This is a genomic window from Nostoc sp. NMS7, assembly GCF_017115085.1.
In the GTDB taxonomy this organism is placed as follows: Bacteria; Cyanobacteriota; Cyanobacteriia; order Cyanobacteriales; family Nostocaceae; genus Nostoc.
On the sequence record NZ_JABXKJ010000125.1, the window covers coordinates 1 to 46354 of the forward strand.

Here is a 46354-nt window from a genome sequence, read left to right on the forward strand (position 1 = left end):
TTCATTGGTTTGAGGAGATGATGTCATGTTGACTATTTTAGGCTTTTTAGAGTTAGTGTAATTAAATATGTAAAGTTTTGTATTAGGATTCAACATTTCTGCCTTTCAACATAATCATTTTGATTTTGCACAATTTGAACCGGAATAACATACGATAAAGTGTCATAACATTCCTCAAAATCATTCTTTAATTCTGGAATTGACCCTAAAATTTCCAACAATGTCCATTTAGATTTACTTTCATATTGTGAAATGCTGATATCAGGACAAAATGTTTTACAAAATTGAAATAAACCACCCTTAATAGTTGCAAAAAATGGTGTAAACTCAACATCACCAAGTTTTGTTAAAGCATTAGTGCTATTATTGTCAAGTCTCATGCCATGATTTTCAATATCAATTTTTTTACCACTTACAAGCATTGAGGCTGCATACATAAGATTAACAGTTCCATAGTACAAAAGTAATGGGGATGTATTTAGAGAAACCGAATTAGCAGCAGCAAAGTACTCTTGAGATTGCAAAATTGAACCAGAAATCGATTCTAAAAGCTCTTTATCATAATCTTCTATTCCATTTCTATAAAAAAATCTGTTTATATTTGAGGGATATATAAAGTTTGAGAGCATTTGCCACTGCTCATAATCTGGATCTTCTGTAAAGATTTTTTGCATAAAGAGAGAGGCACTTTAAACACTAAAGTTATTATTATAATTTATTTATATCAAATTTTAATAACTAGGATAAGCGATCGCTATTATACTGTGTGAACCATTTACTCCACACTCAAGAAGGTTGATTTAGGTCGTGCGATCACACTGTTCACATTAATTTATCAGCCGCGATCGCGCAATTTTTCTTCTACCAATGGGACGTACTTGTATGCTGTAGAGTGAAATAATTGCCACAGTTTCCCCATCCAATGTGACAAATTCAACCTCATATCCTTTGTCACCCTGATGTACTAAAACAACTGTGCCTATATCACCCTCTTCTAAACTATATTCTGGTATATCACTAGTCATAATAACCCTATCAAGTTCTTAAATCATCTTGTCAATCTTACAGTCTCAGCCACCTATAATGTACTTAAGATATTACACAAAGATAGAACAATGACCAACACTCAAAGGATGGTTCGCTTAAACTTAGATTTGTCACCTGAACTTAATCAGATATTAGACGAACTAGCAAAAAAAATAGGCACAAGTAAAAGTGATGTTCTGTGTCAGGCTATAACCTTGATGCAAATCATGGTTATAGCTAAAGAGGAAACCAAAAAATTAGGAGTTCCAGAAGCAAATCAATTGATAGTGAATGAAATAATTGTCTCATCTGAGCAGCAGCCAAAACCGCATCCACTAGACACATTTATGGAAAGGCTTGGCCCGTGGGAAGATGAACGTACTGCTGAGGAAATAGTCAAAGAGATTTATGATAGCCGTAGGTAGTATTTATAACAATGACATTAGTCTATGACTTATTTACTTGATACCGATACTTGCATTTATTGGATTAAAGATATTAATTCAGTCATAAATAAAGTTAGAGAAATAGGATGGGAGGAAATTTGTATTTGTAGTATCACGGTTGCTGAATTGTACTATGGTGCTTATAAATCTCAACGAGTAGTGGAAAATTTAACTCGTGCAGAAGACTTTATTAAAAACTTACTTGTTTTACCTTTAACTTATCCTGCTCTTAAAAAGTATGGTGAATTAAAGGCAGAACTCCGTAGAATAGGACAAATAATTGCTGAATTTGATTTACTAATTGCTAGTGTTGCAGTTGCAGAAAATTACACTTTAGTCACAAACAATACTCGTCACTACAGCCGCATTTATAATTTACACTTGGAAAACTGGATTTTACCTTAAAAAATATTAGATAAAAGAGAAATGACTACAGAAGTAAATAATCAACGTATTCAAATAAATTTAGATTTATCGCCAGAACTTTATCAGACACTAAATAACCTCACGCAACATCTGAATGGAGATAATGCTGAGGTGCTGATAAAAGCGATTGCACTCTTAGAAGTAGCTGTAAAAGCCAAGCAAAAAGGCAAGCATATCTGGATTGCAGATGATAACCAAAATCTTGAAACTGAAATTGTTGGTATCTAAATAGTATGACAGACATAACAGATTTATCAAAAATAATTGCCAGTAAAGGCGACAATCCACTAATTCTATCAACTGTAAACTTGCAGTCACAAGAAGACGCAGAACTTGAGCGAAAGCTACGAGAACTCAAGTTTAAACAAGAACTAAGAAAAGATTGGATTTTATTTATTGTCAGGGATGTAGTAATTTTTCCTGCTGCCATCCTTTTTATTTTTGCTGTCAGTGGTTATTCCCTATTTACTCAGATTCATAGGTAACTTTCTGGCGACTATTTATAATCAACCGCAGAGGTACAGAGTACACAGAGAAAAGACAGATGATAGAGTTCACATCAAAAACAATTTAGAATTGTGGGAAATTATTTCTCTTCTCTCTGCCTTCTCTATGGTTATTTAAAAAATTTTACAACTGATCTAGCTCAATGTAATCGCGTAGCTAATTTTACAGACAACGAAGCCAACTTGCTGAAAGTAGACATAACTGCCTCGACTTCATAACCCAACCACAGGCTCAAGAAATCTTCAATAAGTATCCTAATGATTAATTTGACTTAGACCGTGATCACGACAGCGTTCTATTATTATTTATAGTGGCTGCAAGCAGCAGGTTATAAAGTATCATATTGTACAAGAAATTCCTTAGTTCCCTAGAAGTAATTAATTTACTTAAAAAAGTTTGGACAAAATGCCAGCATTCCAGAAATTTGATTGCTATATTAGATTAAATAACTATTCTGGCAAGGGTTAAAAAGCTGTGCGGGATGATTTACAGGGTTTGGAAATTAGTCAGGATGAACTGCAAAAGCTGACTAATTTACCTGTCAACGAGAAACTTGTAATCATTACAAATCCTCTGAAAATATTAGCAAAGATATATATCCAAAAACTTAAAAGCTCTGAAGGGGCAACTGTAGTGTTTATTGGATTTTCTACATTTGTTTTTGTCTATATTTTATTTGATATAATTATTAAATTTTTTGTGACGTGGATAACAATTCCATCTTGGATGTTGTTAATTTTCTTAGGTCTTTGGGTCGGTGGGTTAACGCAAACTATTTTATATTTCATCTGGAAAAGTAGAAATAAAATTGTCAAAAGCAATATGACCAAATCTCTGCAAATTCTTTTAAGTGAGGTGAATAAATACAATAGTGTTATTAGAGTAATAGATATAAATGACCAAATAGAAGAAGCTGGTAATCCCGAAGTAGTTATAAAGGAAAGAGAGGGTGTTGTCGAAGCGCTTAAACTCACCAAAGCTGATTTAGTTCGCGCTTTGAAAACAGAAAGGATTTTGAGGGAGCATAAGAACTTTATCCTTAGTAATACAGAACTATTCGTCAACAATTTAGCAACTTTAGCAGCGATGCAAGTAACTGAACAGGCTACTGAGCATGGAAGATTACTCAATGAAGCATTGCAGATTGCATTAGATGTGCAACACGAAATGAAAAGATTACAGACTCAGCGTTAAAATCAATACTCAGGGCGGGCTTTCCTACCCACCCCAGAAGATGGATAATCCCTAAGTTCTAATCCATAGACGCTGCTGGGTGGGTTGGCTTCCAATCTATTTACCAGACATCCTCAATGGCTTTTTCAATAATCCTTCCCACAGCTGCGATCCCCGGTCTAACATAAAGAATATTCGTAAAGCGATCGCTTATCCACATGGACTGGAAAGAAGTCAGAGGCAACTGGGTAATCATTCCCCGAAATCCCATAGGTATCATCCATTTTTTAGGAGGTGCATTTGTCGCCACTGCACCGCACATCACTTATCGCTGGTTACTCGAAGAATTGGCAAGTAAAGGTTATGTTGTAATTGCTACGCCTTTTGTGAATACATTGGATCATACTGCGATCGCAAAATCTGTGCTGCTAAACTTTGACCGCACCCTCGAACGCTTACATGACTCTGGGGCATTACGCAAGCTTTACTTCCCCATCTACGGCGTTGGACACAGCATGGGCTGTAAACTTCACTTGCTCATTGGTAGCCTCTTTAAAGTAGAACGCGCAGGCAATATTTTAATATCCTTCAACAACTACGCCGCTAAAGAAGCTATCCCCCTAGTAGAACAGTTTAATTCTACTTTGAAAATCGAGTTTACCCCCTCGCCGTTGGAAACTAACAAGCTTATCCAAGAGCGTTACAATATCCGGCGCAATTTATTAATAAAATTTAGCAATGACACCATTGATCAATCGGCAGCTTTAACCAAAATCTTACAAGAACGCTTTGATGAGATGGTGACAGCACAAACGTTACCAGGAACTCACACAACACCTCTAGGTCAAGATATTAAATGGCAAACTGGAACATCTTTCAGTCCCTTTGACGCTTTAGGGCAATGGTTCAAGCAAGAAGCATACCGCGATTTGAACCAGCTAAAAAATACCATCCTCTTGTGGGTGAATCCTCTTGCACCACCATAATATTTTCTGACATCAAAAATTCATGAATTCGACAAGAAAATAATTCTTGCAGTCGGGGCATCGGCTGTTGAGCTAGGTAATGTAAGTCGGGCAGTGCCTGCAATTGCTGTTTGACCTCAGAATCCCTCGTTTAGAAAACGGGGGAGTATGTCAAAGCAAGTTATTAATGAGTGCTTCCTACAACTTTATATGTTTCAAATACTAGTAATTGATGACGACTATTCAATAAAAATACTCCTGAAAAGGATGTTGGAAAAACAGGGTTATGAGGTAGTTACTGCCAGTAGCGGCGAGGAAGGAATAGAAAAGGCACTAGCTTATCGTCCAGCACTAATTATTTGTGATTGGATCATGCCGGGGTTGACTGGACTGGAAGTTTGCCACCGCATTAAGAAAGACCCCCAATTTTCTACCACATTTTTTATTTTATTAACATCCTTAGATTCCGTTGCCGATTGTGTTAAAGGTTTAGATGCTGGTGCTGATGATTTTATCTCCAAACCTATCGATCAGAATGAATTACAAGCACGGGTAAGAGCGGGATTACGCCTGCATCAGTTGAGTAGAGATTTGCAGGCTCAAAAGTTGCTTTTAGAATCAGAAATGTCAGAAGCCGCAGAATATGTGCGATCGCTGCTGCCTGTTTCCATGACTGAACCCTTCAATATAAATTTCCGATTCATTCCCTCGCGGCAACTCGGCGGTGATTGTTTCGATTACTACTGGCTTGATCCTGATTATCTGGCAATTTACTTAATGGATACTGCCGGACATGGACTCAAAGCTACTCTTCCCTCTGTTTCAGTGCTGAATCTGCTGCGTTCTCGTGCGCTCAAAAGTCTGGATTACTATCAACCTAGTGATGTATTGAAGGCTTTGAATGATACCTTTCAGATGAATTATCAAAATGACAAATACTTTACGATTTGGTACGGAGTTTACAACCGAATCAACCGTCAGTTAATTTATGCTAGTGCAGGTCATCCTCCAGCAGTTTTAGTAACCGGCACATCTCCAAGGAAGTCTGAAGTTAAACTCTTGAAAACCCCTGGTATGCCAGTTGGGATGTTTCCAGAGGCAAAATATGTTGATGAATTTTGCAATATTGAAAACTTCAGCACCCTTTACATTTTTAGTGACGGCGCTTATGAAATCACTAAATCAGATGGCACACTTTGGAGTTTGGATGCTTTTATTCAGTTACTGGTTAGCTTACAACATCCTGTTGATTGTCAACTTGATCCCGTACTGAGTTATTTAATCGCTCTGAACTCCAAAGATGCTTTTGATGATGATTTATCTATTTTGCAAATTAACTTTGATGAATTAAGTATTTGAGACTAAAACCTGATTAAATGCGTCTTGGCTGGGGAATATTTCAAATACTTTATCCATATTAGTTAGTTCAAATAATATCCTGACTTGCTCATTAATTGAGCAGAGAACAAGCTTAGTATCGGCGGCTCGCAAGGTTTTGAAAGCTAATACTAAAGCTCCCAATCCTGAACTATCCATAAACGTTACATCTTTAAAATCAACTAACACAATTTTTGCACCAATTTGCAAAATATCAGTGATGTTTTGTCGAAATTCTTGTGCACTTGTGGCGTTTAAATTACCACTGAGCTTAATAACTTTTACTTCTTCTTTCATAATTATGTCACGCTGATTTTTGTAAATTACGCTTTGATTTCGCTATTATATACCCATAATAGAATATTTAAAAATACTTGTAAAATAAAAAACTCTAAGATTAATATTGAGTAAACATTGATAATTAATTCGGATAGATAAAGATTAATTATCAATGTTTTTTCGGGTTTTTTAGTGATTAAAAAAAATCATTAGCTTAATTAAATATAATTTTTGTATAGGGGTTAACATCAGAATTATTAGTAGATATAATCATTTGTTGACTATTGAGTACTTATGATAGTAACTAGGATCTACGCTTATTTATGTCCAATTACTTACATAATTGAAAGAATTCACCTCTGGACTAACGCTCTAGAGCCAAAAATTTCGGTTTCAACAGCGCCAAGCAAGCTCGAATCTTCGCCTCTGCTGTCTTAGTATTCCCAATATCGCTGATTTCTGAACAAATAACACAAAAAGTAAAGAGTTATGAATTTATAACTCCTGTGCAGATGCGATTAATCGCGTCTCCCTCAAACAGGACTCACTTTGGCTCTGTGAAGCAGCTTCTCACCTTGAAGGTAGCCAGTATAGCGTACCTTGACTGTTTCTCCAGGTTGTGCAGTCCCCTCCATTAATTGGTGGAGTTGGGGATCATAAGGTAATTCTGCTCCCACGGGTGCGATCGCTTCCACTCCCCACGCCTGTAAAAGTTGTTCTAGGGGTTTCTGCACCAACGGTACTATTTTGAGTGCTGCTAGCTGGGGATTTTCTTGCGCTTTCTGTGCTGCTGTTGGCCATTGCAATAATAAAGACTCCAGCAGTTGCAAACTCGACTGCTGGAATTCTTGTAGTAATATCTCTCGCTGCTGTTCTATTTGTTGCTGCGATCGCTGGTACTCTTTTCTTAAATCTGCAATTTCTTCTAATAAATCCTGAGTAGGCGCTGCTTTCTCTTGTAACAACTCTACTGTTGAAAAAGTTGCGATTAATTCATTCAATGACATCTGTAGCACTGGCGACAACTTCAGCAGCACATCTACGCGCATCTGCTCTAGCTTTCCTTGTCGTAACCGCAAAAGTTGACGCTCTGAGACACCAGCAGCGCGACTCAGCGCTTTAAAACTAGAAATACCCAGCTTTTGCATTAAATCTTGCAAAAGCTGGGTATTGGGCGTTGGGCACTTGTACTGAGTGAAGTCGAAGTATTGGGTATTAGGCATGGGGTATTGGTTATTGGGCATTGGTTATTGGGTATTAGGCATTGGGTATTGGCGATTAAGTTTTTCTCTATCCCCTATGCCCTATGCTCCATTCCTCATTCCCAATTTCTATTCTTCCAGTAAACTTCTCAACATCCAAGCTGTCTTTTCGTGTACTTGCATCCGTTGAGTCAATAAATCGGCGGTTGGTTCATCGTTAACTTCCTCTACCACGGGAAAAATAGACCGTGCAGTTCTGACTACGGCTTCTTGTCCTTCCACAAGTAAGCGGATCATTTCCACAGCTTTAGGAACTCCGGGAGTTTCTGGAATCGAACTCAGTTTGGCATATTCGCTGTAGGTTCCTGGTGCGGGATAGCCAAGCGCTCTAATTCTCTCGGCTATTAAATCAACTGCTAAGGCTAATTCTGTATACTGGGTTTCAAACATCAGATGTAACGTTTGGAACATTGGCCCGGTCACATTCCAATGGAAATTATGAGTTTTCAGATACAGTGTATAAGTGTCAGCCAACAGGCGAGATAAACCCTCGGCAATTTTAGCCCGACTCGCCTCGTCAATGCCGATATTTATATTTTTGACTGTTACTTTCGATGACATAATTTTCTCCTAATTAGGTTATATGTAATTGGGTATTGGGAATTGGGCATTGGGCATTGGGCATTGGGCATTGGGCATTGGGCATAGGTAGGTTATTCTTCCTTGTCCCCCTTGTCCCCCTCATCTCCCCCATCTCCCACATCTCCCCACTCCCATTCTCTATGCCAAGTGCATCTTCAAAACGCTCCGGGGTGCTTTACGGACTCTGGCTAAAACGGTTTCTTTGCCTAAACGCTGGCAAGCTTCATAGCGATGACAACCAGAAAAGCCATAATATTGTCCATCTACTTCTAGGACATCAATAGGTTCTTGCTGCCCAATCTCCGCAATCGATTCCATTAAAGCTTGCACTTTATTTGGATCGTTTACACGGGGCAACGGCCGGTTTATCTGATTTAATGGAATTTCTTGGACTCTAACCATAAGGAGTTTATCCAACTAGTTCTGTTTTGCGTCTCTATATAAATCATAGTCATTATGACTTCGTTTTGCAACTATTTTGGGCAAAACTGTTAATGGTATCATTGGAGCACTCATGCGACAAAAAAACCGCGCTACAAAGCAATTGGAAAATCAGCTCCAACGCCGCATTAACGGGCACAAGACGCTCGATGACTCGCTATCGCTTTTCTACGAAACGCTCCGCGAACGCTATCAGGTAGCCATGAAATTTTCGTTTTGGCGTTTTTCCCATACTGTGCTGACAATATTTTGTCTATTGGGACTAACTGCTGCATCAGGGCCTGAGAGCAACATCCAGGATAGGGAACTGAAAATTGGGATTGTGCAGCGATTTGGCGAGAAACCCACAGCGAAGCTGCAACTGGAACCCACAAAAGGCGATCGCTTAGAGCTAAAATTTAAAGTCGGCAACAAGCAGCAAATCCTGTTTACCAAGAATCCTGTAAAGCTGGAAACAGTTATGCAAGCTTTACCCCAGTCAGCAGTCGAAGAAGTAGTAGTTTTAGGCACATATCGCACCTTTGAAACTGCGGAAGACAGTGCTAATAAATGGCGTTCTCAGGGAATGAAAGTGGAAATAGCCCAGCCAGAACGCTGGCAGGTTTGGGCAAAACGAGATGTTTATAGCACTCCTTTACTGCGACGTTTGCTATTGCACAACATCCAAGCTTCTACCAAAGAAAAAGTATATCTTGATACGAAAATTCGGAAACAAGTGCCGCGAGTAAGTTGGGTGGTGGATGGTAAACGCTACAGCCCGAATGATTTGGAAATTAGCACTGATAAAAACTTGATTCGGGTGAATAAAACCGAAAAACAAGAGTTTGCTCGTCTTTATGCTGGGCGACTGAATTTGCAGCCAAATGCCTATGGCACATACACTCTAGTTAATCAAGTACCTTTAGAAACTTATTTGCGTGGAGTTTTGCCTTACGAAATCGGCACAGATGCACCAACGGCGTCCCTGGAAGCTCAAGCAATTCTCGCCCGGACTTATGCCTTGAGAAATTTACGCAGGTTTGCCGCAGATAACTATCAGTTGTGTGCTGATACTCACTGCCAAGTTTATGATGGCTTGAATGGAGCAGCTGCCAAAACAGACCGAGCGATCGCTTCAACCAGTGGTCAAGTACTAACATATAAAAATGAACTAGTAGATGCCCTATATTCTTCTACCACTGGTGGCGTTACAGCCTTCTTCAGCGATGTTTGGAATGGCGATGATCGTCCCTATCTGCGGCCTGTACTGGATGCTGCGACTAATTTTTGGAACTTGTCTAAGCAGAGTTTAGCAGATGAAAAGAATTTCCAAAAATTTATTAATCGGCAACAAGGATTTAATGAAAGTAAGTGGGATATGTTTCGTTGGCACAAGGAAACCTCTTTAAAGGATATTACCAAGGACTTGCAGAAATTTTTGCAGGTGAAAAACAGTCCTGATGCCAAATTTAAGACAATTCAGGCTATGGCAGTAGTGAAGCGAAGCCAGAGTGGACGCATCCTTGAACTTGCGGTTAAAACTGATCGTAGCACCTTTGTTCTTCACAAAGATGAAGTTCGTAGTGCCTTTGCTGCTCCTAAGAGTACACTATTTTACATAGAACCCCTGAACAAAGGCAAACCCGAACTGTGGGGATACGCTTTTATTGGTGGTGGATTAGGACATGGAGTTGGCTTGAGTCAAACTGGCGCTCAAAATTTAGCTAAATTAGGTTGGTCAAGTCCAAAAATTCTCCAATTTTACTATCCAGGCACTCAGATTCAAATTCTCAGCAAAGAAACTCAACTTTAAGCGGACTTAAAAAATCAAGCAGGAACACAGTAAAATTTGTGTTCCCGCTCAACAGGAAATTAGGCTTTTTGTGAAAGTTGCTTTAAGAGGTACACATGGCATTTAGAGGGTGTTGACCCTAGATGCAGTGCTTCTATTTTTTCAACATGATTAACTCTTGCAAGAGGTTTATTGTTGAGGGGCCTAACTCTTAGTAGAGTTCTTCTTCTTTGTGAGTTTCGATTGTCACGTCAGAGGTTGGGTAAGCGACACAGGTTAGTACATATCCAGCTTCTATTTGATCGTCATCTAAGAATGACTGATCACCCTGATCAACGGTACCCTTTACGAGTTTACCTGCACAAGTCGAGCAAGCACCAGCGCGGCAAGAGTAAGGCAGGTCAAGACCAGCTTCTTCGGCAGCGTCTAGAATATAGGTATCGTCCTGAACGTCAAGTGTTTGGTTCAGCCCTTCGGCCTCGTTGATTAGTGTCACTTTATAAGTTGGCATTGAGTAATCCTCTCTTTTTCAAACGACAGTATAAGTTATCTTCAGGCAAAGGTGACGGCTATTCTGTGGGATTAGCCGTTGGTTAAAATTTGCTTCAATTCTGATACTACGAGAAAAATTAAACGATGTAACTGGAAATTCAACCCGATTAGTAAAGAAATTTAGTTGCTTAAACCTGATAAGTTTTATTTATATTATTTTCTGCCTTAGTCAGACTGTGATTAGAAAAAACTATCTTAGGGATGAAAAAATAGGAATAGGATTATATGAAACCTATATTTTGTACGACTTACGCAGAAGAGATCCCCAACTTCTCTTCAGAAGCAGGGCTGTTTCATTCGATCAGGTAGAGATTTTGTCAATATCATCAGTGAGAAAGAAGGTTTGAGTTGGTAATCTAAAAATTACCGCAATAACTCCGTAAATTTAAGTGCGTTCGGTGCTAGCCTGCGGTAAGACCAAAGGCGATCGCGATGATAATTGTTGAATCAGATTTTTTAATCACCTGATTTTTTAGGGTTAGACGCTTGTAAATTAGCGCCTTTTAGGGAACTGGTAGAATCAAAAACAGAACTAGTGAGGATCATGTATAATCCAGAAGCAGCTTTGGAAAAAGCAAGAGTGGGTGTAGGTTTGGTGGGTACTGGGTATGCGGCAAAGTTTCGGGCTGAGGCATTTCTCCATGATCAGCGAATGCGATCGCATTTAGTCGCAGTTGTTGGTCATACCCCAGAAAAAACAGAAACCTTTGCCAAAGAGTACGAAATTGAAGCGTTGAGTTCTTGGCAAGAGCTAGTAGAGCGTGAAAATATAGACTTGGTGGTGATCTGCACTATTAATCGAGATCATGGTGCGATCGCTCGTGCAGCACTCACCAACGGCAAACACGTAATTGTAGAGTATCCCCTTTCGTTGGATGTAGTCGAAGCTGAGGAACTGATTGCCTTGGCCAAAGCCCAACAAAAACTCCTCCACGTTGAACACCTGGAACTTTTGGGTGGTTTGCATCAAGCCTTAAAGCAAAACTTAGCCAAAATTGGTGAAGTGTTTTATGTTCGCTACAGCACCATCAATGCCCAGAATCCTGCACCCCGCAAATGGACTTATAACCATGAGTTGTTCGGTTTTCCCTTAATTGGTGCCCTGTCTCGCCTACATCGTCTCACCGATTTGTTTGGTAAAGTATTTACAGTTAACTGTCACCAACGATATTGGGAAATAGAACCGGAATATTACCAAAGCTGTTTCTGCACTAGTGACATTTGCTTTAACAGTGGACTTTTAGCCCAAGTAGTTTATGGCAAAGGCGAAAGTCTTTGGCAATCAGAACGCAAGTTTGAAGTTCACGGTGAAAAAGGTGGTTTAATTTTTGATGGCGACACAGGAATTTTCATCCAGCCAGGGGAAACAACACCTATAGAGGTTGGATCTCGCCAGGGTTTGTTCGCCAAAGACACGAGTATGGTGTTAGACCATCTTTTTGATGGCACTCCTTTGTACGTTACCCCAGAGGAGAGCTTGTATAGCCTAAAGGTTGCTGATGCTGCACAAAGAGCTGCACAGACAGGGATAACTATATTTATGAAAGATACTTTAGTTAAAGAAGTCGGAAGTCGGAAGTCGGAAGTCGGAAGTACAGTTTTGTAACGGGAATTTAGCGCAAAGTGCGGTCTTGGGGTCTCCCCAAGAGGAGCAACTTTGCAAGACAGAACAAGACTTACATACTTACGGCTTCTCTTGTAGCCGGGGATTTAAACCAAACCGTTGTTTGTTGACAAAAGGGACTGAGTTTTACCCTTACCGAGTGTTTCTATAAAAGTTGATGAAAAAAGTTGATGAAAACTGAACTAATTGTTATTTTATCCCAACGAGAATTAGACAAAATGCGTCAAGCTGGGCGTTTAGCAGCTAAACTTCTCCAACATCTGGAACCTTTCGTGAAGCCAGGGGTTAGCACTCTCGAACTCAATGATGAAGCCGAACGTTGGACGCAAGCGCATGGAGCAAAAAGCGCACCCCTTGGCTATAAGGGCTATCCTAAGTCGATTTGCACTAGTGTAAATGAGGTAATTTGTCACGGCATTCCCAACGCCAAGCAAATTCTGAAAGAAGGTGACATCATTAATATTGATGTGACGCCGATTGTTGAGGGTTATCACGGGGATACATCTAAGACATTCTTTGTCGGTACTCCTTCCCCAACAACGAGGAAACTGGTAGAGGTGACAGAAGAGTGTTTGCGCCTGGGTATTGCTGAAGTTAAACCTGGGGGACGCATTGGGGATATTGGTGCAGCTATTCAAGAGTATGCTGAAGCAGAAGGCTTTTCTGTAGTGCGAGATTTTGTTGGACACGGCATCAGTAATATTTTCCATACTGCACCGGATGTTCCCCACTATGGCACACGCGGTAAGGGCAAGCGCCTCAGACCAGGAATGGTTTTTACTATTGAGCCAATGATTAACGAGGGTACTTACGAAGTCGAGGTTCTGGGCGACAAATGGACTGCGGTAACGCGCGATCGCAAACTTTCTGCTCAATGTGAGCATACCTTAGCTGTAACTGAAGATGGCGTTGAAATCCTCACCCTACCTGAAGGCGAGAATTACTGGGCTAGTTGATTTTTCTACTACTTGATTAACATAATGGTTCAAACTCTTGCTGCGGAAAATGTCACACTAGAGCAACTAATATTGCTCTATGGATTAGAGTTAGTTGATTCGGAAGAATTCTTTCGAGAGTGGCAAGATGACCTACCAGAACTGACAAGCTTAAGAATTGCAGCTATTGGATCAAATCAAGGCAGGTTACATAAATTTACGAAACTATCCGCCTTTATTAGAAAATACAGTGAACACGATTGTTTTATCGCTGGGGATCAATAAGTGCCTAAAATTACAGCCAAACACTTTTCAAACATCTTCTAAGCTCGACTTTATCCAAAATTAAGAACTCGGTTTTCTTTATCCGGCAAAAACCCTGACTTTTTGGCAAATACTTTTTCCACGTCACAGATTATCAATGAAGTTAAAAAAGTAAAAGTACTGTCCCACAAAGGTTTTAGCGATAGCGATCGCGTTGTCAAAAAATGGATAAAGTCGAGCTAAGAGCAGCAATACCTGCTCTAGTTCTGAACCTGGAAGGAAAAATATCGATGCTTTCAGCCACTATTAATACAAGTAATCTTAGCTCTGAGGCATTCATTGCTGGCTATCTGGATGATGTACGCTACGAGTTAATCGACGGAGAACTAATCGACTTGGAACCCACTGGACTTCATGAACAGGTAGCTGGGTTAATTAATCGTAAGCTCAACGTAGCAATTGATCTGCTCAACTTGCCTTGGTTTATTCCCATGAAATGCCTGATTAAACCATTAGGTCAAAATTCAGCCTTTAGACCCGATGTTGTAATTCTTGATCAGACGGCTTTGGTGAATGAGCCATTATGGAAAACTGAGCCAGTGATTACACTAGGCAATTCTGTTAAATTGGTCGTGGAGGTCGTTATTACCAATTGGCAGAATGATTATGCCCGAAAAGTGGAAGACTACGAAGCTTTAGGCATTGGGGAGTATTGGATCGCAGATTATCTAGGGCTAGGAGGCAAACGCTACATTGGCTTATCCAAACAACCTGTAATCACGATTTATCAGTTAGTCGATGGAATTTATCAAGGACAGCAGTTTAGGGGAACAGAACGCCTCATATCCCATCTAAGTTAAGGACAAACACATTAATGGTTACTTATAACGGTACGAATGGCCCTGACACTTTGATTGACTACAATCACTCCTCTTTCAGCTATATTAACTTTAGTCTAGTTACCATCAACGGATTTGGCGGTGACGATATTATCAGTGGGCAAGATATTTTTACTTTTTATAATATCTTTGGGGGTGCTGGCAACGATCTCATCGTTGGCGGTTTGAACAATGATGTCCTCATAGGCGATGATTTATTTGGCGGCGTTCTTGGTAACGATTACCTCGCTGGGTCGGACGGCGACGATGCCCTCTATGGGGGTGCTGGCAATGATAAACTCATTGGGGATGCTGGCACTGATAAGCTCATTGGGGGTGCTGGCAACGATGTTTTCCTGTTCTATTCAGTTTCAGATAGTCAACCTGGTTTGTCACGAGATATTATCAAAGACTTTGTTGGAAACGGTAACTTACCCGGTGACAGAATCGATATATCTAACATAGACGCTAACACCACCATAAAAGGCGACCAAGCTTTCACTTACATTGGAACTCGCGCATTCACCGCAGCAGGTCAGATCCGTTATTCTGGAGGTATTCTCCAAGGTAACACTGATAGTAATCTAGCGGCTAATTTCGAGATTAAGCTTGAAGGATCACTACTACTAGTGGCAAGCGATATTATCGTTTAATAGACTTCTTGCAAAATTCCTTAATACCCCCACTTCTAAAAGCAAATTCTTAAGAGTGGGGTTCTTATTTTTGATTTCTGCAAGAAGTAAACAGAAGTACAGTGGAGTTGACCGAAAAAGAAATGCGGGCAGTTTGGGGTGGTGAATATACTGTCAATATTATAACCTTGGCGGTAAACTTTGAGATTAAGCTAGATACTCTGGACTTAGCTACATCCGATTTTGCACCTTATTAGTTAAAGGTAATCTAAAATCTCAAATCCAAAATTGGTATAATTATTTTCCCAACTTATTGGGAATACCTTCACAACCACCAGGAATAGTACCTCTGGTTTTTTCGCCCCCCCAAGTGCAACAGTAGCAACGTGCAGACTCAGACATCCGTTGCACATTCGTAAAATCGGCATTTTCCACTACAGCGCCAGTGTGTTCGCCGGTTTCATAATCTGGTGCTTGGGTGCGACTGCGGGGTGATGCGTTGTCCACTACACCGTAAAATAGGCGAATCCCGTTGAGATCAGCACCACTGAGATTAGTATTGTATAAAATTGTGCAAGAGAAGTTGGCTTTTACTAAGTCACAATTCTCCAAATTAGCGCGGACAAGATTAGCTTCGCTGAGGTCAGTCCAACGCAAATCAGTACCAGAAAGGTCTGCTCCCGCTAGCATTACGCCTAAATCAATCACACGCACACCTTCTAGGCGATCTTCTGCATATCCACCACTCCCGTCGAGAATGGGGCGACCTAATCGTTGATCGCGTTTTAGGGGTGACAGCAACTTGGAACGTGAGAGAAAGCGGAGAATTTTCGCTTTACCACTGCCATCAACACTACTTAAAATTGCCGCCGTGCGTCCTTCAGCGATCGCTCTTTCTTGAGGCCAATCTTCTAATAATCCTTCTTCATCTAATACTAAGTCTGAAACGCCTTGGAAATAGGAATCAATCGTCTGTTGCTGGGTAATAATGTTTTGCTGAACTGTTAGCAGGTTTTGCTGAATTGTCAAGTCTTTGGAAATTACATATTGTCGCCACGCCACGTAAACAGCAATAACCGCAATGAAAATTTGCCCCAAAGCGCCAAACCATTCTGCAAGGGTTCCAGCAATTTCCCAGTTAATTTGGTGTCCCCAAACAACCAAGCGATCGCCTACACCTGTGAATCTGATCAAGCCGATGATCGCTACTATTAGTCCCAAAAAGGCCACAATCAGCGTGCGTTCTTGGGGTGAAAACCACTCGGTTAAAACTTTTTGCAACCAAGGCAATAATATCGCTAGGGATAACAGCAAAGTGATTGCGGTTCCGATAATGCCGATGATCCTGTTATTGAGGATAACTCCAATAAAAGTGATGGCGATCGCTACGAGGATGATCAATAATACCCTCGGCTTAACGGTGAATTGGTTGCTAGTGGGTTGCTTGAAGTCAGAACGGGCTTGTTTGAGAGCAATTGTATGTTGGGGAGATTGCAAAGATGCGATCGCTGCTAGGGCTTGTTGTGTCGCTAGTACTTCTGAGCTTAAGTTCTTCTTAGTTGCACTCCCGTCAAAGTTATCTGGTTGCAAGTCATTTTCGGGGGCTGGTTCTGGGGTTGGTAGATTAGAAGAATTGGATTCAATCGTCATGTTTTCTATTTTGCCCCAGCAGATTCAATTCAACATCTGTTTTATCAGAAATTGCACTAAGCCAAAGACCTGTATTCCATGCGAGTGAGAAACCTCACAGCAGTTCATCTGTATTACTTAAGTAGAAGCTAGTACTGGCAAGCGTTTTTTCATCACCTTTTTTGTTCCCGTCTGCCCTGTACTTTATGTTTGGTCTATAGTTTCAATTGTCAGCATTTGAGGGGGCGTAGCATCAGGTGGGTAGAGAAAATCTACTTCTATCAGTCGCTGCTGGCCAGGGGATAGTTTTAATTGAGCAAGCGGTTTTCCCATCTGTCCCCGTTCTTGAACTAAATGCCAGTATTGGGTTCTGGGTAAACCATTATCGTCATTGTAGCGAATACAAACTGTGCCTCGGAAAAAGACGGATGGTTCGGGTGGTGAAAAAAACCGAAGCCCTGCTTTACTTAACTCATCTTCTTTGATAGGCGTTTGGAAAAGCACATTTATAGTTTGCGGCTTATCCGTATTGTTGAATAATGGTAGAGAGATGTTGTATTCAATGCCGTAGTTGCCGTGAGCTTCGTAAGCAGTACCAGGATAACGCGCCACTAGTTTAGCAGTTTGGTTTTGTTCAGTACCCATTTTGCCTGCCAAAAGGGTACTTAAACCGTAGGAAAAAGCTTGTCCTGGTTCGGGAATTCTCAGGTATGAACTATTCGAGTCGGTAACTTGTGCTTGCCAACGAGAGCCAACAGCTACCCCCGCGACCCGTCCGTAAATTTCTTTTACCCCTGCAAGATGATTTGGAGGACTGGGGGCAGGTTCACGAGGTCCTGCAAAATCACCATTTTCTAACAAGTTCTCCCATTCTTCTAAAGTGGGCGCTCGTTCACTACCATCGGGATTGGGTTTGGCAAACATGGCCAGGTTCGCTAGATAAACAGGACTATCACTATACAAATGTAACAAAGTAGAACGTCCATTCAATGGCGGGGTTAAAGTCCGCACTGGAATGGGATGATTCATTAACATCCGGCTTTGTTTTGGTGGAATTAGCAACTGGGCTGGCCATCCTGACTGCCGTCTGACTCGCAGCAGATCATTCATAACGCGATCGCCTGGTCCAGCATAAATGTTTCCCGAATTATTTGACTGCATGGGGGGAAGTTTGATAAAAGGTGCATCAGGTTGACTAACATAACTAGCTGCTTGCAATATATTGACAGTTGCAAGGCGATCGCTTGGATTGTAAACAATCACCCCCAAATAAAGGGTCCGCAAATCATTTGGAGTCTCAATCGCTCTAGCAATATGGTGAGAAAATAAATCAAACCGTCCCTGAAATGGAAAGTTTAGGTGTGCGCTGGGTACTCTTTTACCTTGAGGAGAAAATGTAGACAGCAGAATTCCTTCACTCTGAACTACTTCTGGGTTATTACTATTAAATATCGGTACTGTATCAAGATGTCCTGTTAAAGGTCTTGTTTGTTGGGGAATGAAGATTTCCTGTGGTGCAGGTGCAGGAGAAGGCGATGCTTGAGCCAAAAACAAATAGGAAATAAAATTAAACATTTATTCAAAAAGCAATTTATCGTTCAAGTTAAGAATACAGCATACCTAACCTAGTAAACTCAGCGAGGGCTGATAGAATGCCCAAAAGAGGCAAAACCTAGGCAGTATTGAGAGTTAATGATATTAGTTTTAACTCTATTGAGAATATACTTTGCTTATTGAGGTGATGCGGCCGCCCTGGTCTATTACTCTGCGTTCTTAGTAGCATCGGAGCAGCCGAGAGGTATTTGCAATTTCGCTCATGAAAAAGCCAGAAGAATGACCGATTTCAACAAGAATTCCGCTAACCCATCCGGCTAACCTGGGTTTGTTGCCAGCGCGGATTATCACAGTTAGAGATGCCAAGGTGAACATGACAATGAACAAGGCCACACTTTTCACTCCCGTTCAGTTTGGAGCAATGCAATTGAAGCATCGCGTCGTGATGGCTCCATTGACTCGCTCGCGGTCTATTCAGCCCGATTCCATTCCTGGCGATCTCATGGCTGAGTATTACGCTCAACGGGCTTCGGAGGGTGGATTCATTATCGGCGAAGCCACCAACATCTCGGTCACGAGCCGTGGATGGCTAGGTGCCCCAGGACTCTATTCCGACCAGCAGGTTGAAGGCTGGAAGAAGGTCGTCTCCGGCATCCATGCAAAGGGCGGGCATATGTTTGCACAGCTGTGGCATACCGGGCGTTCCTCGCATATTGATCTGACCGGTGGCGAGATGCCTGTCTCCGCTTCCGTCGATCCGGCTTACTGGCAGAACCCGTCGCATTTGGTTTCAGCATCCAGCGGTTGGGTTCAGCCGTCACCGCATCGGGCGCTTGCCATCGCAGAGATATCACTCATCGTCGAGGACTACCGTAGGGCGGCAGAACGGGCTATGGATGCCGGTTTTGAAGGCGTAGAGCTACACGCTGCCAACGGGTATCTCATGGATCAGTTCCTGCAAGACGGCAGCAATAAGCGAAACGATGAGTATGGCGGCTCCATTGAGAACAGGTCGCGATTCCTGCTTGAGGTGGTGAGAGCGATGACTTCAGTGTGGGGGAGCGATCGTGTTGGAGTTCGCGTCGGCCCGAGCGGCACATGGAATGGCATGTCAGACAGCAACCCGCAGGCGCTCTTCCAGTACGTCGCAGAACAGCTGAACCAGATCGGACTCGCTTACCTCCACATCATCGAACCACGCGTGAAGGGCAATGTGGTCGTTCTGGAGCACCAAGGGGCAATCGCCGCCGAGCAAATGCGGACAATCTTCCAAGGCAAGATCATCGCTGCCGGCGGATTTGAGCCAGACACTGCCGAGGCCATCCTGGAAAGTGGGACCGCAGACGCGGTGGCATTCGGCCGCCATTTCATCTCTAATCCTGACCTGCCTCGCCGCCTCAAGGAGGGGCTGCCACTTACGGCTTACGATCGCAACACCTTTTACACGTTCGACGCGCACGGCTACACGGACTACCCGTTCTATCACGAGAACGCCTTGGCGTAGCGCATGGAACACAAGAGGGTGAACGAATAACTTGTTTTCCAAATGGAGGAAGTATGAACAAAAGTATAAATGTGATGTTGGTACATGGTGCTTGGGCTGACGGCTCGTGCTGGAGCAAGGTAATCCCTTTGCTCCAGGCGAAGGGTTTAAGTGTGACAGCAGCGCAGATTCCGCTGACTTCGCTCGAGGATGACATTGCGGTCACGCGTCGTCTTCTCTCGATGCAGACAGGACCCACAGTTCTGGTTGGGCATTCCTACGGTGGTGCCGTGATCACTGGCGCGGCCACCGAGACTCCCGACGTGGAAGCCCTCGTCTATATCACAGCTTTCGGTCTTGACCAAGGTGAGAGCCTTGATTCCCTCAGCAAACAGGGTCCGCCGTCGCCTGGCTCTGCGGCGATATGGTCTGATAACAACAGTTTTCTTTGGATCAACCGAGACGACTTCCATGAGGCGTTTGCCGGGGATGCCAGCCCAACCGAAGCTACAGTCATGGCTGCAGTGCAGAGGCCGTTGAGCGTCGCAAGCTTCACCGACAAAGAAGGTGTGCCGGCCTGGAAGATGATTCCTTCTTGGTATCTGGTGTGCACGGACGACCACATGATCCCACCGCCAGCCCAGGAGTTCATGGCTAAACGGATGGGTGCCACAGTACAGTCTGTGCCAGCGAGCCACGCTCCCTTCGTTTCCCGCCCGCAAGAAGTCGCCGACATCATTGCACTCGCGGCGGCTTCTCTCGCACAGTAAGCCCCACAACTCAGCACAGGTGAATCAACCCATGAAAAATTCCTATAAAGCAGTAGAAGTGACCTCTCCGGGTGTTTTCAACCTCGTCGAGCGAACGATTACCGATCCTGGAGCCGGCCAGGTCCGCATCCGGGTGGATTCTTGCGGTGTATGTCATAGCGACTCAGTCACGCTCGAAAACTCCTTCCCAGGAATTATGTATCCGCGCGTGCCAGGTCACGAAATCGCTGGTCGGATCGAAGCGGTTGGAAAGGGTGTCGTGAATTGGGAAGTAGGCCAGCGCGTGGGTGTTGGTTGGTTCGGTGGCGAGTGCGGCTACTGTGAACCCTGCCGACGCGGTGACATAGTTAATTGTGCCAACCTAATTATATCTGGTATTACGACAGATGGTGGCTATGCAGAAGTCGTCATCGCTGAGGCGCGGGCGCTTGCCTCGATTCCGCAGGACCTTTCCTCTGTAGACGTTGCTCCGCTTCTATGCGCGGGTCTCACTACCTTCAACGCACTCCGCAACTCAAAGCTTCGCGCTGGAGATTTAGTCGCCATACAAGGTATCGGGGGTTTGGGTCATCTGGCTTTGCAATTCGCATCCAGGATGGGATTTCACACCTTGGCGATTCAGCGGGGAAAGGGAAAAGAAAAACTGGCTCGCCAGTTGGGGGCGCATGAGTACATCGACAGCACAGAGCAGAATCCCGCAGAAGCCCTCCTCAAAATGGGTGGAGCGAATGCGATTCTCGCCACTGCGGCTAGTGGAAAGTCGATGGGTCCTCTTGTCGGGGGTCTTGCCGCACGTGGCAAGCTCGTCGTAGTCGGTGCTTCTGCGGAACCTATCGAAATTAATCCTACACAACTCATCTTTGGGTCGAAGACTATTCAAGGCGAAAACGTCGGCACACCCATCGAGGAGGAAGACACATTAAAATTCAGTGCTCTTCAGGGTATCCGTCCCAAGATCGAGACCATACCCCTCGAGAAGGCTCCCGAAGCGTACGCACGCATGATGGACGGCAAAGCACGCTTTCGCATAGTGCTAACCATGTCCCAATAGCGCAAAGGAGTTCAGTTACCGTTTCTGACCAAGTTTCCTACCGCTGAGGTAATTGCGATCGCTCGCACAAGAAGGCGCAACATCTCGGCATTCCGGTACTACGGTCTAGTGTGCAGCATAAGTGGCGTGTTCAACCATTCCGATCAATAAATCCGAAGGAGTCGCAATGAATGAATTACTGAATCTGGCCGTAAAGGCGCACGGGGGTCTTGAGCGTTGGAACAAAGTGAAGTCGGTGAAAGTTGCCGCATCGATCACGGGAGCGATCTGGTTTGTGAAGAGCAAGGGTGACGCTCTCAAGAATGTCGTCATGACCGTCGAGACGAAGAAAGAGCAGCTCATCATGGACTTCCCTGGACAGGACAAGCGATCTATCTTCGAGCCGGCCCGTATCGTTATCGAGAAGACGGATGGCACATTGATCGATGCGCGCAATGACCCGGAGAAATCCTTTGAGGGGCATCAGAGGGAGACGCCGTGGGATGACATCCACGTAGCCTACTTCAGTGGCGAAGCATTGTGGACGTATCTTAATACTCCATTTCTTTATACCCATGAAGGCTTCGCTACTGAGGAGATTTCTTCGATTCAAGTCGAAGGCGAAACGTGGCGGCGCTTGAAGGTGATTTTTCCGGATACCGTGAAGAGCCACACACGCGAACAGATATCCTGCTTCGGACCAGACGGTCTGCTGCGCCGGCACGACTATACGGTAGACATCCTCGGCGGAGCAACAGGACTGAATTACGCCTCGAATTACTGTGACATCGACGGAATCATTGTGCCAACAACGCGCCGAATCTATGCATACGAAGGGGACTACCAGCTTGTGAAGGAGCCTCTTTTAGTCGCAATCGATATGAGTGAGATCGCTCTCGCCTAGTGCTTTCTCAACATCCGATACATAGAGTCTCGAAGAGAATCACGTCCAATGTTGAAGAATATCGAACAGTTCGGCCATCTTTTTGCCGGCCCGTTGATCTCGTCGGCTGGATATACGCCCGCGATCGCAACGGCAGCCATCGAAGTAGATCGTGCAGCCGCGATCGCATTCGGAAGGCTGTTTATTTCTAACCCCGATCTTGTGTCGCGTATTCAAACGCATATACCCCTCAATGCATACGACCGCAAGACGTTTTACGGTGGCGACGCGCTCATGGATACACCGACTATCTAACGCTCGATGCCGCTCGTGCAACTGAGCAGCTACAGTCTGTAGCTTTCCTACCTTAAAGCTTTACGAAACGCGAAAGGCTCACCATGTCCAAAGAGATTCTATTTAGTTCCCTGCGTCTAGGAGCAATTCAGCTCCGGAATCGGGTAGTCATGGCCCCTCTCACCCGTATGCGTGCCAACGCTGCCCATGTGCCGACCGCGTTGAACGCTGAATACTACGCGCAGCGTTCCTCAGCAGGGCTGATCCTCTCGGAAGGAACTGCGATTAGCCCTCAGGCGCACGGCTATCCCAATGCTCCGGGGATCTACACGGCGGAACAGATTGCCGGGTGGCGCGTGATTACGGATGGCGTCCACGCCCGAGGCGGCAGGATCGTTATGCAAATTGCCCACAACGGCAGGAACTCCCATTCTTCGCTCATGCCGGATGGAGTACTCCCCGTCGCGCCCTCGGCTATTCCTCCCACGATTCCTGCTCTGACGAAAGCCTTTCAACAAGTACCAGCTGAAACTCCACGCGCCTTAGAAACTTCTGAAATCCCGGTCATCATCAGCACATTCCGGCAGGCCGCGCTGAACGCGATGGAGGCTGGATTCGATGGAGTGGAGTTGCAGGGCGCAAATAGCCACTTGATCGAGCAGTTTCTGGAGAACGGAACCAACCAGCGCACCGATGCCTACGGTGGGTCGAAAGAGAACCGAGCTCGGTTCTTGTTCGACATCGTTGACGAGATTACAGAGGCTATTGGGGCGGATCGACTTGGCGTACGCCTCTCACCTTTTGGTCAATATGGTGGTATCCACGACAGCAATCCTCTCGAGCTGTTCACCTTCGTCATCAAGGAGCTCAGTAAGCGGCATATTGCTTACTTGCACCTGATCGAGGCTAGAGGCTCCGAAATGGGTTTGACCGACGAACTCCACGAAGACGCGCTGAACAATGCTGCCCTGTTCCGTCCCGCTTTCAACGGACCGCTCCTCTCAGCCGCCGCTTACACGCCCGAAAGTGCGGGAGAAGCAATCGAGAAGAAGCACGCGGATGCAATCGCTTTTGGTCGCCTATTCATCGCCAATCCTGACCTGGTGGAGCGGATCAAAGAAAATCAGCCGCTCAATCCACCTGATCGTTCGACGTTCTACGGCGGGGGAGCACATGGATATACCGACTATAAGCCCTTTGGAGCTGCGCCATGAAGGAACCCGAGCAAGCGCACACAGTGGCGCAGCCCAATTCAATACTAGGTTCTATTGCTTCTCAGCTCGTTGGAGTCTGGACGTTGGTGGGCTATGCAGATGAACAGGAAGGGCGCGAAGACAGCTATCCGTTCGGCCCTAAACCGGAGGGCTTTCTCATCTACACACCTGGAGGCTTTGTCTCGGCACAACTGATGAAGCCGGGACGTTCCCTGTTCCAATCACACGATTGGCGCCAAGGAACCCCGGAGGAGTATCAGGAATCCGGAAGCGGTTACATCGCGTATTGCGGAGTCTACGAAGTGGATGAGGAGAAAGAGACAGTCATCCATATCCCGTCCGTTGCGCTCTTGCCCAATCTGATCCACGGAAGGCAGCTTCGCTCGGTGATATTGAATGGCGAAAGACTCACACTTCGAGCTATCGGCGCACCCGTTGAGAACGGCATCTTAATAACCAGTCGGCTGGAGTGGCAAAGAGCCGAACCAGGCTCTAATTTAGATGGAGTACGCACGTATCATGTCCGGCAAAACACGCTTTGACAGGGTGCTGACCAAAGTCCAAGAACCCAAAGGATTCAGTGAGGGGTTTGATATTATGTCCGGATAAAGACTTATCATTTAGACCGCAGGGGCAGGGAGCTCTTAGCTGGGGGAAAGAGGCTTTTCCGATTTTTGCACAGATGCGGTAATGATAAGTGATTAACCGGACTTGATATGAGTAGCAGTCGATGTTGTTGGCAAATCTGCTACAAGCAGGATTACGTACACGATCGCGCACAGACAAGGCTTCACATCTCTGTGAAGCCCAGAAATTTCTCTTTTGCGTCTTTGTTGATTAGCTGTTTTGCCGGACAGTGAACTTCAGCGACCAACGTGTTCTCGCCTCCAACGTCCAGGACTGTCGCCCACAACCTGATGGAAGGTTCGGGTGAATGCAGCTTGATCGGAGAAACCCGATTGCAGCGCGACATCGATTAAAGGAGTGCGAGTCTGGATAAGAAGTTCCTTGGAACGATCAATGCGGCGTTCGATGAGCCAACGGTGAGCCGAAACACCAAAGCTCACTTTGAACGACCGTGCGAAATGACTCACAGACATTTGGCATTCCTGAGCAACTCTAGCGAGATGGACATTCCCATCAAGGTGTTCTAGCAAAAGTTCGGTGGCCCGACGCTTTTGCCATGGGGCAAGCCCTCGCGGCGAGACTTCTGGTAGACGAGACAACCCGCCGTACTTCTGGAGCAGATGTGCACCGAAGATCAGACTGAACTGATCGAGAGCGAGGGAACTAGGCCAATCTTGCGACCCAATGAATGGCAGAACGTTCTTGGTCATCTGTGCGATGACCAGATCATCCTCACAAATCACAAATTTATAGCTTCCAATCGGCTGGATGTTGTGATCTCGTGCGATTTCGTCGAGACCCTCTCGAGGTACGTGGTAGTGAACATAGTCGAAACCGCAATCAACGAAGCACACAGGTTTCGATTGCAGATCGATAATGCTTGTCCGGTACGCAGGTATGTATGGAACCGCAATCTCGCGGTCGTCTATACAAAGTTCATAGCTGTGTAAGGGAACGGGCTTGATCGCAACGGATACGTGAATTGCGGGTTCTTCAGGAATAGGGTTCGAGGTGCCAGGCAGCCCAACGTCCGAGTGGAGTCGTGTAATAGCGAACGTACTTTGCTGTGACCAAGCCAGGGTCGCAGTTTCGCTATCACTCTGATGGTAATAAGACGCAAGTGTTTCTCCAAAGGCCCCTTTAGCTTCGGCTCCATTCATCGAGACTCTCCTGACGGACTCATAATTCTCCAGACAAGATAACCGATCGTCTCGTTTATAATAGGGCGTGTGACGACTGCTGTCTAGTGAGGGGAGCAATGCAATTTTGTCAGGTCGGGGTAAACAAGGTGCAATGCCAACTCTTGGAGAGGTTTGTCTGCGACACGCTCTTGCTAGCTTGCTTCCACGTTCGTGGAGCGTGCCGTAGACAAGTGGTACGCCAACGGCGGGTGTAGCCATCGCTAAAAATCAAATCTAAGTACAAGTGATTTTCTTGACAGCAAGCATATTATTTTACATGATAATTAATCTTGATGAGATATCTCAAAAAGATTACTAGCAAGTCATTTGACGATTATTTATAAAAATATCTACAATAGTCTTTGATACTTGGTATCAATTACAGCAAAAATAAATTAGGTTTGAAAGGTCTAATTTATGCTGTAAGCACTGATGAAAATAAATATATCTTGACCGGAGTTCATATCCAGCTTACACAGGAGAAGTTAAAGTTTATTGGTACTGATGGGCATCGAGTCGCAACCACTGAACTTTCAACTCAAGGAATTGGTAGAAAACCCGGCAAACAAGTAGAATCTGAAGAGATAATCCAATTTACTATTCCCGGTCGAGTCCTCAAGGAACTAGCGCGGAACTTGGATGATTCTGTCGAATTCATTAATCTGTTGTATGATGCTCAAAGTAATCGCTTGGGTTTTGCTTGGCAAGATATTATCCTCAGATGTCAATGTTTGGAAGGAACTTACCCTGACTGCGAACAGCTATTGGCAAGATTTAGCTTTGACCGAGAAGTAATCCTAGAAAAAGCATTCTTAGTCAAAGCACTGGAACGGTTAGCTGTGTTAACAGATAAAAAAGAGAAAGGTATTTACTTACAATTTGATGGAAGTTTGCAGCAGCTACGACTATCAATTGAACGGGAGTTTGGCAAAGGCGATCAGGTTATTGCTGCTCATCTACCATCAGAAATGTCATTGAATATTCAGTTTAACCTCAAGTATTTAGTAGAAGCAGCCAAAGCAATTCCTAGTTCCGCTATCAAAATGCACTTGCAACAATCAGATCATCCTGCCATGTTGGTTCCTTATGGAGATAGACCAAATCCAGAACTGCAAATGTCTATGCGTCAATTTCGGCGCTGGGACAATACATAGTCTATCGGAAACTCATTCAACTTACAGAGCCGGAATATAAGCTTTATTTAGCTGTTGATGATGTTGTCTATGAGAACTTTTTTCAACGTAAATCTGTACAAGCAGTCATCAATGAAAATCACCTGCTGTTAATAGTTGTAAATGCAGAAAAGGAGGAAATTCGGCAATGGATAAGCTAGAACAATACCGCAATGCTATCAAGAAGATATTGACTGAGTATTACGAAACTACTAATACTCAAGTTATAAAAGATACGGGAGTTGAAGTAAGCGATCGCATTAGCTTCTGATCTATTGATGATGAGGCACTAACAGCGATCGCACGCCTGGGCGATGGTGGATTGCGGGATGCACTGCAATTACTGGGTCAGGTGAGTCTTTTAGATGAAGATATCACTGCCAATCATGTCATGGAAATTGCTGGTGGTGTTACAGAAACAGAATTAATGTCAATTTTACAGGCAATATCCACCAACAACACCTTTAACTTACTGCAAGTAGCAAGAGTTTTAGTAGATTCTGGTAAAACGCCCAAATTGATTCTCTCTAACTTACTGCAAACATACCGAGATTTACTGATTATCAAGTCTGCACCCAAAGAGCAATCCCTGCTAACTGGTTGTGTTAGCTATGCTCAACTCAAGATTTTAGCAAATCACTGGAATTTCGAGACGCTTAACTTGTCTCTAGCAGAGTTACAAAAAGCAGAAAACTATCTGCGGTACACAGTAAATGCTGCTGTGTGGCTAGAAGTTTGCTTACTGAACCTGATACCCAATTTATTGCCTGTCAGTGCAAGCAAGACGGTAACTGCTAAACCTGTGCATGACGGCAAGTTGCTACCAACAGTTGGAGTATACACCACAAACAAGGTGACAGCTAAACCTGTAGATGACAAATTGTTACCAACAGTTGCACCCCAGACTACTAAACTGGCTCAAATTTGGCAGCAGGTGATGGATATAGCTAAACCCAGCAATCAAAAGCTGTTGGCTCATGCTCATCTTGTTAAATTGCAAGGTGACAAGGCAATTTTAGAGGTTACACCAGCTTACCTGAATAAGTTTGAGAGTAGTAAAGAGGCGATCGCTAAAATGCTGCAACGAGCTACCCAAAGTCAACAACCAATGACTGTGTTAATTAAAACTGCCAACAAGAGCAGTAATGGGAGGGTAAAAGGATGATTGTCTTGCTGACAGGCGACGACCAACACGCCATCCAAGAACAGCTGAATCAATACAAAGCAGAGATTGATGCCCAATGGCTCACACTTTGCTATCACCGATTTCCAGCCGATCAGCTTGACCGAGCTATCAGCGTAGCTCGCACTCGTTCCTTGACAGGTGGTAAAAAACTGGTGATTGTGGAAAATTGCCACCTCAAGCAGTGGGGTGATACTGAGTTGTCAACTTTGCAGCAGCTTGTTCAAGTGCCTGAATTCACAATTCTGGTGTTTGTCGCCACCAATCTAGATAAGCGCCTGAAGATTTACAAACATATTGTCAAGTATGCCAAGTTGTTTGAGTTTCCATTAATACCAGTTTGGCGTACTGATTTGATTGAAAAGGCGTTAGCGAAGCTCGCCGCAGGCATCGCTACTCAGGCTAAAAAAATCAAGCTAGTGCTGTCAACTGTCACGCTCGGAAGCATTAATGGTGATTGTTGCTACTCTCCTAACGCACTTTAGAACTTGGCTGTGGGTTAAGTCTGCAATTGTTTCTGGAGTTAAGAAAGATACTGCATAAAAATAAAAATCTCTATTTTTTAAAATTGAAATTTTTCAATAGATTGACCTTTCGTTCCCCTTTAATAAGCTCTGCATGACGGCTATAGATCATAATCTTATCGTTGCCATTTCCTGCCTTATAATCATCCACAAGTCTTTTCCAATTTAAAATAATAATATTATTTGAGGATTTATTTTGTAAACCAATTAAATAAAATCTACAAAATCTCATCAATCAGTACTGTACCACCGTCACAAAAGTCTATGCCGAGATGAAAATCTTCAAGCAGGGCAGTTCCAATCAATGGACGACGACCTATTCCTAGAACTATAACCTCACGCTCTATACCATTCCACACAACTGTTACACGATAAGCAAAGGCTGCAATACTGGAATCATCGGCAAGGTTGGCATCAATTCGAGCCACATAGGGGAGTTGAAGCTCATTAACGACCGCAATTGGCAGGGTCACGTCGCTTCGCTCCGAATTCAAAATTTAAGAAATAATTTTGAATTAATAAATTTAGGTTTCAAGCACCATTATTCGTTTATGGAGAAGGAAAAAGATTTTTTACGAGACACGTAGGGCGAGGAAAAGGTGTCCTTTTCTCAAGTCCCTAAATTTATTTATGCTCTGTCTTAATTTTGAATTTTGAATTCATAATTTTGAATTCCCCGAAGGGGTTGACCGTCCTGGAGGACGAAGTATTACACTCATTCGAGCTTGTAGCCCGACCACAGTACCGTGTATCACTTACTACTCTGTCCTAATTAATGTCCCACCAATGGCATAGACAGCATTAAACCCAATCCGTGCCGCCCAAATTGGCGCATCCGATTGTTTAGCTTGTAATCGACGACTCGTTATTAACAAATCATCCCAAATTTCATAGTCACCGGTTTCAACATTAATTGAAATAATTTTGCCAATATTTTCTGCTGTCTCAATTTGAGTACGGAGATTTTCATAATGTTTTTTGCCCCGTCGAGTAATTTCTTCGCCGCTAAGTTTAGGGTAAACCATAGCCATTCTCCGCATTCCGGCGCTAATTATTTGTTATCGATATTCTAAACTAGAATTCCCCATTCAAGCGATCGCCCAACCACGGTTGATCTGTCTACTCAATCTTTATCTATGAAAGATGGGCGATCGCAATTCTCAAACGAAGGATGCTCCCGCTAGCTGTTGCCGAAAAGTGAGAGAGCGATGTCTACGACGGGCTATTCGGCGATCGCACTATGTTTGAGAATTGTGGATGTTGGGTAACATACGTCAGGGCAACCTACGGCAACAGATAGCCTATGCCGCAGAACTCCACCGGGAGCAATGCGATTTTGTTAGATCAGACTTTAATTCTCAGTTAAAGAGCTAAATTCTCAATAAAAACAGTTATTTCACTGCGATCGCACCCCTAAATAGGTGATTTAGCACCTGAATTTTAAGCACCTCACAAAATCGCATTGCTCCCACTCCACCAGCTTAAAGCACTTCAGGCAAAATTTCAAAGGCACATCACAAAGCCAGCTGATGTTGATGCACTCACTGGTATCATTGTTCAACTAGCCCAACCTCATTAGGGTGCGATCGCGCAAAAACTTATGTCAATTTTATTTCAGAGACAGAGTTTTACTCTAAAATTCAAGCTATTAGAGATGAATTAAGAAAACAACTTGATGATGCTTGTGGACAAAATCAAACCCCAGATAGCGATAAACAAAATTTTTCAATGAAATATGACATAAGCCTGCAACTATAATTAATGCCCCGTTGTGAAAAAAACACAAAAACATTCAGCATACGGTGCGCTACACAGATATGTCTCCACAATGTTTTAACGATTTCTGGCAAATTAGGGCATCTTTAGGAGATCATATTGAACTAGCAGTTTCCCTAGCAGCTTCTCGCAGCCGCTCCACATGGCGCATCGGTGGTGCACCAAAGAGCCGCTTGTACTCCCGGTTGAAGTGCGAGGCATCGTCGTACCCCACTCGATATGCAGCACTGCTAGCGTCAAGGCTTTCCCCCAGCATCAGACGGCGAGCCTCCTGGAGCCGCAATTGCTTCTGGAACTGCAAGGGACTCATTGCAGTGACAGACTTGAAGTGATGGTGAAAGCCCGAAACACTCATTCCCAGCTCTCGTGCGATGTTTTCAATCTTGATCGGTTCGTTAAAGTCTTTACGAAGTCGCTCGACGGCTCTGGCGATGTGGTAGGTGTAGCCACCCAGAACTGCAATATGACGGAGCCGATTACCTTGCTCTCCCATCAAGAGTCGGTAAATGATTTCCCGCTTAATCAGTGGTGCGAGAACATTCGCTTCAGCAGGGGAATCTAGAAGCCTGACAAGCCGCACCACAGCGTCCAACAGATTTGCATTCAACGGACTTACGTCCATCGCTTTCACATCAGCACGGCTGCGCGATGAGGGATACCCTGCCTCGACCATCACTGAGCCAACGAGGGTGGGGTCAAGATCGAGGCGAACGCTAAAGTACGGTTGCGCCTTGGACGCTTCCAGAATTTGGCTAACAATTGGCAGTTCGACCGTAGCAAGCAGATAACGCATCGGGTCGTACTGATAGCGATCGCTGCCCAGAAAAACTTCTTTGCTGCCCTGAGCAATCACACAAAAGGCAGGGATAGAGACACTATGACAGGGTTCCGAAGGCGAGGAGGAGCGGTTGAAGTGCAATCCTTTATGCGGCTCAATTGTCCCATCCTGACGAATAGCCTGTGCAATCCGCTCAGTCAGTTCATCTCTGTGGGCTTGCGCTCTGTCTGCCTCGCGCTTTGCCTGCGGGTCGTTCATAAAATTGATATCGGACTTTTCACTCGTTTTGGCAGCGTTCATTTCTAAGTTTGCAGGATTGTACAACAATCTTAGACGATTGTTTTATTGTTTGTCCTCCAAAATGCCTAAGATGAAGCTAAAGCAATGAAAAATGATTTTGGCTTCTTGTAAGCACTTTAGATTTTTATTGAATAAAAAACTCAGTTTTGATTGGGCAAGAGACTTGCCTGCTAGCCACCAAAATGGCATCAAGTGAAGGAATTAAGAAAATGGACATCAAAAGAAGTGGCTCACAGCCTTCCGCCAAAGGACCGGCTGAGTATTTTACCGGCACTGTCCGCGTTGACCCCCTGTTTGAGGCACACGATCCAGCACGCACGTCTGGTGCCAGTGTCACGTTTGAGCCTGGTGCTAAGACAGCATGGCATACCCACCCCTTGGGACAAACCCTAATCGTGACGGCTGGCTGTGGCCTAGTACAACGCTGGGGCGGCTCGATCGAGCAAATTCGACCGGGGGACGCGATCTGGATCTCGCCGGGTGAGAAGCATTGGCACGGTGCTACAGCAACCACGTCCATGACGCACATCGCCATTCAGGAATGGCTCGACGGCAAGCCCGTGGACTGGATGGAAAAGGTCAGCGACGAACAATACCAGAGGCCAAAAGTAGACAAATAGGAGCATCAATATTAATTATGTACAATACGAAAGCTTATTCCGCAGCCAGTGCAACATCACCGCTATCCTCCACCAAGATCAAGCGTCGCGATCCAACCGAACACGACGTGCAGATTGAAATCCTCTTCTGCGGCATCTGCCACTCCGACCTCCATTCGGTGCGTAACGAGTGGAGCAGTATCATGTCCACCGTCTACCCAATTGTACCAGGTCATGAGATCGTCGGCCGCGTCACCAAGGTCGGCTCGGCAGTTACGAAGTACAAGCCCGGCGACCTCGCCGCGGTCGGCTGCCTGGTGGACTCGGACAAGACCTGCCCCCATTGCCAAGCTGGCCTTGAGCAGTTCTGCTCGAACCAGACCCTCACCTTCAACTCCCCGGACAAACACCTCGGAGGTATCACCTATGGTGGCTACTCCGATAGCATTGTCGTCGATGAAGGCTTCGTTCTGCGCGTTCCCACCAACCTCGATCTCCCTGGAGTCGCGCCACTCCTCTGTGCCGGGATTACAACCTACTCCCCCCTGCGCCACTGGGGTGTCACCAAGGGCAAGAAAGTTGGCGTGGTCGGTCTTGGCGGGCTGGGACACATGGGTGTGAAGTTCGCCCGTGCGTTCGGTGCCCACGTCGTCGTCTTCACCACCTCGCCCGATAAAACAGAAGACGCGCTCCGCCTCGGTGCTGACGAAGTGGTGGTCTCCCGCAACACCGATGAAATGCAGAAGCATGCTGGCAGCTTCGATTTCATCCTCGACACCGTCTCCGCCAAGCACGACATCAACGCCTATCTCAACCTGCTCCGCCTCGATGGCAACATTACCCTTGTCGGCGCACCTGAGAAGCCCTTGGACGTGTCGGCATTCAGCCTGATCATGGGTCGCCGCAGTCTCTCCGGCTCTAATATCGGCGGCATCGCCGAAACTCAGGAGATGCTCGACTTTTGCGGTAAGCATAACATCACCGCAGATGTCGAAGTCATCCCCATCCAGAAGGTCAACGAAGCCTACGAGCGACTGCTCAAGTCTGATGTGAAATACCGCTTCTGTATTGATATGGCATCCCTTAAATCTGCATAACTGCGGTGGAACCTTAAAGGAGTAATCATGCAGAAGTGCAAATTTGGCAACAGTGATCTGGAAGTTTCGGCGATCGGGGTCGGCTGTGTAGGACTGAGCTTTGGCTACGGTTCGGCGGTGGACAAGCAGGAGTCAATCTCGCATGGCACAATGGGCGACGCGCCGAAACGGATCAGCAGTGACTATACGGCCTACGTAGCGGAGGACGGCGTCAGCCGGTTCGTGTTCACGTTCGAGGCCATCGGAACTCAATGGGAGATCGAAACGTACAAGCCGTTGACCCGTCGCTTGCAGCAGTGCATTCTCAATCGAATCCAACAATTCGACGCCACGTACTCGCGCTTTTGCCCGGACTCCCTCGTGTATCGGGTTGCCGCCGCCTCTGACGGTGGTTGCTTCGACTTCCCCGACGACTCGGTTGCTCTCTTCGATCTCTATGAACAGCTCCACACGGCTACCGCAGGTGCCGTAGACCCGCTTGTTGGCCGTGACCTCGAACTCCTTGGCTACGACCAGACGTACTCGCTCACGCCCGCGTCCGACCTTGTGCGAGCCGAGGCGCACGATCAAAGGAGAGCTACCTGGTCGAAGGACATCATCCGGGACGGCACATCACTCATCACGCGGCGTCCACTCGTGATCGATGTCGGAGCGGCGGGGAAGGGCTACCTCGTGGACATCGTCTCTGAGATCCTTGGCGAGGCCGGATTCACCCAGTTCGTGATCGACAGTAGTGGAGACCTCCGTCATTCGGGTGAGTCCAGCATCCAAGTCGGGCTTGAACACCCGTTCGCCCCCATCTGGTGATTGGCGTGACCAACCTGAAAGACCGCGCCCTGTGTGCATCGGCGGTCAGCAGACGCGCCTGGGGTGACAAACTGCACCACGTGCTCGATGCCCGGACGGGCGTCCCGGTGCGCAATGTGGTCGCAACGTGGGTTGTCGCCGACGAGGCTGCGATCGCCGATGGACTGGCGACGGCGCTCTTCTTCACAAGGGCGGAGCATCTGGCAGAGGTCTTCCGGTTCTCGTATGTGCGGATGTTTGCTGATGGCCGCGCTGAGATATCGCAGAACTTCGACGGCGAGATATTCTCGTCAAAGCGCAACCCGCAGCAGAATGCTTGACTGTACGACACAGCCAACCAACTCACAAGGAGAAGGTATGACTACCCTGAGCAAGCGGATTATAGTCACGACGATAGCAGGGATCTGCGTGTCCCTTGTCATAGCCTCATGCTCGACGACGGATATGGCAGTCGAGCGCTCGACCTCTGCCTCTGGTGCCGGTATCAGCCGTTCGAGATAGGCAATGAGTGAAGACTCCGCCTACGAAGATGGCGTTTTCACGGCGACTGGTCAATACGGGGGCCTCCCCTCGTCCATCACGGTGACTGTCACCTTGGTCGACGACGTTATCACCAGCGTCAGAGTTACTCCTAATGCGACGAACCCGACATCCCTCGACTTGCAGCACCGCTTTGCTGCCGCGATCCCGGTGGTCGTTGTCGGGAAGCGCATTGACGAGGTGAAAGTGGATCGCCTCGCAGGTTCCAGCAGTACGCCCGACGGATTCAATGCTGCGATCCAACGGATCAAAGAGCAGGCTCGAAATAACGCTTCACAGACACCAGGCGCATAGGGCGGACGACCCGGATATATTTCAACTGATGACACCTCAAAGGAGAAATTATGCAGAAAGTTGTCTTGAACAACGGGTTGGAAATGCCCATTTTGGGATTCGGTGTTTTCCAAATGACTGATCTCGAAAAGTGCGAAAGAAGCGTCTCAGACGCGATTGAAATCGGCTACCGTCTGATTGACACGGCAGCTTCTTACGGCAACGAAGAAGCCGTCGGCAAAGCCATCCAAAAGAGCGGCGTGGCGCGTTCAACATCATTCAGACAGCCTTTGATCGTGGCATCACCTTTTACGACGCGGCGGAGGCTTACGGCCCTCATGAGGTGGAACGGATACTCGGCGAAGGCGTAGCGCCGTTCCGAGACAAGGTTGCGATCCCATCCAAGTCCGGCTGGAACATCGATCTCGAAACGGCAAAAACAACATCTTCCACAACGACGTTTTGCTGTCCATCGCCGGAAAATACGGCAAAAGCGTGGCTCAGGTCATCCTGTGCTGGCTGACGCAACGCGATGTGGTGGCGATTCCCAAGTCGGTTCGCAAGGAACGTATGTCCGAAAACTTCAACGTTTTCGACTTCGAGTTAAGCGCCGACGATATGGATGCAGTTGCGATGTTGGATAGCAAGCAAAGCGCCTTCTTTGACCATCGCGATCCCGCCATCGTAAAAGCGTTGGGTACCAGAAAGATCCATGACTGAGCCGATTTCAAACCAATAAAGGAGAAGTATCATGCAAAAACGTAAACTTGGAAAAAGCAACTTAGAAGTCTCGGCGATCGGGCTGGGCTGCATGGGGCTGAACTATGCATACAGCAATACCCTCAGCAAGCAAGAAAGCATCTCCCTGCTCCAAGCTGCTGTGGAGCGTGGCGTCACCTTCTTTGATACAGCCGAAATGTATGGCCCCTTCACCAATGAAGAATTGCTGGGCGAAGCGCTCAAACCTTACCGCGATCGCGTTGTCATTGCCACGAAATTCGGCATCAAGTTGCAGGACGGTAAGCAGGTGCAGAACAGTCATTCATCAGGAATCAGGGAATCCGTAGAAGGTTCGCTGAAGCGATTAAACACCGACGCGATCGATTTGTACTATCAGCACCGCGTAGATACCCAAGTGCCGATCGAAGACGTAGCCGGAACCATCAAAGACTTGATCGGTGAAGGCAAAATCAAACATTGGGGGCTTTCAGAAGCAGGTGTACAGACCGTGCGTCGGGCACACGCAGTCCAACCAGTAACTGCCGTTCAGAGTGAGTACTCCCTGTGGTGGCGACGGCCGGAAGAAACCTTGTTGCCTGCCCTGGAAGAACTGGGAATCGGTTTTGTGCCGTTTAGTCCTTTGGGTAAAGGCTTCCTGACGGGCAGTATCACTAAGGACGCAAAATTCGACAAATCCGACTTCCGCAGCATCGTTCCTCGGTTTACGCCGGAGGCTCTTGACGCTAACCAGTCCTTGGTGGATTTGTTGAAAGAGGTGGCGAACCAGAAGAAAGCTACAGCAGCGCAAATCGCCCTGTCCTGGATACTGGCGCAAAAACCGTGGATTGTGCCCATTCCCGGCACGACCAAATTGAGCCGCCTGGAAGAAAACGTTGCGGCAGCAGACATCGAACTGACGCAGGAGGAGTTGAAGAGCATCGACACGGCATTGGTGGAAATTCCAGTGTCAGGCGATCGCTATCCAGAAGAGTTGGAAAAGCGCACGGGATTATAGACAAAATCGCTGACCATAGAATTTTAACCCCAATAAGGAGGGAGGTGCGGATGACAAATACACAGCAGCAGGACTCTGTAAGGATAAGTGAAGCGGCACATAAAAACCATGAAGAACTGTTTCCAAACCACAAATCGACCCTGAAAGTAACCGACCCTGAACTGATCGAAGTCTTTGACAACTTCGCCTTCGACGAAGTAATTGCTGAGAGCAAGCTGGATACAAAGACAAGAGTCATGCTGATTCTGGCGTCTATCATCGGCAGCCAGGCAGTAAGCGAATACAGGGTTATGGTGGGCGCTGCGCTCAATGTCGGAGTAACGCCGATTGAAATCAAGGAGATCCTGTATCAGTCGATACCCTACGTGGGTATGGCGAAAGCATTTGATTTCGTCCATGCCACTAATGAAGTGATGTCCAGCAGGGGCATTCAATTACCTTTAGAAGGGCAATCGACCACCAGCCCGGAAACCCGCTACGACAAAGGGCTGACAGTACAAAAAGCCATATTCGGCGAAACGATCGATCAAATGTATGAGCGATCGCCCAAAGACCAGCTACACATTCAAAGGTTTCTGTCTAGCAATTGCTTTGGCGATTATTACACCCGCAATGGCATAGATATAAGCTTCAGGGAGATGATCACATTATCTATTCTCATTGCTCTGGGCGGGGTTGAATCACAGATAAAGGGGCACATTCAAGGCAACCTAAATGTCGGAAACGGCAAAGACATCCTGCTGGATCTGATTACACAATTGTTGCCGTGGGTGGGATATCCCCGAACACTGAATGCTTTGCAATGCTTGAATGAAGTCGTGAATAAACCCAACTCTTAATGACGTTACTCCTCTCTTCAACATCGGCTTCATGCAAGACATCTTCATTCAATATATTTGCCTGATCTTGATCATTCTCGGATTGGTCATGATTGCGAATAAGCTGCGACTGGCTTATCCGATCGTGCTTGTACTGGGCGGACTCGCGCTGAGTTTCATCGCTCCGTTTTCAAATATCACCATTAACCCAGAGCTAGTTTTCCTGATCTTTCTTCCACCCTTGCTGTATGAAGCGGCGTGGCAAGTCTCGTGGAAAGAATTCTGGAAATGGCGAGGGCTAATCATCGGGTTTGCTTTTCCGATCGTCATCTTAACGTCATGCGTAATTGCAGTGGTTTCCAGTGCGCTCATTCCCGGTTTTACTCTAGCGATGGGCTTTCTGTTGGGTGGCATTATCTCACCGCCTGATGCCGTTTCTGCGACGACGATCATGCGGCGGGTCAACGTGCCGAAATCCCTGGTCAGTCTGATTGAAGGCGAAAGCTTGCTTAACGATGCCTCGTCGCTGATTGTGTTTCGTTTCGCGTTGGCGGCAGTTCTCACTGGACAGTTTCAATTTCAAGCAGCAGCCGTCAACTTCGTTTTCGTGATTTTAACGGGAATCGCGATCGGTCTTGTTGTGGGATTGATTTTCTATGGCATTCATCGTTTATTACCTACAACCTCCAGCATCGAAATTGTCCTAACCCTGGTTACGCCTTACTGTATGTATTATGCTGCTGAACACTTTCACTGTTCAGGCGTGCTAGCGGTCGTTAGTGGTGGATTGCTCTTATCCAGCAAGCGCGATCGTTTTCTGAGTTACCAAAGCCGGATTGAAAGCGTAAATGTATGGGCGAATCTGGTCTTTGTCTTAAACGGGCTGATTTTTTTGCTCATCGGACTGGAATTGCCGTTTGTCGTCCGGCAGCTTGGAAACATTAGTTTAGGCAGTGCCGTTGGGTATGGATTAATCATCGCGATCGTGCTGATCGCAACAAGGCTGCTTTGCACACTAGGAACTTCTGTTTTGATGAGAGTCATGAGCCGCTTGATCACGGTGTCAGACCCGAATCCAGGATGGAGAGGCCCGCTGATTTTCGGTTGGGTGGGAATGCGCGGTGTGGTATCGCTGGCATCCGCACTTTCGGTCCCGCTCCTCACTCAAGCCGGACAGCCATTTCCCTACCGTGAGCTAATTCTCTTCATCACGTTTATCGTCATTCTCATCACCCTAGTTTTTCAAGGGTTAACGCTTCCTTGGCTGATCCGCACAGTAAACCTCAGAGATAGGTTCACCCTCATTCCTGAGCAAAAGCAGGAGATGATTATTCAAAAGAAATTAGCGCAGGCTTCGCTTCAATTCCTAGAAGAAAAATACAGTGGCGAGCGTGCGCGAAACGAACATCTGGATAATCTGTTCTCCAAGCTCGAAATTAATCTGAAGTTTTTTGATCGCCAACTCGAAGAATCAAACGTTGCTTTGCAAAACTCATTAAAAGACTATCAATCGATTTACCTGGAAGTGCTGGAGCGACGACGAGATTTACTGAGCAAAATGAATCGCCGTGCCGAGTTTGATGAAGCGTTGCTCAGGAAGTATCTTTTATTGACCGACATAGAAGAATTCAGAATCCGGGAGATCGGTGTACAAGAATTCGACACCGAGTGAGAGGAAACGATCGACGGTAAACAATATCAAATCTACATCAAAGGAAAAAAACAATGCAAACGCGCAAACTGGGGAACAGCAACTTAGAAGTCTCAGCGATCGGGCTGGGCTGTATGGGCATGAGCTTTTCCTATGGCCCGCCTAAAGACATACAGGAAATGACCGATCTGCTTCGGGCTGCCATCGATCGCGGCGTGACATTCTTTGACACCGCCGAGGTCTACGGCCCGTTCACAAACGAAGAACTGGTGGGCGAAGCCCTCGCTCCCTTTCGTGGGCAAGTGGTCATTGCCACCAAATTCGGGTTTGATATCAATCCTAATTCCGATCCCCGTGGAATGACGGGTGCGCCCGGATTGAATAGCCGACCGGAGCATATCAAGCAGGCCGTGGAAGGCTCGCTCAAGCGACTCAAGGTTGAGACAATCGACCTGCTCTATCAGCACCGGGTTGACCCGAATGTGCCGATTGAAGACGTGGCAGGAGCGGTGAAAGAACTGATTCAGGCAGGTAAGGTGAAGCACTTTGGACTCTCGGAAGCAGGAGTGCAAACGATCCGTCGCGCCCACGCGGTGCAGCCGGTCACTGCTCTCCAGAGTGAATACTCGCTCTGGACGAGGACTCCTGAAAAGGAAGTGATACCGACCCTTGAGGAACTCGGCATCGGCTTTGTCCCCTACAGCCCTCTGGGTAAGGGCTTTCTCACTGGCAAGATGGACGAAAGCACGACCTTCGACAGTTCCGACTTCCGCAGCACCCTGCCTCGCTTCACAACCGAGGCTCTCAAGGCGAATCAGGCCCTAATTAATCTACTCGGCAGCATTGCAGAACGAAAAGAGGCGACACCTGCTCAGATTGCGATCGCCTGGCTGCTAGCCCAGAAGTCGTGGATCGTGCCGATCCCAGGCACCACGAAGCTGCATCGCTTGGACGAAAACATCGGGGCAGTCTCAGTCGAACTCACGCCTGACGATCTGCGTGACATCGATGATGCCGCCTCTAAGATCGCGGTACAAGGAGCTAGATACCCCGAAAAGCTAGAGCAAATGACCGGTCGCTGAGCCGCAAAAAATGTGTTCTCTGGTTGCATTCCGTAGCTCATTAAGCAAGGCAACACGTGCAAGGCAGATAGCTGGCATCGGGCGGGTGCAGCGCTGGGGGGGGGCCGGTCGAGGAGATCCGGACAGGAGATGTCGTCCGGATTCCGCCGGGTGTAAAGCACTGGCACGGAGCCTCGCCAAACACGCCAATGACACACATCGCCATTGTGGAACAGCTCGACGGTAAGAGCACCGACTGGATGGAAAAGGTCAGTGACCAGCAGTACGGTACGCCAGTTCAGGCGCAACGGTCGGCATCCTCTGTGCCTGCACGCTCCGTTCCCGGTGTCAGTGTGCAACCGACGCCGGCTCAAAGAACGATCGGCGACATCGCCCCAAAGTTGGTTGAACTCACTGACAACGTGCTATTTGGCGATGTGTGGGAACGTCCTGAGCTATCAAAGCGCGATCGCAGCCTAGAGAGGCAGTCCAGTAGAAGATATTGACAAATTAAGCAGATTGTGGATTAGTAAGGTGAGAAATTTCTCCAGCATGAGTTTCGGACATACGGGCAAGAACGTGGAGATTGTGGACAACAGCCATGCGTCGGAGGTCAAAAAGGTTTTTACGTAAGCCAATGTAGCGAGCTTGATCTCCTTGCCACTGAGAAATATGAGCTAAAGTATGTTCAACACTAACGCGCTCACGGAGTTTTGCACGTCCACTCTCAGTAGTTTGACGTTCCCGTAATTCTACAAGTAGAGACTCATCAGGATGAATAGAGATACTACACAGATGCTTCTGGTGTGTTTGCCCTGGTGACACCAACAGCCCTGACCATTTGTAATTCTAAGTCTTTGAGAACATGACGTTTGTAGCCATCAAATTTTTGACTGCGGCTTTTACGGCCATGACGCATATCCTCATCTTCGATGGAAATACGTCTATCCTTGGCCACAGCTTTACGTTCGCGTAGCGTCCCGTAGGGAAGCTTTGGGGAACCATCCGATGTCTCTTCCACATCTTGTGTTTCAATTTGCCTTGCATCTTTGAGACTCTTGTTTACCTGATTCTTTGTTTTGAAGTCCAAATCAGTTTTTTGCTCTACCCAAGACTCAACTGAGTTTAATGCTTGCAATATTGTAGATAGGGCAAGACTGCGAGATTCTGGGTCATCCCAATCTAAATCCAAAGCTGCTTTGAGGCTATTTCCAGTGACGATTTCTGCCCCTGCACTTGCAGCCACATTTGCCAAATCTTGTTGATAATTCTGGGCTATAACTTCTAATGCTTTTCGTAGTGCATGACCCAACAAGTTGTACGTATCTTCAACTCTTGCCGCTCCCCATAGCGGACTTGAATCTAGCGCCACTTTTAACGAACGTGAGTTATAGTCTCCTTGTTTTTGTGCCATATAAATCGTTTTTTCAATTAACCGTCGGTCAAACGACTTTGACATTAAAAGCGCACGAAATCTCACCAGTGTTCCTTTCCCAAAAGGTGGTTGCTCACAATCAAGACAATCTAAAACTAGCTGCCATCGTCTATCGATTTCAATTGCTTCCATTGCCTCGTCATCTGAAACCCCTGTATACGCTTGTAGAATGATTGCTAATGCTAATTGTGCGGGTGGTACTGGGCATAACCCGACGCTACTATCCTTAAAAACCGTTGCTAGTTCTGTTTGAAATTCTGCGTCAAATAATTCGTGACGTATCTGCCTTAAAAATACAAACAGTTTAGCTTTGCGTATACGTTTTGTGACTTTTTCTTCTTTTGCTGACAGTTCTACGGGAGGGTTCCAAACTAACGGACGCATGGTAGCTGCACTCCTGATAACGTGTTCTCCTCTTTTTACACTCTGCAAAAACTGTGCATCTTGTCAACTACTTTTACTGGACTGCCTCTCTAGTCGGTTGGGGAATGGCGACCGGAGTTTGGGGCGCGTTTCAACGACCAGCATCGGCGAGAATTACTTTGAAGTCGGATGGCACCGCGCACGTCGCCAGCGCCACTTCAGACATCGGGCCGAGAACTTACACGGTGATGACTTCGATTGCTGCTGAATATCTCGGTTTGCCCGCCGAAAAGGTAAAATTTGAACTTGGGGACACAAAATTACCGGCCGCTCCAGTGCAGGGTGGTTCATTCACCACAGCGAGCGTCGGCACGGCGATTTATGAATCGGCACAAAACATCAGACGAAAACTGTTGGCTTTGGCTAATAAAGATGTGGCTTCGCCTTTTAAGACGGCGAAAATCGAAGAGGTCGAGATGCTTGACGGAAAGCTGCAAATCAAAGATGATTCGTCGCGATCGATAAATATTTCCGAGTTAATGCGGCGGAACAATCTAAGCGAACTGGTTGACATCCACGAAGCCAAACCCTCGCCGGAAAGGGAAAAATACGCAACCGGGGCGCATGGCGCGCAATTTGTGGAAGTCAAAGTTGACCCGGATGTCGGGACTATCCACGTCACGCGCGCCATTGAAGTGAGTGCCTGCGGCAAGATCATGAATCCGAAGACCTCGCACAGCCAGGAAATCGGCGGCGTGGTGTGGGGTATTGGGATGGCGCTGCAAGAGGCGACTGAAATTGACCACCGTTACGGGCGGATCATGAATCCGAATTTGCAGCACTATCACGTGCCGGTTAATGCCGATATCTTGGAGATCGAAACGATATTCGTTGAGGAGGACGATAAAATCGTCAATCCGCTCGGTGTCAAGGGCATGGGCGAACTCGGCATGGTCGGCATCCCGGCGGCGATCGCCAACGCCGTCTTCCATGCCACAGGCAAGCGCATCAGGGAGTTGCCGATTACGCCGGACAAGTTGCTGTGAGTGAGGTCATTGTGGGAATACGCAGCCCATGCAGGCACCACTACAGCTTATTCTTTCGGCGACAACATCAGTGACTTAGGTCGCTACGCTTGGTACGGCGAAGACTTTGCTAGTGGCGGCACCCACCCCGTCGGTCAAAAACTGTCTAATCCGTGGGGCTTATGCGACGTACATGGTAATGCATGGGAATGGGTGCAAGACTGGTACGGCGAAAACTACTATGCACAAAGCCCATCCACCGACCCTAAAGGATCAGCAAGTGGCAGCCAGCGCATCGTGCGTGGTGGTAGTTGGCATCAAACCGCCGACAGACAGTTGGCGCAGCTCTTTCCGCAAATCCTATGAACCGGATTATCGGGGTATCAGCATCGGTTTTCGCCTAGTTATGGCGGCGGATTAAATAGCTTTTTATCGGCATTCTGCAAGAAGGATTTTGCAGAATTATACAATAACTTGGATAGCAAGAAAAACGAGGTTTATATCTGGCTAGCAATCGACCGTAATTCTCGAATAATCGTTGGTTGTTTTGTGGGAGATAGAACACGAAAATCAGCCCGTAAATTATGAGATTATTTACCAGATGTTTATCAGCAATGTGCTTTTGCTTATACAGATTTTTGGCAGGTCTACAAAAGACGCTCCGCGAATGTATCTACATCAATTGCCCCTACAACATGGGTCTATTTACAAATGATAAAAATAATATATTGTAGGGTGGGCATCTTGCCCGCCCTGATTCATGAGCGTGCAGGATGTCCACCCCACAAAATTGAGTAATATATTTGTTGTAATTTCCAGTCCTTTGCACTCAATTAAGGTGCAAGGGCATTACCCCGAATTAGACTACCAATAGTTTTGGCAGTAATTTTCAGTTGGGTGATGGGATTAGTTGGGACAACCGTCTTATACAGATAGCTATCGAATGTTAGCCGTTGTACATCAAGGTCATCGCACATTTCCACAAACGCCTCACGGGTGGCATTGGAACGATAGAACACGCTTTGCAAAATGTCCAGCACCTTGTAAGTGAGTCCGTATCTTTTATCCCAACGCTTCAGGTAAACCTTGAGGTCATCTTCTGTAGGAATACGGCTACCACTATTAGATGTTTCTACAATAGTTTCAGCACACATCCGCCCAGATTTAGCAGCAAAATAAATACCTTCACCAGAGGACTTGGTAACGTAACCAGCAGCATCTCCCACCAAAGCGATGCGACCGACAACACGACGGGGACGGGGATGTTCAGGAATGGGGTGGGCTTCGACTTTAATAATTTTACCGCCTGCCAGTTTCTCGGATGCACGGGCGCGGATACCAGCTTGTAACTGTTTGATGCTGGCTTTATTGATGTGCATCGTACCAGTACCGACAGCTACGTGGTCATGTTTGGGGAAAACCCAAGCGTAGAAATCGGTAGAAACGTCATCACCGACATACATTTCGGCGAGGTCGTTATAGTAGGCCATTTTGTCTTCGGGTAAGCGAATTCGCTCTTGGAAGGCGATCGCATAATTGTAATCCCCAGCGTCCATTTCCTTAGCAACGCGAGAATTAGCCCCATCCGCCCCAATAATTAGATCCACCTTCAGGGTTTTGGCAATACCCTGTGATATCCCATCTGTATGGTCAATGTAATGAATGGTATAGGGGTCAGTATTGTTTCCTGGTATATCGAGTTTATGAACAGTGGCATTAATTAAATTTGCGCCTACTTTTGCGGCGCGATCGCGCAAAAAGCCATCTAGCACTTCCCGGCGGCACATTCCTATATATTCTTCTTCATTTACCAGATTGATATCAACCTCACGATTGGAAGGTGAAATCATTTTCATCTTCCGTACCCGGCGATCGATAATCTCTGGTGGCAGGTCAAATTCACTCACCATACATAGGGGAATTGCACCCCCACAAGGCTTTGCATTGTCTAGCTTTCGCTCAAACAAGTAGGTTTCAATCCCAGAGGCTGCCAGTGTTTCTGCGGCAGATGAACCAGCAGGGCCTGACCCAATAACAGCAACCCGTAGTGTCAAAGGTCTTTCTCCCAATCTTCACATTTACCCAAAGCATACTATCACGGTCTTTCGGCTGATTTGACGCTTTACCTTCAGGTTTCTGTTGAAATGCAATATTCCTTAATGTTTCGATACGAATCGGGAGTAGGGAATGGGGAATTTACCAAATTCTGCGGGTTTAACCCACATTCTCCACTTCTTCGTGTGAGATTTGGCAAATCTAGGGTGAATTGGCTCTCTAGTGGTTGGACTACCTGGGGAAAGAGATATTTCGGAAGTTCAAAAAATTTTCAGGGAAGTGAGTTGAAAAACTTTCTTACCTTTTTTTATGATAAAAATACCTATTTTTATTGTGCCTAAGTTAAGTAGATTTTTATGTACGTATTACTCGCCATATAAAGCTAAAGATTGATTCAAAGGTACTAAAAATTACATAAATTACCATCGGCTAAAAATCATAAAAATCAGAATTATTTCTGAGGCTATAGACTAAAAAGCCAGTTTATATTCAAAAGAGATAAACAAGTTAATAAATTTCATGTTGTTTAGATCCATCGTGATGTCTTTAACCTGTTTAGCTATTGCAGGTAGCAATGGAAATGCAGAAGTTAAAGCATTAACAAATATCAATTCATTACAATCATCTGAAAAAATCAATCTCGCAGATAAATTAGCATCGGTTCCTGGAGAGAAAATCAACAGTTATAATACTGCGAAATATCTTGTATCTGGGGAAAATAATTCTGCATTACCCGAAAGCTCTATATCTGATATATCAAAAAATATAGCTATTCAGGAGTTGAATAAGGATAATCATAAGTCACGAAAAATATCAACTGAACTGGGGTATGAGAGAAATAGTAACTACATGACTCTAACGCCTACAGGGGAAGCAAATTCACTAGGAAATCCACTTTATGAATTGAACTTGTTCGCAAATGGGCAGTTGATTGGTAAATACATAAGCGTATCTGGAAGGGCGTATACCCAAACCAAAGTTTGTAATGGATACTCCGTTGCAGATAAAGAATAATTGTTGTTAGTAATGTAGGTATTAGATATAGCAATCCTGTTTGATTTCTAAGAATGGCAACACCGAGATCCCCGACTTCTTTGAGAAGTCGGGGATCTTATTTCTGAGTAGTTATAAAAAATTTTAGTATAAATTATTAATAGCTGATAAAATATGTCTGTACTTTGTCAGATTGTATTGGTTAATGTTGAAAAACAATTCATGGACTTTGGAAAGCAGTCTAATCATCCCCAATAGGTCGCCCTAAATTTTCTCTGTCAGTAACTTGCTAAATTGCGTATTTAAATTCAGGACTTACGCAACTGGCACAAATAGCGGGCAGGGCGCAGCCTTGACACGCGAC

Annotated in this window: 54 protein-coding genes and 2 pseudogenes; 41 read left to right on the forward strand and 15 right to left on the reverse strand. The window is 45.8% G+C overall.

The window, feature by feature from the left end; translation table 11 throughout:
- Window positions 1–89 precede the first annotated feature (89 nt).
- Together HWQ38_RS12770 and HWQ38_RS12775 are read right to left on the reverse strand one after the other, a co-directional pair.
- On the reverse strand, window positions 90–674 hold the full coding sequence (locus HWQ38_RS12770) for a YaaC family protein (protein ID WP_292793890.1): 585 nt from the start codon (window positions 672–674) through the stop codon (window positions 90–92).
- 153 nt (window positions 675–827) lie between these two features.
- Window positions 828–1031 (reverse strand): annotated as a pseudogene (locus tag HWQ38_RS12775) (DUF4926 domain-containing protein); the annotation flags it as partial.
- 84 nt (window positions 1032–1115) lie between these two features.
- Between HWQ38_RS12775 and HWQ38_RS12780 the strand changes: the two are divergent.
- The 7 genes from HWQ38_RS12780 to HWQ38_RS12810 all read left to right on the forward strand — a co-directional run bounded on the left by HWQ38_RS12780 (window position 1116) and on the right by HWQ38_RS12810 (window position 5902).
- Window positions 1116–1451, forward strand: coding sequence for a hypothetical protein (locus HWQ38_RS12780; RefSeq protein WP_292793891.1), 336 nt, complete (start codon window positions 1116–1118; stop codon window positions 1449–1451).
- A gap of 24 nt (window positions 1452–1475) precedes the next feature.
- Window positions 1476–1877 (forward strand): type II toxin-antitoxin system VapC family toxin, encoded by a 402-nt coding sequence (locus HWQ38_RS12785; protein WP_292793893.1) that lies wholly within the window; start codon window positions 1476–1478, stop codon window positions 1875–1877.
- A gap of 21 nt (window positions 1878–1898) precedes the next feature.
- The gene (locus HWQ38_RS12790; protein ID WP_292793895.1) at window positions 1899–2126 is read left to right on the forward strand and encodes a DNA-binding protein; all 228 of its coding nucleotides are present in this window, start codon (window positions 1899–1901) and stop codon (window positions 2124–2126) included.
- Between the two features lie 5 nt (window positions 2127–2131).
- The gene (locus tag HWQ38_RS12795; protein ID WP_292793897.1) at window positions 2132–2383 is read left to right on the forward strand and encodes a hypothetical protein; all 252 of its coding nucleotides are present in this window, start codon (window positions 2132–2134) and stop codon (window positions 2381–2383) included.
- A 496-nt stretch (window positions 2384–2879) separates the two neighbouring features.
- Entirely contained in the window at window positions 2880–3599 is a 720-nt protein-coding gene (locus tag HWQ38_RS12800; RefSeq protein WP_292793899.1) for a hypothetical protein, read from the forward strand.
- Between the two features lie 197 nt (window positions 3600–3796).
- Window positions 3797–4564, forward strand: a complete 768-nt coding sequence (locus HWQ38_RS12805; protein WP_292793901.1) for a DUF1350 family protein — start codon at window positions 3797–3799, stop codon at window positions 4562–4564.
- A gap of 189 nt (window positions 4565–4753) precedes the next feature.
- A complete protein-coding gene (locus tag HWQ38_RS12810; protein ID WP_292794006.1) occupies window positions 4754–5902 on the forward strand; it encodes a SpoIIE family protein phosphatase in 1149 nt (382 codons plus the stop codon).
- On the opposite strand, the gene HWQ38_RS12815 is transcribed toward HWQ38_RS12810, so the two are convergent.
- The 4 genes from HWQ38_RS12815 to HWQ38_RS12830 all read right to left on the reverse strand — a co-directional run bounded on the left by HWQ38_RS12815 (window position 5891) and on the right by HWQ38_RS12830 (window position 8445).
- Window positions 5891–6217 carry an STAS domain-containing protein gene (locus tag HWQ38_RS12815; protein WP_292793903.1) on the reverse strand — a complete coding sequence of 109 codons (327 nt, stop codon included), beginning with the start codon at window positions 6215–6217 and terminating at the stop codon, window positions 5891–5893. The two genes, HWQ38_RS12810 and HWQ38_RS12815, sit on opposite strands and share 12 nt — an antisense overlap.
- Window positions 6218–6732: 515 nt before the next feature.
- A complete protein-coding gene (gene grpE / locus HWQ38_RS12820) occupies window positions 6733–7422 on the reverse strand; it encodes a nucleotide exchange factor GrpE (RefSeq protein ID WP_292794008.1) in 690 nt (229 codons plus the stop codon).
- A gap of 108 nt (window positions 7423–7530) precedes the next feature.
- Window positions 7531–8022 carry a Dps family protein gene (locus HWQ38_RS12825; protein ID WP_292793906.1) on the reverse strand — a complete coding sequence of 164 codons (492 nt, stop codon included), beginning with the start codon at window positions 8020–8022 and terminating at the stop codon, window positions 7531–7533.
- Between the two features lie 159 nt (window positions 8023–8181).
- Window positions 8182–8445, reverse strand: coding sequence for a sulfiredoxin (locus HWQ38_RS12830; protein WP_292793909.1), 264 nt, complete (start codon window positions 8443–8445; stop codon window positions 8182–8184).
- Between the two features lie 112 nt (window positions 8446–8557).
- Here HWQ38_RS12830 and HWQ38_RS12835 point away from each other — a divergent pair, with 112 nt between their 5' ends.
- Window positions 8558–10276 carry a SpoIID/LytB domain-containing protein gene (locus HWQ38_RS12835; RefSeq protein ID WP_292793912.1) on the forward strand — a complete coding sequence of 573 codons (1719 nt, stop codon included), beginning with the start codon at window positions 8558–8560 and terminating at the stop codon, window positions 10274–10276.
- A gap of 190 nt (window positions 10277–10466) precedes the next feature.
- Here HWQ38_RS12835 and HWQ38_RS12840 read toward each other — a convergent pair whose 3' ends face one another.
- Window positions 10467–10766: a ferredoxin gene (locus HWQ38_RS12840; RefSeq protein WP_292793915.1), complete on the reverse strand. Its 300-nt coding sequence runs from the start codon at window positions 10764–10766 to the stop codon at window positions 10467–10469.
- A gap of 585 nt (window positions 10767–11351) precedes the next feature.
- On the opposite strand from HWQ38_RS12840, the gene HWQ38_RS12845 reads away from it, so the two are divergent.
- The 5 genes from HWQ38_RS12845 to HWQ38_RS12865 all read left to right on the forward strand — a co-directional run bounded on the left by HWQ38_RS12845 (window position 11352) and on the right by HWQ38_RS12865 (window position 15161).
- Window positions 11352–12413, forward strand: a complete 1062-nt coding sequence (locus tag HWQ38_RS12845) for a Gfo/Idh/MocA family oxidoreductase (protein WP_292793917.1) — start codon at window positions 11352–11354, stop codon at window positions 12411–12413.
- Window positions 12414–12601: 188 nt separating this feature from the next.
- The gene (gene map, locus HWQ38_RS12850; protein WP_292793919.1) at window positions 12602–13387 is read left to right on the forward strand and encodes a type I methionyl aminopeptidase; all 786 of its coding nucleotides are present in this window, start codon (window positions 12602–12604) and stop codon (window positions 13385–13387) included.
- Window positions 13388–13411: 24 nt separating this feature from the next.
- Complete coding sequence (locus HWQ38_RS12855) at window positions 13412–13651, forward strand: hypothetical protein (protein WP_292793921.1); 240 nt, start codon at window positions 13412–13414, stop codon at window positions 13649–13651.
- Window positions 13652–13920: 269 nt separating this feature from the next.
- A complete protein-coding gene (locus HWQ38_RS12860; RefSeq protein WP_292794012.1) occupies window positions 13921–14490 on the forward strand; it encodes a Uma2 family endonuclease in 570 nt (189 codons plus the stop codon).
- Window positions 14491–14504: 14 nt separating this feature from the next.
- Window positions 14505–15161, forward strand: a complete 657-nt coding sequence (locus tag HWQ38_RS12865) for a hypothetical protein (RefSeq protein ID WP_292793923.1) — start codon at window positions 14505–14507, stop codon at window positions 15159–15161.
- 276 nt (window positions 15162–15437) lie between these two features.
- Here the strand turns inward: HWQ38_RS12865 and HWQ38_RS12870 are convergent, their stop codons facing one another.
- Both HWQ38_RS12870 and HWQ38_RS12875 read right to left on the reverse strand, forming a co-directional pair.
- Window positions 15438–16790: a pentapeptide repeat-containing protein gene (locus tag HWQ38_RS12870; RefSeq protein WP_292793925.1), complete on the reverse strand. Its 1353-nt coding sequence runs from the start codon at window positions 16788–16790 to the stop codon at window positions 15438–15440.
- Window positions 16791–16973: 183 nt separating this feature from the next.
- Window positions 16974–18344 (reverse strand): DUF3370 domain-containing protein, encoded by a 1371-nt coding sequence (locus HWQ38_RS12875; protein WP_292793927.1) that lies wholly within the window; start codon window positions 18342–18344, stop codon window positions 16974–16976.
- A 352-nt stretch (window positions 18345–18696) separates the two neighbouring features.
- Here HWQ38_RS12875 and HWQ38_RS12880 point away from each other — a divergent pair, with 352 nt between their 5' ends.
- The 7 genes from HWQ38_RS12880 to HWQ38_RS12910 all read left to right on the forward strand — a co-directional run bounded on the left by HWQ38_RS12880 (window position 18697) and on the right by HWQ38_RS12910 (window position 24539).
- Complete coding sequence (locus HWQ38_RS12880) at window positions 18697–19827, forward strand: alkene reductase (protein ID WP_292793930.1); 1131 nt, start codon at window positions 18697–18699, stop codon at window positions 19825–19827.
- A gap of 74 nt (window positions 19828–19901) precedes the next feature.
- Complete coding sequence (locus HWQ38_RS12885) at window positions 19902–20576, forward strand: alpha/beta hydrolase (protein ID WP_292794015.1); 675 nt, start codon at window positions 19902–19904, stop codon at window positions 20574–20576.
- A 31-nt stretch (window positions 20577–20607) separates the two neighbouring features.
- Window positions 20608–21627, forward strand: coding sequence for an alcohol dehydrogenase (locus tag HWQ38_RS12890; RefSeq protein WP_292793933.1), 1020 nt, complete (start codon window positions 20608–20610; stop codon window positions 21625–21627).
- Window positions 21628–21793: 166 nt separating this feature from the next.
- A complete protein-coding gene (locus tag HWQ38_RS12895; protein WP_292793936.1) occupies window positions 21794–22510 on the forward strand; it encodes a hypothetical protein in 717 nt (238 codons plus the stop codon).
- Window positions 22511–22558: 48 nt separating this feature from the next.
- Window positions 22559–22804, forward strand: coding sequence for a hypothetical protein (locus HWQ38_RS12900; protein WP_292793938.1), 246 nt, complete (start codon window positions 22559–22561; stop codon window positions 22802–22804).
- Window positions 22805–22887: 83 nt separating this feature from the next.
- A complete protein-coding gene (locus tag HWQ38_RS12905) occupies window positions 22888–23997 on the forward strand; it encodes an alkene reductase (RefSeq protein WP_292793941.1) in 1110 nt (369 codons plus the stop codon).
- Entirely contained in the window at window positions 23994–24539 is a 546-nt protein-coding gene (locus tag HWQ38_RS12910) for a lipocalin-like domain-containing protein (protein ID WP_292793944.1), read from the forward strand. Before HWQ38_RS12905 ends, HWQ38_RS12910 begins: the two co-directional genes overlap by 4 nt.
- A 321-nt stretch (window positions 24540–24860) precedes the next feature.
- Here HWQ38_RS12910 and HWQ38_RS12915 read toward each other — a convergent pair whose 3' ends face one another.
- Window positions 24861–25784, reverse strand: coding sequence for an AraC family transcriptional regulator (locus HWQ38_RS12915; protein WP_292793947.1), 924 nt, complete (start codon window positions 25782–25784; stop codon window positions 24861–24863).
- Window positions 25785–26206: 422 nt separating this feature from the next.
- On the opposite strand from HWQ38_RS12915, the gene dnaN reads away from it, so the two are divergent.
- Genes dnaN through HWQ38_RS12940 form a run of 5 tightly spaced genes read left to right on the forward strand, consistent with a single transcriptional unit; the run spans window position 26207 to window position 28645 of the window.
- Window positions 26207–26959 (forward strand): DNA polymerase III subunit beta, encoded by a 753-nt coding sequence (gene dnaN, locus HWQ38_RS12920; protein WP_292793950.1) that lies wholly within the window; start codon window positions 26207–26209, stop codon window positions 26957–26959.
- A gap of 14 nt (window positions 26960–26973) precedes the next feature.
- Window positions 26974–27138, forward strand: coding sequence for an element excision factor XisH family protein (locus HWQ38_RS12925; RefSeq protein ID WP_292794017.1), 165 nt, complete (start codon window positions 26974–26976; stop codon window positions 27136–27138).
- Window positions 27126–27248 (forward strand): hypothetical protein, encoded by a 123-nt coding sequence (locus HWQ38_RS12930; RefSeq protein WP_292793952.1) that lies wholly within the window; start codon window positions 27126–27128, stop codon window positions 27246–27248. Before HWQ38_RS12925 ends, HWQ38_RS12930 begins: the two co-directional genes overlap by 13 nt.
- A gap of 51 nt (window positions 27249–27299) precedes the next feature.
- Window positions 27300–28142: a hypothetical protein gene (locus HWQ38_RS12935; RefSeq protein ID WP_292793954.1), complete on the forward strand. Its 843-nt coding sequence runs from the start codon at window positions 27300–27302 to the stop codon at window positions 28140–28142.
- Window positions 28139–28645 (forward strand): hypothetical protein, encoded by a 507-nt coding sequence (locus HWQ38_RS12940; RefSeq protein ID WP_292793956.1) that lies wholly within the window; start codon window positions 28139–28141, stop codon window positions 28643–28645. The genes HWQ38_RS12935 and HWQ38_RS12940 overlap by 4 nt, the downstream gene beginning before the upstream one ends.
- A gap of 257 nt (window positions 28646–28902) precedes the next feature.
- Here the strand turns inward: HWQ38_RS12940 and HWQ38_RS12945 are convergent, their stop codons facing one another.
- From HWQ38_RS12945 to HWQ38_RS12955, 3 genes are all read right to left on the reverse strand, one after another.
- On the reverse strand, window positions 28903–29112 hold the full coding sequence (locus HWQ38_RS12945) for a hypothetical protein (RefSeq protein WP_292793959.1): 210 nt from the start codon (window positions 29110–29112) through the stop codon (window positions 28903–28905).
- A 330-nt stretch (window positions 29113–29442) separates the two neighbouring features.
- Window positions 29443–29709 (reverse strand): hypothetical protein, encoded by a 267-nt coding sequence (locus HWQ38_RS12950; protein WP_292793962.1) that lies wholly within the window; start codon window positions 29707–29709, stop codon window positions 29443–29445.
- A gap of 845 nt (window positions 29710–30554) precedes the next feature.
- Window positions 30555–31538 carry an AraC family transcriptional regulator gene (locus HWQ38_RS12955; RefSeq protein WP_292793966.1) on the reverse strand — a complete coding sequence of 328 codons (984 nt, stop codon included), beginning with the start codon at window positions 31536–31538 and terminating at the stop codon, window positions 30555–30557.
- A 209-nt stretch (window positions 31539–31747) separates the two neighbouring features.
- On the opposite strand from HWQ38_RS12955, the gene HWQ38_RS12960 reads away from it, so the two are divergent.
- From HWQ38_RS12960 to HWQ38_RS13015, 13 genes are all read left to right on the forward strand, one after another.
- A complete protein-coding gene (locus HWQ38_RS12960; RefSeq protein WP_292793969.1) occupies window positions 31748–32158 on the forward strand; it encodes a cupin domain-containing protein in 411 nt (136 codons plus the stop codon).
- Window positions 32159–32175: 17 nt separating this feature from the next.
- Complete coding sequence (locus HWQ38_RS12965) at window positions 32176–33234, forward strand: NAD(P)-dependent alcohol dehydrogenase (protein ID WP_292793971.1); 1059 nt, start codon at window positions 32176–32178, stop codon at window positions 33232–33234.
- 27 nt (window positions 33235–33261) lie between these two features.
- Window positions 33262–34041, forward strand: a complete 780-nt coding sequence (locus HWQ38_RS12970; protein ID WP_292793974.1) for an FAD:protein FMN transferase — start codon at window positions 33262–33264, stop codon at window positions 34039–34041.
- Window positions 34042–34046: 5 nt separating this feature from the next.
- Window positions 34047–34361 (forward strand): FAD:protein FMN transferase, encoded by a 315-nt coding sequence (locus tag HWQ38_RS12975; RefSeq protein WP_292793977.1) that lies wholly within the window; start codon window positions 34047–34049, stop codon window positions 34359–34361.
- A 184-nt stretch (window positions 34362–34545) separates the two neighbouring features.
- The gene (locus HWQ38_RS12980) at window positions 34546–34875 is read left to right on the forward strand and encodes an FMN-binding protein (RefSeq protein WP_292793979.1); all 330 of its coding nucleotides are present in this window, start codon (window positions 34546–34548) and stop codon (window positions 34873–34875) included.
- 50 nt (window positions 34876–34925) lie between these two features.
- A complete protein-coding gene (locus HWQ38_RS12985; RefSeq protein ID WP_292793981.1) occupies window positions 34926–35225 on the forward strand; it encodes an aldo/keto reductase in 300 nt (99 codons plus the stop codon).
- Window positions 35132–35377, forward strand: a complete 246-nt coding sequence (locus tag HWQ38_RS40440) for an aldo/keto reductase (protein ID WP_366933280.1) — start codon at window positions 35132–35134, stop codon at window positions 35375–35377. The genes HWQ38_RS12985 and HWQ38_RS40440 overlap by 94 nt, the downstream gene beginning before the upstream one ends.
- Entirely contained in the window at window positions 35266–35574 is a 309-nt protein-coding gene (locus tag HWQ38_RS12990) for an aldo/keto reductase (RefSeq protein WP_366933281.1), read from the forward strand. Before HWQ38_RS40440 ends, HWQ38_RS12990 begins: the two co-directional genes overlap by 112 nt.
- A gap of 31 nt (window positions 35575–35605) precedes the next feature.
- Window positions 35606–36589, forward strand: coding sequence for an aldo/keto reductase (locus HWQ38_RS12995; protein WP_292793983.1), 984 nt, complete (start codon window positions 35606–35608; stop codon window positions 36587–36589).
- Window positions 36590–36639: 50 nt separating this feature from the next.
- Window positions 36640–37428: a carboxymuconolactone decarboxylase family protein gene (locus HWQ38_RS13000; RefSeq protein ID WP_292793986.1), complete on the forward strand. Its 789-nt coding sequence runs from the start codon at window positions 36640–36642 to the stop codon at window positions 37426–37428.
- Window positions 37429–37459: 31 nt separating this feature from the next.
- Window positions 37460–39079 carry a Na+/H+ antiporter gene (locus HWQ38_RS13005; protein WP_292793988.1) on the forward strand — a complete coding sequence of 540 codons (1620 nt, stop codon included), beginning with the start codon at window positions 37460–37462 and terminating at the stop codon, window positions 39077–39079.
- Between the two features lie 53 nt (window positions 39080–39132).
- The gene (locus HWQ38_RS13010; RefSeq protein WP_292793990.1) at window positions 39133–40140 is read left to right on the forward strand and encodes an aldo/keto reductase; all 1008 of its coding nucleotides are present in this window, start codon (window positions 39133–39135) and stop codon (window positions 40138–40140) included.
- A gap of 302 nt (window positions 40141–40442) precedes the next feature.
- Window positions 40443–40625, forward strand: a complete 183-nt coding sequence (locus HWQ38_RS13015; RefSeq protein WP_292793993.1) for a hypothetical protein — start codon at window positions 40443–40445, stop codon at window positions 40623–40625.
- Window positions 40626–40629: 4 nt separating this feature from the next.
- Here the strand turns inward: HWQ38_RS13015 and HWQ38_RS13020 are convergent.
- Window positions 40630–41938, reverse strand: a pseudogene (locus HWQ38_RS13020) (transposase).
- A gap of 53 nt (window positions 41939–41991) precedes the next feature.
- On the opposite strand from HWQ38_RS13020, the gene HWQ38_RS13025 reads away from it, so the two are divergent.
- Both HWQ38_RS13025 and HWQ38_RS13030 read left to right on the forward strand, forming a co-directional pair.
- A complete protein-coding gene (locus HWQ38_RS13025) occupies window positions 41992–42963 on the forward strand; it encodes a molybdopterin cofactor-binding domain-containing protein (protein ID WP_292793996.1) in 972 nt (323 codons plus the stop codon).
- Window positions 42964–43308: an SUMF1/EgtB/PvdO family nonheme iron enzyme gene (locus tag HWQ38_RS13030; protein ID WP_292793998.1), complete on the forward strand. Its 345-nt coding sequence runs from the start codon at window positions 42964–42966 to the stop codon at window positions 43306–43308.
- Between the two features lie 467 nt (window positions 43309–43775).
- Here HWQ38_RS13030 and chlP read toward each other — a convergent pair whose 3' ends face one another.
- The gene (gene chlP / locus HWQ38_RS13035) at window positions 43776–44996 is read right to left on the reverse strand and encodes a geranylgeranyl reductase (protein ID WP_292794000.1); all 1221 of its coding nucleotides are present in this window, start codon (window positions 44994–44996) and stop codon (window positions 43776–43778) included.
- Window positions 44997–45537: 541 nt separating this feature from the next.
- Here chlP and HWQ38_RS13040 point away from each other — a divergent pair.
- Window positions 45538–46011, forward strand: coding sequence for a hypothetical protein (locus HWQ38_RS13040; protein WP_292794003.1), 474 nt, complete (start codon window positions 45538–45540; stop codon window positions 46009–46011).
- Window positions 46012–46354 lie beyond the last annotated feature (343 nt).

What these genes read in the sequence shown, in the direction of transcription:
- HWQ38_RS12770 (WP_292793890.1), bottom strand. Translation starts at nt 674, where the DNA reads ATGCAAAAAATCTTTACAGAAGATCCAGATTATGAGCAGTGGCAAATG.
- HWQ38_RS12780 (WP_292793891.1), top strand. Translation starts at nt 1,116, where the DNA reads ATGACCAACACTCAAAGGATGGTTCGCTTAAACTTAGATTTGTCACCT.
- HWQ38_RS12785 (WP_292793893.1), top strand. Translation starts at nt 1,476, where the DNA reads ATGACTTATTTACTTGATACCGATACTTGCATTTATTGGATTAAAGAT.
- HWQ38_RS12790 (WP_292793895.1), top strand. Translation starts at nt 1,899, where the DNA reads ATGACTACAGAAGTAAATAATCAACGTATTCAAATAAATTTAGATTTA.
- HWQ38_RS12795 (WP_292793897.1), top strand. Translation starts at nt 2,132, where the DNA reads ATGACAGACATAACAGATTTATCAAAAATAATTGCCAGTAAAGGCGAC.
- HWQ38_RS12805 (WP_292793901.1), top strand. Translation starts at nt 3,797, where the DNA reads ATGGACTGGAAAGAAGTCAGAGGCAACTGGGTAATCATTCCCCGAAAT.
- HWQ38_RS12810 (WP_292794006.1), top strand. Translation starts at nt 4,754, where the DNA reads ATGTTTCAAATACTAGTAATTGATGACGACTATTCAATAAAAATACTC.
- HWQ38_RS12815 (WP_292793903.1), bottom strand. Translation starts at nt 6,217, where the DNA reads ATGAAAGAAGAAGTAAAAGTTATTAAGCTCAGTGGTAATTTAAACGCC.
- grpE (WP_292794008.1), bottom strand. Translation starts at nt 7,422, where the DNA reads ATGCCTAATACCCAATACTTCGACTTCACTCAGTACAAGTGCCCAACG.
- HWQ38_RS12825 (WP_292793906.1), bottom strand. Translation starts at nt 8,022, where the DNA reads ATGTCATCGAAAGTAACAGTCAAAAATATAAATATCGGCATTGACGAG.
- HWQ38_RS12830 (WP_292793909.1), bottom strand. Translation starts at nt 8,445, where the DNA reads ATGGTTAGAGTCCAAGAAATTCCATTAAATCAGATAAACCGGCCGTTG.
- HWQ38_RS12835 (WP_292793912.1), top strand. Translation starts at nt 8,558, where the DNA reads ATGCGACAAAAAAACCGCGCTACAAAGCAATTGGAAAATCAGCTCCAA.
- HWQ38_RS12840 (WP_292793915.1), bottom strand. Translation starts at nt 10,766, where the DNA reads ATGCCAACTTATAAAGTGACACTAATCAACGAGGCCGAAGGGCTGAAC.
- HWQ38_RS12845 (WP_292793917.1), top strand. Translation starts at nt 11,352, where the DNA reads ATGTATAATCCAGAAGCAGCTTTGGAAAAAGCAAGAGTGGGTGTAGGT.
- map (WP_292793919.1), top strand. Translation starts at nt 12,602, where the DNA reads ATGAAAACTGAACTAATTGTTATTTTATCCCAACGAGAATTAGACAAA.
- HWQ38_RS12855 (WP_292793921.1), top strand. Translation starts at nt 13,412, where the DNA reads ATGGTTCAAACTCTTGCTGCGGAAAATGTCACACTAGAGCAACTAATA.
- HWQ38_RS12860 (WP_292794012.1), top strand. Translation starts at nt 13,921, where the DNA reads ATGCTTTCAGCCACTATTAATACAAGTAATCTTAGCTCTGAGGCATTC.
- HWQ38_RS12865 (WP_292793923.1), top strand. Translation starts at nt 14,505, where the DNA reads ATGGTTACTTATAACGGTACGAATGGCCCTGACACTTTGATTGACTAC.
- HWQ38_RS12870 (WP_292793925.1), bottom strand. Translation starts at nt 16,790, where the DNA reads ATGACGATTGAATCCAATTCTTCTAATCTACCAACCCCAGAACCAGCC.
- HWQ38_RS12875 (WP_292793927.1), bottom strand. Translation starts at nt 18,344, where the DNA reads ATGTTTAATTTTATTTCCTATTTGTTTTTGGCTCAAGCATCGCCTTCT.
- HWQ38_RS12880 (WP_292793930.1), top strand. Translation starts at nt 18,697, where the DNA reads ATGACAATGAACAAGGCCACACTTTTCACTCCCGTTCAGTTTGGAGCA.
- HWQ38_RS12885 (WP_292794015.1), top strand. Translation starts at nt 19,902, where the DNA reads ATGTTGGTACATGGTGCTTGGGCTGACGGCTCGTGCTGGAGCAAGGTA.
- HWQ38_RS12890 (WP_292793933.1), top strand. Translation starts at nt 20,608, where the DNA reads ATGAAAAATTCCTATAAAGCAGTAGAAGTGACCTCTCCGGGTGTTTTC.
- HWQ38_RS12895 (WP_292793936.1), top strand. Translation starts at nt 21,794, where the DNA reads ATGAATGAATTACTGAATCTGGCCGTAAAGGCGCACGGGGGTCTTGAG.
- HWQ38_RS12900 (WP_292793938.1), top strand. Translation starts at nt 22,559, where the DNA reads ATGTTGAAGAATATCGAACAGTTCGGCCATCTTTTTGCCGGCCCGTTG.
- HWQ38_RS12905 (WP_292793941.1), top strand. Translation starts at nt 22,888, where the DNA reads ATGTCCAAAGAGATTCTATTTAGTTCCCTGCGTCTAGGAGCAATTCAG.
- HWQ38_RS12910 (WP_292793944.1), top strand. Translation starts at nt 23,994, where the DNA reads ATGAAGGAACCCGAGCAAGCGCACACAGTGGCGCAGCCCAATTCAATA.
- HWQ38_RS12915 (WP_292793947.1), bottom strand. Translation starts at nt 25,784, where the DNA reads ATGAATGGAGCCGAAGCTAAAGGGGCCTTTGGAGAAACACTTGCGTCT.
- HWQ38_RS12930 (WP_292793952.1), top strand. Translation starts at nt 27,126, where the DNA reads ATGGATAAGCTAGAACAATACCGCAATGCTATCAAGAAGATATTGACT.
- HWQ38_RS12940 (WP_292793956.1), top strand. Translation starts at nt 28,139, where the DNA reads ATGATTGTCTTGCTGACAGGCGACGACCAACACGCCATCCAAGAACAG.
- HWQ38_RS12950 (WP_292793962.1), bottom strand. Translation starts at nt 29,709, where the DNA reads ATGGTTTACCCTAAACTTAGCGGCGAAGAAATTACTCGACGGGGCAAA.
- HWQ38_RS12955 (WP_292793966.1), bottom strand. Translation starts at nt 31,538, where the DNA reads ATGAACGCTGCCAAAACGAGTGAAAAGTCCGATATCAATTTTATGAAC.
- HWQ38_RS12960 (WP_292793969.1), top strand. Translation starts at nt 31,748, where the DNA reads ATGGACATCAAAAGAAGTGGCTCACAGCCTTCCGCCAAAGGACCGGCT.
- HWQ38_RS12965 (WP_292793971.1), top strand. Translation starts at nt 32,176, where the DNA reads ATGTACAATACGAAAGCTTATTCCGCAGCCAGTGCAACATCACCGCTA.
- HWQ38_RS12970 (WP_292793974.1), top strand. Translation starts at nt 33,262, where the DNA reads ATGCAGAAGTGCAAATTTGGCAACAGTGATCTGGAAGTTTCGGCGATC.
- HWQ38_RS12980 (WP_292793979.1), top strand. Translation starts at nt 34,546, where the DNA reads ATGAGTGAAGACTCCGCCTACGAAGATGGCGTTTTCACGGCGACTGGT.
- HWQ38_RS12985 (WP_292793981.1), top strand. Translation starts at nt 34,926, where the DNA reads ATGCAGAAAGTTGTCTTGAACAACGGGTTGGAAATGCCCATTTTGGGA.
- HWQ38_RS12995 (WP_292793983.1), top strand. Translation starts at nt 35,606, where the DNA reads ATGCAAAAACGTAAACTTGGAAAAAGCAACTTAGAAGTCTCGGCGATC.
- HWQ38_RS13000 (WP_292793986.1), top strand. Translation starts at nt 36,640, where the DNA reads ATGACAAATACACAGCAGCAGGACTCTGTAAGGATAAGTGAAGCGGCA.
- HWQ38_RS13005 (WP_292793988.1), top strand. Translation starts at nt 37,460, where the DNA reads ATGCAAGACATCTTCATTCAATATATTTGCCTGATCTTGATCATTCTC.
- HWQ38_RS13010 (WP_292793990.1), top strand. Translation starts at nt 39,133, where the DNA reads ATGCAAACGCGCAAACTGGGGAACAGCAACTTAGAAGTCTCAGCGATC.
- HWQ38_RS13040 (WP_292794003.1), top strand. Translation starts at nt 45,538, where the DNA reads ATGTCTTTAACCTGTTTAGCTATTGCAGGTAGCAATGGAAATGCAGAA.